The sequence below is a fragment of the Croceicoccus esteveae genome (genome assembly GCF_031846435.1).
Classification (GTDB): Bacteria; Pseudomonadota; Alphaproteobacteria; order Sphingomonadales; family Sphingomonadaceae; genus Croceicoccus; species Croceicoccus esteveae.
The window spans coordinates 54,906-110,416 of record NZ_JAVRHS010000006.1 but is presented as its reverse complement, the minus strand read 5'-3'; the positions used below and the strand labels follow the sequence as shown (position 1 = coordinate 110,416).

The 55,511-nt window shown below is 59.5% G+C and carries 58 protein-coding genes (2 of these 58 cut by a window edge); 21 read left to right on the top strand and 37 right to left on the bottom strand.

Annotation, left to right across the window (positions count from 1 at the left end; genetic code table 11):
- On the top strand, positions 1-496 hold the 3' portion of the coding sequence (locus RM533_RS09145) for a malonic semialdehyde reductase (RefSeq protein WP_311340931.1). The gene continues 83 nt to the left of window position 1, outside the view; the window shows 496 of its 579 coding nt (coding positions 84-579); the start codon falls outside the window, past its left edge; it ends in the stop codon at positions 494-496.
- A gap of 16 nt (positions 497-512) precedes the next feature.
- Entirely contained in the window at positions 513-1,319 is an 807-nt protein-coding gene (locus tag RM533_RS09140; RefSeq protein WP_311340930.1) for a dienelactone hydrolase family protein, read from the top strand.
- Between the two features lie 6 nt (positions 1,320-1,325).
- On the opposite strand, the gene RM533_RS09135 is transcribed toward RM533_RS09140, so the two are convergent.
- The 6 genes from RM533_RS09135 to RM533_RS09110 are packed head-to-tail and all read right to left on the bottom strand — an operon-like array spanning position 1,326 to position 7,160.
- Positions 1,326-2,549: an acyl-CoA dehydrogenase family protein gene (locus RM533_RS09135; RefSeq protein WP_311340929.1), complete on the bottom strand. Its 1,224-nt coding sequence runs from the start codon at positions 2,547-2,549 to the stop codon at positions 1,326-1,328.
- 21 nt (positions 2,550-2,570) lie between these two features.
- Positions 2,571-3,194 (bottom strand): TetR/AcrR family transcriptional regulator, encoded by a 624-nt coding sequence (locus RM533_RS09130; RefSeq protein ID WP_311340928.1) that lies wholly within the window; start codon positions 3,192-3,194, stop codon positions 2,571-2,573.
- Complete coding sequence (locus tag RM533_RS09125) at positions 3,191-4,006, bottom strand: SDR family NAD(P)-dependent oxidoreductase (protein ID WP_311340927.1); 816 nt, start codon at positions 4,004-4,006, stop codon at positions 3,191-3,193. Before RM533_RS09125 ends, RM533_RS09130 begins: the two co-directional genes overlap by 4 nt.
- Positions 4,003-5,169, bottom strand: coding sequence for an NAD(P)/FAD-dependent oxidoreductase (locus tag RM533_RS09120; RefSeq protein ID WP_311340926.1), 1,167 nt, complete (start codon positions 5,167-5,169; stop codon positions 4,003-4,005). The genes RM533_RS09125 and RM533_RS09120 overlap by 4 nt, the downstream gene beginning before the upstream one ends.
- Positions 5,170-5,174: 5 nt before the next feature.
- Positions 5,175-5,756: an aromatic-ring-hydroxylating dioxygenase subunit beta gene (locus RM533_RS09115; protein WP_311340925.1), complete on the bottom strand. Its 582-nt coding sequence runs from the start codon at positions 5,754-5,756 to the stop codon at positions 5,175-5,177.
- 15 nt (positions 5,757-5,771) lie between these two features.
- Positions 5,772-7,160 (bottom strand): aromatic ring-hydroxylating dioxygenase subunit alpha, encoded by a 1,389-nt coding sequence (locus tag RM533_RS09110; RefSeq protein WP_311340924.1) that lies wholly within the window; start codon positions 7,158-7,160, stop codon positions 5,772-5,774.
- 111 nt (positions 7,161-7,271) lie between these two features.
- Here RM533_RS09110 and RM533_RS09105 point away from each other — a divergent pair, with 111 nt between their 5' ends.
- Together RM533_RS09105 and RM533_RS09100 are read left to right on the top strand one after the other, a co-directional pair.
- A complete protein-coding gene (locus RM533_RS09105; RefSeq protein ID WP_311340923.1) occupies positions 7,272-7,484 on the top strand; it encodes a ferredoxin in 213 nt (70 codons plus the stop codon).
- A 122-nt stretch (positions 7,485-7,606) separates the two neighbouring features.
- Positions 7,607-8,716 (top strand): oxidoreductase, encoded by a 1,110-nt coding sequence (locus RM533_RS09100; protein ID WP_311340922.1) that lies wholly within the window; start codon positions 7,607-7,609, stop codon positions 8,714-8,716.
- An 8-nt stretch (positions 8,717-8,724) separates the two neighbouring features.
- On the opposite strand, the gene RM533_RS09095 is transcribed toward RM533_RS09100, so the two are convergent.
- The 5 genes from RM533_RS09095 to RM533_RS09075 all read right to left on the bottom strand — a co-directional run bounded on the left by RM533_RS09095 (position 8,725) and on the right by RM533_RS09075 (position 13,345).
- The gene (locus RM533_RS09095; RefSeq protein ID WP_311340921.1) at positions 8,725-9,465 is read right to left on the bottom strand and encodes an SDR family oxidoreductase; all 741 of its coding nucleotides are present in this window, start codon (positions 9,463-9,465) and stop codon (positions 8,725-8,727) included.
- Positions 9,462-9,890: a nuclear transport factor 2 family protein gene (locus tag RM533_RS09090; RefSeq protein ID WP_311340920.1), complete on the bottom strand. Its 429-nt coding sequence runs from the start codon at positions 9,888-9,890 to the stop codon at positions 9,462-9,464. The genes RM533_RS09095 and RM533_RS09090 overlap by 4 nt, the downstream gene beginning before the upstream one ends.
- A gap of 39 nt (positions 9,891-9,929) precedes the next feature.
- Complete coding sequence (locus RM533_RS09085) at positions 9,930-10,133, bottom strand: putative quinol monooxygenase (RefSeq protein WP_311340919.1); 204 nt, start codon at positions 10,131-10,133, stop codon at positions 9,930-9,932.
- Between the two features lie 117 nt (positions 10,134-10,250).
- Positions 10,251-11,741 (bottom strand): aldehyde dehydrogenase family protein, encoded by a 1,491-nt coding sequence (locus RM533_RS09080; RefSeq protein WP_311340918.1) that lies wholly within the window; start codon positions 11,739-11,741, stop codon positions 10,251-10,253.
- Positions 11,738-13,345, bottom strand: a complete 1,608-nt coding sequence (locus tag RM533_RS09075) for a GMC family oxidoreductase (RefSeq protein WP_311340917.1) — start codon at positions 13,343-13,345, stop codon at positions 11,738-11,740. The genes RM533_RS09080 and RM533_RS09075 overlap by 4 nt, the downstream gene beginning before the upstream one ends.
- A 179-nt stretch (positions 13,346-13,524) precedes the next feature.
- Here RM533_RS09075 and RM533_RS09070 point away from each other — a divergent pair, with 179 nt between their 5' ends.
- Both RM533_RS09070 and RM533_RS09065 read left to right on the top strand, forming a co-directional pair.
- Positions 13,525-14,664, top strand: coding sequence for a sulfotransferase family protein (locus tag RM533_RS09070; protein WP_311340916.1), 1,140 nt, complete (start codon positions 13,525-13,527; stop codon positions 14,662-14,664).
- The gene (locus RM533_RS09065) at positions 14,661-15,824 is read left to right on the top strand and encodes a DUF1214 domain-containing protein (protein WP_311340915.1); all 1,164 of its coding nucleotides are present in this window, start codon (positions 14,661-14,663) and stop codon (positions 15,822-15,824) included. Before RM533_RS09070 ends, RM533_RS09065 begins: the two co-directional genes overlap by 4 nt.
- Before the next feature lie 12 nt (positions 15,825-15,836).
- Here RM533_RS09065 and RM533_RS09060 read toward each other — a convergent pair whose 3' ends face one another.
- From RM533_RS09060 to RM533_RS09040, 5 genes are read right to left on the bottom strand one after another with little or no spacing between them, the layout of a single operon-like run.
- Positions 15,837-16,616, bottom strand: a complete 780-nt coding sequence (locus RM533_RS09060; RefSeq protein WP_311340914.1) for a hypothetical protein — start codon at positions 16,614-16,616, stop codon at positions 15,837-15,839.
- Positions 16,613-17,455, bottom strand: a complete 843-nt coding sequence (locus RM533_RS09055) for an SDR family NAD(P)-dependent oxidoreductase (RefSeq protein ID WP_311340913.1) — start codon at positions 17,453-17,455, stop codon at positions 16,613-16,615. The genes RM533_RS09060 and RM533_RS09055 overlap by 4 nt, the downstream gene beginning before the upstream one ends.
- Entirely contained in the window at positions 17,452-19,815 is a 2,364-nt protein-coding gene (locus RM533_RS09050) for a membrane-bound PQQ-dependent dehydrogenase, glucose/quinate/shikimate family (RefSeq protein ID WP_311340912.1), read from the bottom strand. The genes RM533_RS09055 and RM533_RS09050 overlap by 4 nt, the downstream gene beginning before the upstream one ends.
- A gap of 27 nt (positions 19,816-19,842) precedes the next feature.
- Positions 19,843-20,619: a spirocyclase AveC family protein gene (locus RM533_RS09045; protein WP_311340911.1), complete on the bottom strand. Its 777-nt coding sequence runs from the start codon at positions 20,617-20,619 to the stop codon at positions 19,843-19,845.
- On the bottom strand, positions 20,616-21,050 hold the full coding sequence (locus RM533_RS09040; RefSeq protein ID WP_311340910.1) for a nuclear transport factor 2 family protein: 435 nt from the start codon (positions 21,048-21,050) through the stop codon (positions 20,616-20,618). The genes RM533_RS09045 and RM533_RS09040 overlap by 4 nt, the downstream gene beginning before the upstream one ends.
- Positions 21,051-21,259: 209 nt before the next feature.
- Here RM533_RS09040 and RM533_RS09035 point away from each other — a divergent pair, with 209 nt between their 5' ends.
- Complete coding sequence (locus tag RM533_RS09035; protein ID WP_311340909.1) at positions 21,260-21,790, top strand: ester cyclase; 531 nt, start codon at positions 21,260-21,262, stop codon at positions 21,788-21,790.
- Between the two features lie 67 nt (positions 21,791-21,857).
- Here RM533_RS09035 and RM533_RS09030 read toward each other — a convergent pair whose 3' ends face one another.
- The 15 genes from RM533_RS09030 to RM533_RS08960 all read right to left on the bottom strand — a co-directional run bounded on the left by RM533_RS09030 (position 21,858) and on the right by RM533_RS08960 (position 34,933).
- The gene (locus RM533_RS09030) at positions 21,858-22,610 is read right to left on the bottom strand and encodes an SDR family NAD(P)-dependent oxidoreductase (RefSeq protein WP_311340908.1); all 753 of its coding nucleotides are present in this window, start codon (positions 22,608-22,610) and stop codon (positions 21,858-21,860) included.
- Between the two features lie 14 nt (positions 22,611-22,624).
- Positions 22,625-23,455 (bottom strand): alpha/beta fold hydrolase, encoded by an 831-nt coding sequence (locus RM533_RS09025; RefSeq protein ID WP_311340907.1) that lies wholly within the window; start codon positions 23,453-23,455, stop codon positions 22,625-22,627.
- A gap of 1 nt (position 23,456) precedes the next feature.
- Entirely contained in the window at positions 23,457-23,975 is a 519-nt protein-coding gene (locus tag RM533_RS09020; RefSeq protein ID WP_311340906.1) for a VOC family protein, read from the bottom strand.
- Positions 23,976-24,021: 46 nt separating this feature from the next.
- Positions 24,022-24,423 carry a MaoC family dehydratase gene (locus RM533_RS09015; RefSeq protein WP_311340905.1) on the bottom strand — a complete coding sequence of 134 codons (402 nt, stop codon included), beginning with the start codon at positions 24,421-24,423 and terminating at the stop codon, positions 24,022-24,024.
- Entirely contained in the window at positions 24,420-24,872 is a 453-nt protein-coding gene (locus tag RM533_RS09010; protein WP_311340904.1) for a hypothetical protein, read from the bottom strand. The genes RM533_RS09015 and RM533_RS09010 overlap by 4 nt, the downstream gene beginning before the upstream one ends.
- Before the next feature lie 11 nt (positions 24,873-24,883).
- Positions 24,884-26,047: an acyl-CoA dehydrogenase family protein gene (locus RM533_RS09005; RefSeq protein WP_311340903.1), complete on the bottom strand. Its 1,164-nt coding sequence runs from the start codon at positions 26,045-26,047 to the stop codon at positions 24,884-24,886.
- Between the two features lie 50 nt (positions 26,048-26,097).
- Complete coding sequence (locus tag RM533_RS09000) at positions 26,098-26,865, bottom strand: SDR family oxidoreductase (protein ID WP_311340902.1); 768 nt, start codon at positions 26,863-26,865, stop codon at positions 26,098-26,100.
- A complete protein-coding gene (locus RM533_RS08995; protein WP_311340901.1) occupies positions 26,862-27,569 on the bottom strand; it encodes an alpha/beta fold hydrolase in 708 nt (235 codons plus the stop codon). The genes RM533_RS09000 and RM533_RS08995 overlap by 4 nt, the downstream gene beginning before the upstream one ends.
- A gap of 17 nt (positions 27,570-27,586) precedes the next feature.
- On the bottom strand, positions 27,587-28,528 hold the full coding sequence (locus tag RM533_RS08990; RefSeq protein WP_311340900.1) for a VOC family protein: 942 nt from the start codon (positions 28,526-28,528) through the stop codon (positions 27,587-27,589).
- A 29-nt stretch (positions 28,529-28,557) separates the two neighbouring features.
- On the bottom strand, positions 28,558-29,397 hold the full coding sequence (locus RM533_RS08985; protein WP_311340899.1) for a fumarylacetoacetate hydrolase family protein: 840 nt from the start codon (positions 29,395-29,397) through the stop codon (positions 28,558-28,560).
- Between the two features lie 19 nt (positions 29,398-29,416).
- Entirely contained in the window at positions 29,417-30,190 is a 774-nt protein-coding gene (locus RM533_RS08980) for an SDR family NAD(P)-dependent oxidoreductase (RefSeq protein ID WP_311340898.1), read from the bottom strand.
- A 10-nt stretch (positions 30,191-30,200) separates the two neighbouring features.
- Positions 30,201-31,871: a class I adenylate-forming enzyme family protein gene (locus RM533_RS08975; RefSeq protein WP_311340897.1), complete on the bottom strand. Its 1,671-nt coding sequence runs from the start codon at positions 31,869-31,871 to the stop codon at positions 30,201-30,203.
- Between the two features lie 101 nt (positions 31,872-31,972).
- Positions 31,973-32,752, bottom strand: a complete 780-nt coding sequence (locus RM533_RS08970) for an SDR family oxidoreductase (RefSeq protein WP_311340896.1) — start codon at positions 32,750-32,752, stop codon at positions 31,973-31,975.
- The gene (locus tag RM533_RS08965) at positions 32,749-33,750 is read right to left on the bottom strand and encodes a quinone oxidoreductase family protein (protein WP_311340895.1); all 1,002 of its coding nucleotides are present in this window, start codon (positions 33,748-33,750) and stop codon (positions 32,749-32,751) included. Before RM533_RS08965 ends, RM533_RS08970 begins: the two co-directional genes overlap by 4 nt.
- Positions 33,751-33,769: 19 nt before the next feature.
- Positions 33,770-34,933, bottom strand: coding sequence for an acyl-CoA dehydrogenase family protein (locus RM533_RS08960; RefSeq protein WP_311340894.1), 1,164 nt, complete (start codon positions 34,931-34,933; stop codon positions 33,770-33,772).
- Between the two features lie 186 nt (positions 34,934-35,119).
- Here RM533_RS08960 and RM533_RS08955 point away from each other — a divergent pair, with 186 nt between their 5' ends.
- The 8 genes from RM533_RS08955 to RM533_RS08920 all read left to right on the top strand — a co-directional run bounded on the left by RM533_RS08955 (position 35,120) and on the right by RM533_RS08920 (position 45,096).
- Positions 35,120-37,789, top strand: coding sequence for a winged helix-turn-helix domain-containing protein (locus RM533_RS08955; RefSeq protein WP_311340893.1), 2,670 nt, complete (start codon positions 35,120-35,122; stop codon positions 37,787-37,789).
- Between the two features lie 84 nt (positions 37,790-37,873).
- On the top strand, positions 37,874-38,803 hold the full coding sequence (kce, locus tag RM533_RS08950; RefSeq protein ID WP_311340892.1) for a 3,5-dioxohexanoate:acetyl-CoA acetone transferase: 930 nt from the start codon (positions 37,874-37,876) through the stop codon (positions 38,801-38,803).
- A 65-nt stretch (positions 38,804-38,868) separates the two neighbouring features.
- Positions 38,869-41,187, top strand: a complete 2,319-nt coding sequence (cofH, locus tag RM533_RS08945; RefSeq protein WP_311340891.1) for a 5-amino-6-(D-ribitylamino)uracil--L-tyrosine 4-hydroxyphenyl transferase CofH — start codon at positions 38,869-38,871, stop codon at positions 41,185-41,187.
- 18 nt (positions 41,188-41,205) lie between these two features.
- On the top strand, positions 41,206-41,856 hold the full coding sequence (gene npdG / locus RM533_RS08940; RefSeq protein WP_311340890.1) for an NADPH-dependent F420 reductase: 651 nt from the start codon (positions 41,206-41,208) through the stop codon (positions 41,854-41,856).
- Positions 41,853-42,614 carry a coenzyme F420-0:L-glutamate ligase gene (gene cofE, locus RM533_RS08935; RefSeq protein WP_311340889.1) on the top strand — a complete coding sequence of 254 codons (762 nt, stop codon included), beginning with the start codon at positions 41,853-41,855 and terminating at the stop codon, positions 42,612-42,614. The genes npdG and cofE overlap by 4 nt, the downstream gene beginning before the upstream one ends.
- Complete coding sequence (cofD, locus tag RM533_RS08930) at positions 42,611-43,537, top strand: 2-phospho-L-lactate transferase (protein WP_311340888.1); 927 nt, start codon at positions 42,611-42,613, stop codon at positions 43,535-43,537. The genes cofE and cofD overlap by 4 nt, the downstream gene beginning before the upstream one ends.
- Positions 43,537-44,100, top strand: a complete 564-nt coding sequence (cofC, locus tag RM533_RS08925) for a 2-phospho-L-lactate guanylyltransferase (protein ID WP_311340887.1) — start codon at positions 43,537-43,539, stop codon at positions 44,098-44,100. The genes cofD and cofC overlap by 1 nt, the downstream gene beginning before the upstream one ends.
- Positions 44,101-44,175: 75 nt before the next feature.
- Positions 44,176-45,096, top strand: coding sequence for a TIGR03619 family F420-dependent LLM class oxidoreductase (locus RM533_RS08920; RefSeq protein WP_311340886.1), 921 nt, complete (start codon positions 44,176-44,178; stop codon positions 45,094-45,096).
- Positions 45,097-45,160: 64 nt separating this feature from the next.
- Here the strand turns inward: RM533_RS08920 and RM533_RS08915 are convergent, their stop codons facing one another.
- Genes RM533_RS08915 through RM533_RS08905 form a run of 3 tightly spaced genes read right to left on the bottom strand, consistent with a single transcriptional unit; the run spans position 45,161 to position 48,411 of the window.
- Positions 45,161-45,982, bottom strand: coding sequence for an SDR family NAD(P)-dependent oxidoreductase (locus RM533_RS08915; protein ID WP_311340885.1), 822 nt, complete (start codon positions 45,980-45,982; stop codon positions 45,161-45,163).
- Entirely contained in the window at positions 45,979-47,130 is a 1,152-nt protein-coding gene (locus RM533_RS08910; protein ID WP_311340884.1) for an oxidoreductase family protein, read from the bottom strand. The genes RM533_RS08915 and RM533_RS08910 overlap by 4 nt, the downstream gene beginning before the upstream one ends.
- Positions 47,131-47,133: 3 nt before the next feature.
- Positions 47,134-48,411, bottom strand: coding sequence for an MFS transporter (locus tag RM533_RS08905; protein WP_311340883.1), 1,278 nt, complete (start codon positions 48,409-48,411; stop codon positions 47,134-47,136).
- Positions 48,412-48,527: 116 nt separating this feature from the next.
- On the opposite strand from RM533_RS08905, the gene RM533_RS08900 reads away from it, so the two are divergent.
- The 5 genes from RM533_RS08900 to RM533_RS08880 are packed head-to-tail and all read left to right on the top strand — an operon-like array spanning position 48,528 to position 51,835.
- Positions 48,528-48,920, top strand: a complete 393-nt coding sequence (locus RM533_RS08900) for a nuclear transport factor 2 family protein (RefSeq protein WP_311340882.1) — start codon at positions 48,528-48,530, stop codon at positions 48,918-48,920.
- Complete coding sequence (locus RM533_RS08895) at positions 48,917-49,183, top strand: limonene-1,2-epoxide hydrolase family protein (protein WP_311340881.1); 267 nt, start codon at positions 48,917-48,919, stop codon at positions 49,181-49,183. The genes RM533_RS08900 and RM533_RS08895 overlap by 4 nt, the downstream gene beginning before the upstream one ends.
- Positions 49,180-49,338 carry a hypothetical protein gene (locus RM533_RS08890; protein WP_311340880.1) on the top strand — a complete coding sequence of 53 codons (159 nt, stop codon included), beginning with the start codon at positions 49,180-49,182 and terminating at the stop codon, positions 49,336-49,338. Before RM533_RS08895 ends, RM533_RS08890 begins: the two co-directional genes overlap by 4 nt.
- An 11-nt stretch (positions 49,339-49,349) precedes the next feature.
- Complete coding sequence (locus tag RM533_RS08885; RefSeq protein WP_311340879.1) at positions 49,350-50,996, top strand: FAD-dependent oxidoreductase; 1,647 nt, start codon at positions 49,350-49,352, stop codon at positions 50,994-50,996.
- On the top strand, positions 50,993-51,835 hold the full coding sequence (locus RM533_RS08880; protein WP_311340878.1) for an SDR family NAD(P)-dependent oxidoreductase: 843 nt from the start codon (positions 50,993-50,995) through the stop codon (positions 51,833-51,835). Before RM533_RS08885 ends, RM533_RS08880 begins: the two co-directional genes overlap by 4 nt.
- Before the next feature lie 65 nt (positions 51,836-51,900).
- Here the strand turns inward: RM533_RS08880 and RM533_RS08875 are convergent, their stop codons facing one another.
- The 3 genes from RM533_RS08875 to RM533_RS08865 are packed head-to-tail and all read right to left on the bottom strand — an operon-like array spanning position 51,901 to position 54,977.
- The gene (locus tag RM533_RS08875) at positions 51,901-52,959 is read right to left on the bottom strand and encodes an LLM class flavin-dependent oxidoreductase (protein ID WP_311340877.1); all 1,059 of its coding nucleotides are present in this window, start codon (positions 52,957-52,959) and stop codon (positions 51,901-51,903) included.
- Positions 52,956-54,023, bottom strand: coding sequence for an oxygenase (locus RM533_RS08870; protein ID WP_311340876.1), 1,068 nt, complete (start codon positions 54,021-54,023; stop codon positions 52,956-52,958). Before RM533_RS08870 ends, RM533_RS08875 begins: the two co-directional genes overlap by 4 nt.
- A gap of 30 nt (positions 54,024-54,053) precedes the next feature.
- Complete coding sequence (locus RM533_RS08865; protein ID WP_311340875.1) at positions 54,054-54,977, bottom strand: Rieske 2Fe-2S domain-containing protein; 924 nt, start codon at positions 54,975-54,977, stop codon at positions 54,054-54,056.
- Between the two features lie 76 nt (positions 54,978-55,053).
- Between RM533_RS08865 and RM533_RS08860 the strand changes: the two genes are divergently transcribed.
- Positions 55,054-55,511 carry the 5' portion of a TetR/AcrR family transcriptional regulator gene (locus RM533_RS08860; protein WP_311340874.1) on the top strand. 238 nt of this gene lie beyond the right edge of the window, so the window shows 458 of its 696 coding nt (coding positions 1-458); the start codon lies at positions 55,054-55,056; its stop codon lies beyond the right edge, outside the window.

The window sequence follows — 55,511 nt, the reverse complement described above, 5'->3', positions numbered from 1 at the left end:
GCTGAGGGCCTTGTACGATCAGTTGAAATGGGGACCGACGGCAGCAAATTCCTGCCCCGCACGTTTTGTCTTCGTAACCACTGATGACGCGAAGGACAGGCTGCTGGACTGCGTCAACGAAAGCAATGTCGCCAAGCTCCGTTCGGCCCCGGTCACCGCCATCGTCGCTGCCGATACGCGCTTTTACGAGGAAATGCACAAGCTCTTCCCGTCGCGCGATTTCGCTTCGGCCTTTGCGGGCAAGTCGGATGTTATAGCCGACCTGCTGGCGCGCAACGTGCCCCTGCAGGGCGCCTACATGATCATCGCCGCACGCGGCCTTGGCCTCGATTGCGGCCCGATGTCAGGTTTCGATGCCGAGGCGACCAATCGGGCCTTCTTCCCCGACGGACGCTGGCAGGTGAATTTTCTGTGCACCATGGGCTACGGCGATCCAGAGAGCCTGTTCCCGCGCAACCCACGGCTCTCGTTCGAAGATGCCTGCCTGATTGCCTGACCGCAAAGGAACTGACATGCCCCCATTCGACCCCGAAAAACGCGACCCGCTGACCGATTTCGAAAGGCGTGAGATCACCCTGATGGGCAAGACCAAGCGCGTTTACGTTGCGGGGAAGGGGCCGGCCGTTATCGTCATGTCGGAAATGCCGGGTATCAGTCCTTATGTCGCGCGTTTTGCCCGTTGGGTTTGCGATGCCGGATTCACGGTCTACATGCCTTCCCTGTTCGGTCGTGACGGGGTGATGCCCGGTGTTCCCGGCACGATGGTAACACTGGCGCGCACCTGCATCAGCCGGGAGTTCCGGGCCTTTGCCGCGAATGCTTCAAGCCCTGTAACGCGGTGGTTGCGCGCTCTGGCCGCACATGCGCATTCGGAATGCGGCGGCCATGGCGTGGGTGCGATCGGCATGTGCTTTACCGGCAATTTCGCATTGAACATGATGCTGGAAAAGTCGGTAATCGCGCCGGTGCTGTCGCAACCATCCCTGCCGATGAACGATGCAGCCGGGCTGGCCATCGACCCTGAGGAACTGGCCCGTGTGAAACAGCGGTTGGAGGATGATGACCTGACGGTGAGGGCCTATCGCTTCGAAGGCGATACATTCTGCCCCGCCGCCAAGTTCGCTGCCTACGAAAATGCGCTCGGAGACAGGTTTGTCGGAACAGTCCTGCCGGACAGCGCGGCCAATCCGGATGCGCCGCTAAAAACCCCGCATAGCGTGGTGACACTGCACCTGATCGACGAAGCCGGGCAGCCCACCGTTCAGGCGCGCGACGAAATACTGGGTTTCTTCCGCGCGCGCCTGATCGACGGTGTCTGAGCGTTCCTAGTACGAACCCGGAGGTGCAATCGGATCGCCACCGGCGAGCGCCCGACCCTGGATTTCGTAGCCGATTGTGGGAATATTCTGGATGTGCCGCAACGCCATGGAGACATCGCGCCAGTAGCGATTGATCGGCTTCTCTAGCGAGAAGCCGGAAGAACCAGCCTGGAACATCAGCGACTCGCTGGCGGCGTGGATTGTTTGCACCATCTGCGCTCCCGCGGCACGATGTCGGGTTTTTTCCTCAATCGTGAATTCCTCGCCGAGGCCAATACGGTCAAGCTTTGCCGTCAGGCTGAACAGAATCGCCTTGGCGGTCTCTATAAGCGCAGCAGCTTCACCAAGATCACGCATATACGCACCCGAATCAGTGCGCGGACCAATGGTGGTGGTCAGAACCGGCTTGCCGGATTCTGCAGTAACGATCTCCAGCATGGCTTCGACCGCACCGATAAGCTGGGCAAGACCGGTGGTGCGCACCATCGGCACCGCCGGAATGAGATCCGACGGGGCGCCGAAATGCTTCTTCGTGCGGTCGATCTGGCCGGCGCGCTTGTCCATCAGCACCATCTGACCCTCGGGGATGAAAACGTCTTTGGCAATCGCGGTATCCGATCCGGTGCCCTGCATCCCGCTGACGAACCAGGTATTCTTGATCTCGAAGTCGCTCATGGGGATGTAGCACATGCTGATGCCTGGAACGACGGGACCGTCGTAGTCTTCCAGGACAACGCCCTGCTGGGTCCAGGTCGCCTGGCGAGAGCCAGACATGTACGGCCAGGCTCCATTGATGATCCAGCCACCGTCCACCTGCCTCGCCTTGCCCGGAGGGTTATAGGCCCCGCAGACAGGTTCCGGGCCATTGGCAAAGACGGTTTCCTGCACGCTGTCGGGCGCAAGGCTGGTGACCCAGCTTGTCCCGTTGATGATCTGGATGACCCAGCTGACGGCCGGATCGCCCTTGGCGATTTCCATCTGCACGCGGCAGAAATCGGTAGGAGAAAGTCCGTAGCCCCCAAGACGCTGGGGGACGAGCAACTGCAGAAATCCCTCGTCCTTGAGCATCGCGTCGACAGCCTTTGTGGGGCTGCGGCGTTTCTCGCCTTCGGGGGCCTGCTCGGACAGAAATTCGCGCAGTTCCTTGGCCCGGTTCACAAGCTTGTCAGCGACTTCCTTGTCCGCCCAGCCAGTCTTTGTGTCTACAGGTGCTTCTGCCAGAGTAGCCATTTCATGCATCCTTTTTATAATTCAGGCGTGTTGGTGGGCAATCTCAAGCACCCACTCTTCCAGGTTGTCCGCGCTATCGTTCCATAGCGCGGACCAGTTTTCATCAGCCGGCACCAGCAGGGTGCTCAACTGGAGACGAACAAGTGTTTCGACGACCGCCTCTGCGTTGATACGCTTTCCCAACTTGTCCTCAACATGGGAAAAGGTCGGTTCGAGTGCGGAATAGACCGCCGCCTTGTAGCGATTGAAGCGGCTGCGAAAGAAGGAGAGGTGAAAGCGCGGCTCGACTTCGAAAACGCGGTCGGGCGAATTTTCATTGGTATAGCTTGCGTAGAAGTGCATCACCTTGCGGAAGCGCTTGATCGGATCATCGATGCCTTCTGCCGCTTCGCGAATTCCCGTTTCGAACCCTGTGCAAACGAATTCCGCTACTGCAGCGAGCACATCGTCCTTGTTCGAGAAATAGCGATACATCGTGCCACGCGACACGCCACTGGCCTCGATGATGTCGCTCATCGAGAGGCGCCTGACCCCCCTCTCGGCAATCGCGTCCAGCGCGCCGGAGAGTATCTTGATGACGCTGGGCGACGTGATGAGGTCGCCGGAGATGTCATTCGTGGTTTCTAGGCCAGGCTGGAACTTCATGTGCCGCCCCCTTCTAGTTCCTCGAGATTGTGAGGAATGCTGACGTAGCCCGGCAGGTTCTGCCCGCCGTCGACGTTGATCAGTTCGCCGGTCACGAAGGATGACATTTCCGATGCCAGGAAGACGACGACAGGCCCGATATCCTTCTCCGGGTCGCCCGCACGCTTGAGCGGATTGGTCGCGACCACATTCTCCAGAAAGCCGGGAACTTCGTCTACAAGCTTGGCGAAGACCTGCCCCAGTCCGGTGGGAGCGATAGCGTTTGCGCGGATATTGAAACGGCCCCATTCGACCGCCGCACTGCGCGTGAGCCCGACGATCCCCAGCTTGTTGATGTTGTAATCGCTGTGCAGCCAGGCTCCTGTCTGGGCATCTATTGAACTGAAGTTGATGATCGAACCGCCGCCGCGTGCCTTCATGTGCGGGAAGGCCGCCTGCATTGACCACCAGTTGCCCCAGATGCCGATTTCCATCGTCCGCTTGAGCATCTCGTCGGTCTTGTTTTCAAGCAGCACGCCGTCCGAGAGAAGCGAAGCGTTGTTGACGAGGGTATCGAGACCGCCTAATTCATCGACAGCGCGCTGGACCATCGCCAACACCTCTTCCTTTACGCCCATGTCGGCAGACATGCCGATGGCCTGCGTGCCAAATTCCTCGCGGATTTCCTTTGCCACACGTTCGGTTGCCGCGCCTTCGCGGCCAGTAATCAGCAGCGAAGCCCCTTCGCTTGCCATGCGGCGCGAGATGCCGTGGCCCAGGCCCTTAGCCCCGCCGGTTACAATCGCCACCTTGCCTTCGAGCAATCCGCTCATGCTGCTTCCCCTACCAATTTATCCATCTCCATGCGTTCTTCGCATTTTTCCCGGGTAAGGACGTAACCCTGGATTGTGTTGTCGTTGTCCACGAACAGGTGCTTGTCGCCGTGTTCGTCACTTTCCACTTCGCGCCACTCCCCCTTCACTGCGGCAGCCGGCGGAAGGAGGTTGATCGGGAACACGGTCGTCTTGACCTGCACCGACAGGGGCGGAAACCTAATTGGCGTCGGGGTGCCGAGTGCGCTGGGCGCAATGCCGCGCGCGGCCGCCATGATCGGCGTTACATAAGCGGCAAGTCCGTTGGGGTATTCTGCACAATCCCCGATGGCGTAGATGTCCGGCTCGCTCGTCTGGCCGTATTCATTCACCTTGATGCCGCGCCCGATTTCAAGGCCGGCTTCCTGCGCAAGTTTGACATGCGGAAGAAGGCCCACGGCCGAAAGGACGATATCGGCATTGATCCGGGTGTCATCGTCGAGCGTGGCAACATAACCCCGTTCGGTATGGCGATAGTCGATAGCCTCGACCTTGCGACCGAAATGCCATTCGACGCCCTTGTCCTGCAGCGTTTGGCGCACTTTCCTGCCCACGGCAGGTGGCACGAGCTGGGCCAGCGGCTCGTCCAGCATATCGACAACGACGGGGTTGTAGCCGTTCGTCACCAGATCATTGGCAAACTCCGTTCCCACGAGACCTGCGCCCATGATCAGGACGCGCGCGCCTTCGGGCAGTTCGTTGCGAAAGCGATCGTAATGCTCAAGCTGATTGACCGAGATCGCCCGATGCGCTGCGTCTCCGCCGATTTGCGGGCGGATCGGTTCGGCACCGGTTGCCAGGATCAGCGCATCGTATTGAATCGGACCGCCAGTGGTCAAAAGCGCCTTTCCCGCAAGATCGATAGCCTCTGCCTCGCGCCCGATGCGCGCATCGAGCTTGAGGTTTGCGATCATCTTTTCTGCCGGGGTGGTTACCAGCGCCTCACTGGTCTTTCCCTTGGCCAGGGCAGTTGAAAGTGCAGGCTTGGAATAAAAATGCCCGTCTTCCAGGGTCACCAGCACTAGGCGGGCTTCGGGCGAAAGGCGGCGCAGTTCGCGCAGCACTCCGAACCCTGCCAACCCGCTGCCGACGACCACGACGGTTGGTGAAGCGTTCTCGCTCATGTCAGTTACAGGAACACCGCAAAGTTGGACATGCCCAAGACCGACTGGTCGACGATTATCTCGCGACGGGCCAGCTTGTATTCGCCATCAACGTCACGCCAGATATCGCGGCGCTCTGCCGTGGTTCTCTCGTTGTCCGGGCTGTCACCGCGACTGCGCTCAAGGAAGAGGTAACTTACCACTTCGTATTCACCGGGAGTCGCGCACTCGCCAATACGGACATTGGTCACGAACCGGCGACACCGCGACGGCGGATCCTCGGCCCATGCGCTCTTTTGCAGACGACCGCTGCGCATCATCAGGGATTCGTAGTTCTCGTCGAAGTGAAACATCGTGCGCATGACGTCCCGGTCCCTGTTGGGGCCGGTGCGGGTAAGACGGATGGGCGCCTGGTAGATGATGTCCTGCGCGATCATGGCGATCCAGTCGTCGATCCGGCGTTCGTCCAGCGCGGCTGCTTCGTCGTAAAGCGTCTCCAGGATGCGATTGTAGACTTCCGAACCCAGCGGCACGCGCTTCTTGGAAACCAGTCCGCGCAAGATTGTGGTGGCATCGGGGGCGGCAGTCGATTTAGTTTTCCAGGTCATGTCGTCGTTCCCCCCTCACACTGCGTCCATCAGATCGTAATAGGCGAGCCACCAGTTCCACTGGGTATCGTCCTTGGTGAAGCCGGGATAAAGCAGGCCTTCGCCAACCCATCCTTCCGGTCGCTCATGGCCGTGCAGAGCCTTGTACTTAAGTGTGACGCCCTTGCTGACCGCGCCGCGTGCGTTCTTCATGATGACGGGCCACACATCGGCATCGTCCTGCTCGATCACGCCCGAGGTGCCGGTGTTCCAAATCGAGTTTTGCAGCATGTCCCGCTTCATCTGCTCGGGAGCATCCTTTTCGGCGAAGATATAGTTCGTGAACTCGACGCGATCCGGCCCCTTGGGCATATAGGTATGAAGCGTCAGCGCACCGGAAGATCCGCCATCCGTGCGCGGGGCAAAGATGAAGGCAATCAGCACGTTCGGGAACAGGCCGCCAACCTGCGGCGGAATGGTGGCTAGCTGGTTGACCTGGTCTTCACTCAGGTTCTTGAACAGTTCGGGGATCATTTCCTTGGTGATGCCAGGCGGTGTCAGCAACTCAAGCCGTTCGCGGGTGGACTTGCCTTCGAAGGGCACGTCGGCAAACATCTTGAAGGTCTTCTCGGCCTCGAGACAGCGGAGCGAATGCCCCTGCTTGCAAGAGATATCGACGCCATACATGCCGGGCGCCTGGTCGTAGATCGATTCAGCCGTGCCGCCCATTACGCCGCCCTCCATCAAGGAGCGGTGCAGGGTCAGCGTGTGGAACCCGTCGGAACCCGATTGTTCGCCCGGAACCTTCCAGTTGCAGGGCAGGACAAAGCGCTGCGGCGGGCCGAGCAGCTCCAGCCCGCTATCAGTGCGGCAGAACAACTGGTCCATGTAGTATTTGCTGTCACCCAGGAACTCGTCGAAAGACGGACCATCAACGTCCCAGGTGGCGAAAATCAAGCCGCCGTAAAGGTGCACTCTCGCCTTCTTCAGGCCGAGCGTCTTCTTGTCCACGTCATTGCCGTGCATCTTCTCGCGCTCCACCGGGGCGCCGATGAAATCGCCGTTAGGGCGGAACGCCCAGCCGTGATAGATGCACTGGTGAACACGCTTGTTGCCGGCTTCACCGAGGCATACGCGCATCCCGCGATGCGGGCAGACGTTGAGCGATACGTGGACGTCTCCGTCCGGTCCGCGCGCCACGATGACGTTGTCTTCCGCCATGTCGCGGACGATGAAATCGCCGGTTTCGGGAATCTCGCTTTCGTGCCCCAGCAACAGCCAGGTCTTGGCGAAGATCTTTTCCATCTCGAGCTTGTACAGCTCTTCGTCGGTCATGACGCGTAGCGAGACCTCATTGCTGTCTCGCATGATGAGATCGTCGAGCGAGGTTCCGTCGCGCAACGCGAGCTTTGATTTCTGCAGCATTTCAGCATCTTCTCCGTATCATTTTTTATAATTGATTCGCATCATACACATTGAATAATATCTGTTCAATATGTAAAGTGAACGTTGAGATGGAAAACGATGGAGAGATTGATGTCCGAAAAGGGAAAACTGAAAGTCGTAATCAACAAACCAGCTTGCTGCGGCTATGGCGTCTGCGCCGAGATCTGCCCGGAAGTGTACAAGCTTGACGAACACGGAATCGTCTACGTGGATGATGAGATCGTGCCGGAGGGCTTGGAAGATGCCGCGCGCGAAGGCGCCGATGCATGCCCGCAATCTGCCTTGGCGGTTGAAGACGCCTAGGATGTCGGCACGGTCGGTGGCGAAGGCTCTGGCGGTTTCGTGATCGATAGCCGCCGCCTTTTTCCAACCGTGGTGCAGGATAGCCTACCGTGTGGCAGGACCAAGGTTGTTGCACGTTCCCGATGTCCGCAGTGACAGAGGGAAACCGATTTATGCGTAACGAATTGAGCGGTCTGTTTTCGCCGTTTTCATGCAAGTCGCTGGACTTGGCAAGCAGGTTTGTAATGTCGCCCATGACGCGGCAATTCAGCCCCGGCGGTGTGCCGGATGAGAACGTTGCCGAGTATTACGCCCGCCGAGCCAGAGCCGATGTCGCCCTGATTGTGACCGAAGGCGTCGGCGTGGATCACCCTTCCGCGCTTGGCCAAGGGAGCATGGAAGAAAAGGACATTCCCGTACTGCATGGCGAACATGCTATGTACGGCTGGCGCGAGGTGGTGGACCGCGTGCATGAAGCTGACGGAAAGATCGTACCGCAGCTCTGGCACATGGGCGCGTTGAGGCAGGAAGGCACGGGGCCGTACCCAGAGGCACGCTCGCTTGGCCCGGCAAATATGGGCGAGGAAGAGATTTCTGACGTCATCGCCGCCTTCGCGCGCTCGGCCGCCAACGCAAAGGCTCTGGGCTTCGATGGCATCGCGCTTCATGGCGGACATGGCTATCTGCTCGACAGCTTTCTGTGGGAACAGACCAATACCCGCGATGACGAGTGGGGTGGCGATCCCACGCGGCGGTTGCGGTTTCCGGTGAAGCTGGTGGAGGCGGTTCGTGATGCTATCGGGCCTGATATGCCGATCATCTTCCGCATATCGCAATGGAAGTTGCAGGACTACGATGCTCGCTTGGCCGACAACCCCGAAGATCTTGGCGCGATCTGTAAGGCCCTGGCAAGCGCGGGTGTCGACATTTTCGACGTCAGCACGCGCGTATTTTCCAAGCCTGCATTCAATGGTTCCGAAATGGGCCTTGCCGGATGGATACGCAAATTGTCAGGCTGCCCGACGATGACTGTGGGCGGGATCGGTTTCGACAAGGAACTGGCGGCCAGTTTCACCGAGCAGACCACTGCGATCGATAATCTGGCCGAAGTTGTCCGCCGCTTCGACGCCGGTGAATTCGACCTGGTGGCGATTGGCAGGGCCTTGCTGATGGACCCGCAGTGGGTGCGGAAGGCGGAGGCGGGCGAGCCCTTCAAGCCATTCGATATCTCGGCCTATTCGCGGCTGGACTGAAGCACAGATCAGAAGGTTTCGGATGTTGCGTAGATATGCAGCCGCGCTGCATTGGCATTGCCTGTCTGTTCACACATGAAGCGGACGGCGCGGGCGATCTCTTCAGGCTGCATTGCCGGGATGTATTCGTCCCAGCCGGGTTCTCCCTTGGCCTTCATCTCGGAGAAAATCTCGGTCGAAGTCGTGCCCGGTGCCACGATGCCGACGCGCACGCCCGAACCGGCAAGCTCGACACGCAGGACTTCGGTAAATCGTTCGAGAGCTGCTTTCAGCCCACCGTAGACCCCAGTGCCGGCGGCTGCGATGCCGGCACCGATGCTGGATATATTGACGATCTGCCCGGTGCCCCGTGCCTTCATCAACCTGGCTGCGATGATGCTTGATCGCACGACGGCCGAATAGTTGATCGCGATCATCCGGTCGAGTTCGGCAAGGTCGAAATCGTCATGGTGGCTCGTGCGCAGGATACCGGCATTGTTCACGAGTATATCGACCGTGCCGAAGGTTTTTTCCGCATGATCTAGCACCGACTGTGCTGCGGCATGTTCGGCAAGGTCGATCGAAAGTATTTGCGTACCGACGCCGATTTCCTGCTGCAAGGCTTTGAGGCGGTCTTCCCGCCGCGCGACAAGCAGCAGCTTTGCGCCGCCTTCGGCAAGTGCTTTCGCAGTTGCGGTGCCGATACCTGCCGATGCTCCGGTCACGATGGCGACCTTGCCTTCGAGTTGCATGTCCTGTGTCCTTGTCATTCGAGGATCATCGCCGTGAAAGTCTGCCGCGCGATCTTCCAGCCATCGCCCGTCCGCACAAGAAAATCCTCATGGGTGCCGATCCCGCGATGAACAGGACCCTTTTCATTCACCTGTCGCGAGAGCGCATCGACATAGCACAGCGAGCTTGCTCCTCCGCTTATAGCGGCAAGCTGGATGTTGCTGATACGGTGCAGCGTTGCGCCGAGACCGGAATGCGCATTACGCATGTAATCGGCCAGATCGACCAGATTGTTCCAGCAGCCGAAGTTGCCGCAATCAGCCTGGCAATCGGCGGTGAAACAGCTGCGAAACAAGGCCCAGTCACGTGTATCGATACTGTTGGCATAGGCGATGAGAACGGCGCTTATGGAACGTTCATCCTGGCTACTCAGCCCGCTTTCGATCCGGCGGTAGACATTCATGGCATCAGCCTCTTCGCGACGTTCATAATGGTGACGGGATCATGCAATCTTGCTTTCCCAGTATTCGGTTCGGGGTGGCGCGGTCAGCATTGCTGCCATCTGGTCCATCATCCCCTGTTCGGTGCGGAATGCAACATAGGCCTCGTACGCGGCACGCGTTTGCCATTCCTCGATGAAGATTACGCGGTTGGAATCGTCGGCATGGCGCCTGATATTGATGTTTACCAAGCCGGAAAAAAGCATGTGCCTTCCAGTGTAAGCGGAATCTGCTCGCAGAATTGCGCGATCACATCAGGCTTCAGCGCCAGTTCTAGGGTAACGATAGTAGTCTCGCTCACGGCGGCCGTTCCTCTCTCGTCGCTATCGCCCGATCGGATAGAATATGGATTTTTCGTGCTGGTATTCGCGCAGCCAGCCGGGGCCGTACTCGCGCCCGATTCCCGAACGTTTGTAACCCCCGATCGGGGCGTCGCTCATGGTCCCTGTTCCACCGTTCAGCGAGACGCTGCCGGCCCGGACCTGCATGGCCATTTCATAGCCTTTCGCGGCATCGGCTGTCTCGATTGCGCCATTGAGTCCGTAGCGCGAATCATTGGCGATGCGGATCGCTTCCTCGTCAGAGGAAAAGCCGATTATGCAGCCCACCGGACCGAAGATCTCTTCTTGCGCAATGGCCATGTCGTTGGTGACATCGTCGAACAGCGTCACTTGTGTGAAGTAGCCCTTGTCGAGACCTTCTGGCCGCCCCCCGCCGCACACAAGTTTTGCTCCGGCGGAATGGCCCAGCTCGATAAAATGCTCGACCTTGCTGCGCTGGCTCGCACGTATAAGTGGCCCCATGTCGGTCGCAGGGTCTGCCGGATTACCAACGCTGATCTGTTCCGCCACAGCTGCTGCGGTCGCTGCGAACCCTGCGCGCTGGCTTTCGTGCACGAGGAAACGGGTGGGAATGGCGCACCCTTGCCCGGCGTTGATGGACAGGAGAGTTGCGGCGCTTACCGCGGCGCGCTCTACATCGGCGTCCTCACGCACGATCATCGCCGACTTGCCCCCCAGTTCCAGGTGAACTTTTTTCAGCGTTGGGGCGGCCTGTCCCATGATCTGTGCACCCACGGCTTCCGACCCTGTGAAAGTGACCATGTCGACCCGCTCGTCAGTGCACAACAGTTGCCCCTCTTCGATACCTCCGGTGACAATGTTGAGTACGCCCGGCGGCAGTCCGATTTCGTCTGCCAAGCGGCCGAACATCAGCGCGGAAAACGGCGTGAAGGGCGAAGGTTTCAGAACCATGGTGCAGCCCGCCAAAAGAGCAGGACCGATCTTGGCGAGGTTGAGCAGGAAGGGGAAATTGTAGCCGGTGATCGCAGAGACAACGCCAATCGGTTCGCGTACCACCGTGGTCCCACCTATGGAGCGGGGGCCGTCGGGCGCGAAGGGGTTGGGGGTAACGTCAATGGGCAGCCGCTCGGACTGCTCGCGCCGCGCATGGCCGATTGCAGCTTCGAGAAGTCGCAGCGGGTTGCCCACCTGCATCAGTTGCGTGATGCTTGCCGCGCAGCCCACTTCTGCCACGATCAATTCAGCGATCTGCGACTGTCTTGCTCGCAGTTCTCTTGCCAGGGCTTCGACCACGTCGGCGCGCTCTGCCATAGACATCCTAGGCCATGGTCCATTGTCGAACGCCTCACGGGCAGAGGTAATTGCCGCCTCGACCTGCTGTGCCGAAGCGACAGGCGCGTTCGCCAGCACATCTTCCGTCGCGGGGTTGATTACGGGTTCAGTGCCAGCCTGCGGTGCATGCCATGCGCCGTCGCAGTAGATCTGCGCAATGTCGGTGAATGGTATGGTCATGTAGAGCGCTCCTCATTGAGAATCATGTCCGAGGCGTTCATCGCGATGGCCATGGCTGGTGCGTTCGTATTGCCGGATACAAGTTCGGGCATGATCGAAGTGTCGCACACCCGCAGTCCTGAAACACCGCGAACGCGCAATTGCGGATCGAGCACACTGTCTGGCTGCGCCCCCATCGCGGCGGTGCCGGCGATATGGAAGGATGTGCCGCCGAGATGGAGAAGATTGGCGAGGATTTCCTCGTCCGTATTGATCTGCGCCGCCATACCGACTTCCTTGACCACCCAAGGGGAGAGGGCATCCTGCTGGCCGAAACGGCGGATCCATTTGAATAGGGCGAGGGCCCTGTCGCGGTCGATTTTTTCGGCAAAGTGATTGGCGTCGATCCGGGGCGGGGCAGCCGGATCGCTGGAACGGATATGAGTCGAACCGCAGCTTTCCGGGCGGGTGAAATAGCCGAGCAGGCGCATGCCGGGAAAACTGTCGAGCACCACCTTGCCCTTGGCGTTCTGCTTCATTGTGACAAGCATCGATCCGACTTGCGCGTCGGGGCGATCAAGATCCGGCGTCGTTTTTATGAAGCCGCCGATTTCGTGCGCTGCATCGGTCATGGGGCCACGCCGCTGGAACAGGTATCGAAGGACCGAAGCAATCAGGCCCACTCCGCGCAGCTTCTGGTTCGAGCTATGGCCCCGGATACGCCAGTCGACTGCGACATAGCGATGTTCGCGCAGATTTTCTCCGACATTGGGGCTGTGTGCGATGACTTCGATGCCCAGCGCTTTCAGCCGCGGCGTGTCTCCGATACCCGACAGCTCTAGCAGTTTGGGGGACTCGACTGCTCCTGCGCTCAGGATGATCTCGCCGCAGCAGGCGATGGTTTGACCATCGACGATTACGCCCGTCGCCCGATTGACTTCGAATACTATCCTTTCGACAGAAGCGCCGGTCATGATGGTCAGGTTTGGCCGGTCGCGTATCGGATCGAGAAAGGCCCGTGCCGCCGAGAAGCGTTCGCCTTTCCATGTCGTTGTCGGCTGATAGCCCATACCCTGGTCCGCCACGACATCGACTGCGTTAACGTCTTCTACCGTCGGCACACCCATTTGCGCGCCGGCATCCAGCAACGCGGCGGTGACTGGATTGCCGTCTGCCGCGACGGTGATGCGCAGGGGACCGCCTGTGCCGCGCCATTCCGCTGAACCCAGGGCGTGATTTTCCAGCGCGATGAAATGGCGACCCATGCGATCCCAGCCCCAGCCGGTGCATCCCGCCTTTGCCCAATCGTCGTAATCCTTCGGCGCACCGCGCATATAGACCATGCCGTTGACCGAGCTCGAGCCGCCTATGGTCCGACCCTTGAGCCACATCTCTTCCGGTTGATTACCCGCAGGGCTGACATCATAGGCGAAGACATGCGGATTGGACGGGTCTAGCAGTTTGCCCACACCGCGCGGCATGCGGATCAACGGGCTCTTGTCATCGGGGCCGCTCTCGATAAGCAGGACTGCGTTGGCAGGATCCTCGCTCAACCGGTTGGCCAGCACGCACCCTGACGATCCTGCGCCAACTACGATGAAATTGAACGGCGCATCGCGCTTCATGATGTCGGCACCACTAATCTGCCGAAGGCCTCGCCGTTTGCCACGCGTTTCATACCCCACTCCTCACGTCGGGATACCATGCCTTTCGCCGGAAGAGCCTGTCCTACCCTGCGGCAGGTTGCCGCGGTTTTTGTCCCGGTAAAAATTTTTCAGGAGATGAGAGATCAAAGGAACGCAAAATGACCGAGCCGACGCCTGGAAAGATGATCGAAGAGGCGGGCCTCGATGCCGATATGGCCGCTGGCGTCATGCCTGGCCTTTCGGCAGCGCTTGAGGCGCTGGGTCAAGAGCATGGGCTGACACGAACGGGTCACGAGCGTGCGCTGGCGCAGTTTCGCGACAACCTTTCGCGCCTTTCGGCAATTGCGGCGGATCGCAAGGCGCATCCCGAAATTGCCGATGTAGAGATCACCCGCCCAGTGTTCATCCTCGGCCTGCCGCGTTGTGGCACATCGATCCTGCACGCGCTGATCGGTGCAGACCCGCAGATACGCACGCCGCTGCAATGGGAAGTCGCTGCACCATCGCCGCCACCCGAAACGGCGACATTCGAGGCCGATCCGCGCGCGGATGGCTTCGATGCCTACGTGCGGGAGAATTTCACCGGTGCGTGGGCAGATGTGCTGAAGGCGCACCCTGTCGGTGCGCGTATACCGCAGGAATGCGGGATGATGCTGGAAACCGCCTTCCAGAGCATCAACCCGACAATGCTGTTCCGTCTGCCGTCCTATTACGACTGGCATCGCAAGGCCGACACCCGTTTCGGGTACCAGGTGCACAAGATGTGGTTGCAGCAACTATCATGGAAGAACCCGCGAAAGCGCTGGGTGCTCAAGGTGCAGGAACACGCCCATCACCTGCCCGAACTGTTTGATACCTATCCCGATGCCGTTCTTGTGCAACCGCACCGCGATCCGGTGACGGTGATGGCATCTATTTCCCGGCTTATCGAAGTCATCCGCTGCGTCGCCTTCGAGAAAATCGATCGCGAAGATCTGGGGCAAGAATTGCTGCATCTGTGGCACGACGGACAGGCTGCGGCGCTCCGCTGGCGCGAGGCCAATCCGCAGGTAAAGGTGCTTGATCTCGCTTTTCGCGAACTTATTGCAGACCCGGTGGGTTCGGTTCGCCAGGTTTACGATCACGCCGACATCGAATTTTCATCCGCCAGCCAAGAGGCGGTTTCCCGCTGGTGGCGAGAGCATCCGGCGGACAAGCATGGACAGCATCGCTATGAACTGGCTGACTACGGCCTGACACGGCAGCAGGTTGAGGAGGTCTATGCAGACTATATCGGGGCATATGAGGATTACCTGTGAGCCGCTGGGCCGACTATATCGCCCGCTTGTCATCAGCTGAACGGGTGTTCGACCTTTTGCCGTCCGGGCATGACAAGAGCGACGTTGCCGAGGTGGAGCGTTTGCTGTTCATGACACTCGCATCCGGCTGGCTTACCACTTTCGCGGATCGTGACCGGCCCGATTTCGTGCCAGCGGTGAACACTCATCTCAATCTGGTCGGGACGAATCCCGATTTCATTTACGGCACTGCCTCGATCGACGGAGATGGCCAATATCTGCTGACAGGCGAGCGCGGCGACGGCTTGTTCCTGCAGATGGATATCGCCGCCGGTGGTTTTGCAGTGATGGATACGCCCGGTCCGTCGCTGGCAACGGTTGATTTCGATGATCTGGCGCCTGATGCACAGGGACGTTTCTCGCTGCTTTTAAGTCAGGAAAGGCCAGCCAGTCGGGATGGTGACTGGGTGTATCTCGATCCGGCAGCCAGATCGCTGTCCATGCGACAGGCCAGCTACGACTGGGATCGCGGGCGCGAAGCACGCTTTGCCATCGAACGGCTCGACGTTGCGCATGTCCCTCGCCAGTGGTCTCACGAGGAAATTGGCCGACGCCTTGCGACCCTCGCCGATTATCCGGCGCGCTTGGCGGGAATGGCGCTGCAATTCATTGAGGGGCAGAGGCGCAAGGGTCTGTGGAACAGCTTCGAACATGATGACTGGGCAGGGCGCGGAGGCGTGGAGGGCCAGCACTATTACCAGGGGCTGTTTCGCCTAGAATCGGGTATGGCGCTGTTGCTGGAAACCGAATTGCCCGATCGGGTTCGCTATTGGAATGTACAACTCAACGATATGCGCTGGAACGCGATTGATTGGGTGAACCACCAGTCCAGCCTCAACGGCGGGCAGGCCGTAATCGATGATGATGGAAAGTTCCGGGCGGTAGTTGCGCTGGAGGATCCGGGCGTTGCTAACTGGCTCGATCCGGCGGGCAACGACGAGGGATCGATCATGCTGCGCTGGACAGGAGCCAGCAGGGGCCCTGTTCCTTCGCTCACGGCAATTCCGGTGGACGAGATTGCGAAGCGCATCTCTGCGGGAACGGCTCGAGTTTTAAGCGCCGAGCGACAGGAGCAGTTGCGTAACCGCCGCCGTTCGGCACAGATGCGACGGCGCTGGTAGCCGCCGCCTGGCTCAGGCAGAGCCGAGCTTCTCCGCACCGCTGGTGATCACATCGTCACCCATGCGCGCGCGGGCCTGCTCCTCGGCGGCAAGAGCCTGCGATGAAGGGTGTGCCACGTCGTCCTCGGTAACTTTTTCGGTCAGCTTGTCCCAATGGGTGACGAGCAGGCTGTCTTTAGCAAGAAGTGCCGGATCGACGATGTCCGCCGTGTCTTTCCAGCCATCCCAGCTGTCTGCGGAATTGACCTTGTAGATACCGACATAATTGTACATCGGCATGGTTGGCAGCATCTGGCCAAAGTTGCGAAAGGACAGCAGCGCCGCGCTGTGCACGCCGGGGCGGCGCAGGGCGGATGGCAGGTAGCTGTCGGCATACCATGCGCGCAGTTCTGCATCCTTTCCTTGCACGGCATTGAACTGTTCCAGAACCACGCCGCCTTTGTGCTGGATGTCCGGATCGTTGTTGCGAAACGCCAGCGGGTAATAGTGATAATCCTCCAGCACACTGTCATCAATGGCCGTGGTTACCATCATGCGGCTGGTAAGCGCGTTTTCCAAATGATCGCGAGAGAAGCGCTGCGGATCGAAGACATCGTAGAGAGCGAAATACTGCCAGTCGTAATCCGCAGGCACAGCCATTGGTTGATTTACGCTGCGCCGGAAACGCTGCGCGGTTATGGAGCCGCGAAAGCGCAGGGCATCGCGGATATGGATGTTGGTGTACCAGTCATCCAAGTCTGCGTCGCGCCCAGGTTGCGCCTTGGTCAACACCACGAGTACGGCTTCTATCATGCCTTCGCTCCTGCAGCGCTGGTGAAGGGTTCGTGCGGACCGCCCATCGCCTCGCGGTAGGAGATCGGCTGCTTGCCATCGAGATCCTTCACGCCATACCGCTGTGCCAGTTCGGCCCCGATCAGCGCCTGCCCGCTCAAGGAGATAAGCTCCGGATCGGCGTACAGGGCATCGATAACTCTTGCGCTAAATTCGGGCGTTTCCCAGTTGGGCAGGCTTTCGCGTATGTCCGGCGGAAGCATGTCAGCCGGCATTTCGCGCACGGCATCGGTAAGAATGAAGCCCGGCCAGTAGGAAATCGCCGCCACGCCGTGCGGAGCAAGGTCTACCGCCATATCGGCCATCATCTTGTCGGTCCCGGCCTTTGCCGCGCCATAGGCAGCGCCGTGAAAGTAGGACACCCCGCCATAGAAGGAGATGCTGGCTATCAGCCCCTTGCCTGCCTTCGCCATGAGCGGCGCAGCGTGCCACGCCGCGACATAATTGGAGCGAAGGCCCACATCGATCATATCGGCAAGGTGGAGCGGCTTTTCCCAGAACCCGCCGGGCGTCATCAAGTCCGTCGCGTGAACCGCAGCGGCATTGTTGACGAGGATGTCGATTCCGCCCGCCTCTTGCTTGATGCGTGCAAAGGCGTCGGCGACCAATTCATCGTCCGAATGATCGCAGGCAATCGCTAAAGGCTTCCCTCCGCGCTCTGCAATTTCGGCGGAAACATCGGCGAGTTCGGTTTCGTTGCGACCTGTGACGACCACGGTTGCACCCTTCGCCCCGAACTCGCGGGCAATACCCCGGCCAAGACCCCTCGTCGCGCCTGTCACGACTGCGATATAGCTCATCTCTCGTCTCCCTGCGTCTGGTCTGCTTGCGGTAATGCGTAGGCAATCAGCTCGTTGCTGTATCCCGACAGGATGCCGCCGTGCCCACCGGCCGCGATGACGATGAACTGGCGCCCGGACTTCGGCGACCAGTAGGTCATCGGCGTGGCGTTGCCGCCTGCCGGCAAGCGGCCGTGCCAAACTTCTTCGCCCGTGCGCAGATCGTAGGCGCGGATCATGTGCTCCTGCGTTGCGCCGATGAAAGCCAGACCCGATCCGGTGACAACGGCCCCGCCGATATTGGGCACACCCATGGGTATGGGAATACCCAGCGGCATCAGCAGCGGCCCGCTATCGCGCGCGGTGCCGAACGGCCTTTGCCAGAGGAGTTCGCCCGAATTCAGGTCGACCGCGCTCACCAGACCATAGGGCGGTTCTATGCAAGGGGCGACCAAGGGCGAGAGAAACGGAGAAACCGAGGCTGCATAAGGCGTGCCCGCTTGCGGGACCGGTCCGGCGACGCTTTCGAAGCTGGCGATCTCGGCGGGCTGCAGCCCCATGCGGTCAGCTTCGTCACGCGATATGAGGCGGTTGTAGTTGATGACGTGGGACGAATTGACGAAGACGATCCCGCTTCCCGGATCTATCGCGACGCTACCCCAGTTGTTACCACCCAGAGAGCCCGGCCAGACGATTGATGCCCGGTCGGCTTCCAGCGGTGTTAGATGTCCGTCGAACCTCGCCTGGCGAAACTTCAGGCGACACCATGCCTGGTCCAGCAGGGCAATGCCCCACATGTTCCTTTCGCTAGGACGTGGGCCTTCGAAACTGGGCAATCCGACCGAGAACGGCTGCGTGGGCGATGCCCGATTGCCCTCCGCATTGGATGTTGCCACGGGCAGTTCATCGACTTGCGCGATGGCTTCGCCCGTGCGGCGGTCGAGCATGAACATTTCGCCGCGCTTGGTGGGTTGCAACAGGGCAGGCCGGCCGTCGGCTAGATCGAGGAGCACCGGTTGCGAGGCGACGTCGTAATCCCAGATATCGTGATGCGTGGTCTGAAAATGCCAGCGTGGCCGCCCCGTCGCGGCATCCAGCGCAACGACGCTGCTGGAATAAGTCTCCATTTCCGGCGAACGATGCAGCCCGGTATAATCAGGGGTGGCATTTCCCAGCGGAACATATACCAGCCCGAGGTCTTCGTCCGCGCTCATCACGCTCCAGCTGTTTGGTGTGCCGGGCGTATAGGTTTCCCCGGCTTCCGGCTCGCCCGTCTTTTCCGGGGCGCCCATATCCCAGGCCCATGCCAATTCTCCGGTGATGGCGTCGAAAGCGCGAATTACGCCGGATGGCTCACCCACCATCTGCCCATCTGTAACCCAGCCACCGATCACCAACTTGCCCGATACAATGGTCGGCGGGGAGGTGGCGTGATAGTAGCCTGGCGGCGCCTTGCTCATCCCGCGTAGCAGGTCGACCTCTCCTGCCTCGCCAAACCCGCTGCAAGGCTGACCGGTCTGCGCATCCAGTGCAATCAGACGGCTGTCTATGGTGGCCGTGTAGATGCGCGCGGCACAGCTTTGTGCGGCATTGGCATCGGGCATGGCAAAATGGCTGACACCGCGGCAGTTCTGGCCGAACACGCCGGTCGTATCGGCGTTGGCTTCGAACCGCCAGATCTGCTCACCGCTCTCCGGGTCGAGCGCGATGACGTCGTTGTAGCCGGTGCAGAAATACAGACGATTGTCGATCATCAGGGGCGTGGTCTGGAAGGCGGCCGGCTGGCCATTCGGCTCTGTTCCCGTAGAGAAACGCCATGCTTCTTCCAGTGCGCCGACGTTGGCCCGGGTGATCTGATCCAGCGGAGAGAAGCGTTGGCCGGCCTGCACGTTTCCGTAATGGTGCCATTCGCCGTCACGAATTGAGATAGGTGCGGTGGCGAGGCTGGAGAGATCATCGCCGCCGGTGATGCGATCGTTCCAGAATGTCCAGCCGAGGCCGCCCAACAGGGCCACCAGCGCGCCAGCCAGCAGCCCGCCGCTCAATCGCGTTACCGGCTTTGCGCCAAGCGATCGCCTGACCCAGGGCAAAAGCAACCAGATGCCGATACCGGTCAGCAGGCCCATGCGTCCGAGCAATGGCCAGAAGGCCAGTCCGGATTCCCAAAGTGACCACGCCAGCGAGATGAGCCAAAGCGCGCCATAGACATACAATGCCCGCTTCAATTGCCGCCACAGCAGCCACGCCACCGCAACAAGCGCGAAAGCACAGGCCAGATAATAGGGCGATCCGCCCTCCAGCAGCAATTGGCCGCCGAGCCATATAAGGCCCAGACTGAGCAGCACCAGCACTACTGCCAGAAGGCGATTGAGCCAGGTCATGCGGGTGTCATCCCATGAGGTGAAAGATCAGGGAACAAGCGCGCTCGGCCCCCCGAACAGGATGCGACCCAGGATGGCAGGGCCGATGTTCACGGCGAAGAACGTCATCTGGAACAGCACGATCATGCTCCACAGCCGCGTCCATTCACGGCGAAATCCGGCGGGCTTGCGTTTCGCTCCTGCCCGCAGTTCATGGGGCATGAAGCCGTCCTCGTCGCGGTCGGCGAGCAAGCCGACGAAGCCACCTGCCCAAAGGCCGATCAACAGCGGGAAGATGAGCGGAAGCCGACCCTGCTCGCTTTCCAGCGCCGGGCCGATAATGGAGTCGTAAGTCCACCAACCGTTGGCAACAGAACTGCCCTCGACATAGATCTGGTAGGCGAGGAACAGCGGAAAAGCCGTGAGCATTGAGTGAAAATAGACCGAGCGGCTGGGGAACTTCCATTTCAGGAAAATCACCAACGATGTGAGCAGGGGTATCGATACCGCGAACCACCAGCCCCAGCTGAACGGCATGAAGAGCGGTTTCACCGGCGTGGTATAGGCCATATCGCCCCAGAAGGGCAGGCGGGCGAATTGCGGGTTCCAAGCGACATAGGCCCCCCAGTCGCCGAAGAATTCCTGCCAGAACCCACTGGAAGCGGCCACCAGCATCAATCCGAAGAGTGGAATCCTGCGATTTTTCGCGGTCAGTGCCAGGGCCGCGAGCAACAATCCGCTCCACAGGTAGATGCTGCCGGTTTCCATCATCCACGGATTGACCGGATCGCCCATCGCCCGCGCGGCGAGCACCTCTGGGCTCATTGCGTCAGCGCCTTGATGTGTTCGGGAAGATTATAATTGTAGCCCTTTTTCTCGTAGAGGCTGGAAATTCGCCAGCCGTCGCTGGTCCGGCGGAATTCGTGGATGTACCACAAGCCGAAGAAAATAGTCTGCGGCTCCCCGTCGTCTCCGGGTGCAACCATGGGGTTGAAACATACAGAGCGCGTTTCACAGGTGTCGCCGTCGAACTTGTACTGCGTGGTAGAAACCGCGTGCTGCGCCATCAGAATGGGGCCAAGACTTGCTTCGAGGAAGGCCTTTATCTCAGGCAGTGAGCCCTTCACGCCAACCATCTCGCTGTAATCGATAACGGCATCATCGGTGAAAAACTGATCCAGCGCGTCGAACTCTCCGTTATCCACGGCATAGCAGTAGCCGACCAGCAGATCTTGGATTTCGAACCTATTCGACATTTCTTGCATTGTAAGCACGGCAGTCTCCCTCTGTCCGTTGGCACCAGCTTCATGCGCGACCGTCGAATGGGTTATTCCTTCCCATTGGTAGGTTGCAGTCGGCTCGTGCGTATCGAAAAAGGCGGAGAAATGGCCGCGCCACGTTTTTCCGGGGTCGGTGATTTTTTATAACAAGGCCGCTATCGGCGGTGACCATGATGGAGATATCAATGGCTGGAAGAATTGCCCCTTTCACTGAAGAAGATTTCAAGCTTTCGCCCGAAAAGCGCGCCGAGATTTGTGAAGGACTGACAGAGCGGCAGGCTTTCATGGTCAACCAGTGGATGGATCTCCATGATAAGCTCAACGTCGGCGACTGGACCGGTTTCGACGAGTTCATGGACAAGAGCAAGATGACCTACGACAATCCCAATCGTCCCGACCTGGGAACGTTTGAGGAATGGTCGACTTCGCCTATCGCCCTGTACAAGACCTTCCCGCCATCGATCTATCGTACGCTCAAGGCCTGGGGCAGCGGAGACGATGAAATCTGCGTTCTGTGTCACCATCACGGCAAACACACGGGCGGCCCCTACATGGGCGTGCAACCCACCGGCAATCAGCTCGATGTGCTGTGGTTCAGCTGGATCAAATTCGAAGGCGACAAGATCGTCCACATCTACTCGATCTCGGATGTGCTCTCGATGCTGATCGACCTTGAAGTGATGGAAGCGCTGCAGCCGGTCGATCCCTACAAGTAAGCTCGACAGGTATACCAGTACGCGAAAGGGGAGGCTGCAGGGTCTCCCCTTTTTCGTGCGCGTATTGTTAGAGGCTAAATCCTCCATCGACGATGATTGTCTGTCCGGTAATGTAGGCTGCCCTGTCGGACGCGAGGAAGCGCACCGCTTCAGCCACGTCTTCACTGTTGCCGAAGTGTCGCAGGGCGATGGCCTTCTTCTGGCTCTCCCAGATGTCGGGCGTATAGAGCGTCTGGAGGAAGTGTGCCCCAAGACCCGCATCGATGATGCCTGGTGCCACCATGTTGGCGCGAATACCGAACTTTCCCTCTTCCTTGGCAATGGCGCGGCCAAGGGCTTCCATCCCGGCCTTTGGAACGGAAGAGAGTGCATCGCCCGGCGGGAATGTGTAATTGGCCACCGACACGAGAATGACGAAATTCCCGCCTCCCTGCGTACGAAAAAGGGGAAGCACCTCGGCCACGATCCGCGTCAGGCCGAGCAATTCGGTTTCAATGACCTCGCGCCATTGATCATCCTCGATCTGGCTGACGAACGGCTGCTCTATCGTGACGCCGGCCGCGTAGACAAGCGCATCTATACTGCCGAAATGGTCAACCGCTGCGGCGACGGAAGAGCGGATCGAAGCAGGATCGGCAAGATCGCAGATGGTTGGCCAACCTTCGCACCCGAAGGGCAGCGTTGCGGCCAGTTCTTCGGCTGCGGCGACATTGGATCGATAGCCCAGTGCGATGCCACCGAAATCTTCGGCGAGGGCAACGGCGGATGCACGGCCTAGTCCCCCGGTGGCGCCAACCACGAATGCATTCTTTCCGCTCACTCGGTCACACCCTCTCAATAGCGCTCAAGTTGCGCAAGCAGTTGTGCTGCGAATTCGTCGTTCCTGTCGGCTGTAAACATATGGCCGACACCTTTGGCGATCAGAACCTCGAGCTGGGGGGCGAGTGACTGGAAGCGAGCCGTGTTCCTGTCATTCACCAGGTGGCTCAGTTCCGCTCGCACCATCACCAGAGGGGATTGTATTCTGCCTACGGCGGCCAGTATCGCCGCGTTTTCGCTTGGGGGGTGCAGGAATACTTCCCGCCCTGTCGCGGGGTCCCAGTGCCAGTGCCACCGTCCCGATTCATCCAGCCGCATGGATCGCGCCAGGCGGCTGGCGTCGGCCATCCGGGGCTGTTCGAGGTGAACGGAGAGCGCATCGGCTGCGGCGTCGAGGCTTTCGTACCCGTTTGCTCCCTCGGAGAAGAACTGGCGAATACCGTCGATCTTGTCGTCGGGCATGTCCGGGGCGACATCGGCCAGCATGATGAGCCGGATCTTGTCCGGGTGATGCGATCCCGCGATCAAGGCAGCCTGACCGCCGCGCGACGCGCCCACCAGGGTGACACGGCTCGAGAACTGGTAAATCAGCTTCTCGATGTCTCGAGCAAAGGCTTCGACATGATAGTCGCCGTCTTGCGCCCAGTCGCTTTCGCCATGACCGCGCAAGTCGAATGTTATTGCGTGGTATCCGACCTCGCCAAGTCTTCTGGCAGAACCACGCCAGGCATTGCGGCTTTGACCTCCGCCATGAAAAAAGAGAACGGGAGGGGCTGCCGGATCGCCGTAGGCTTCCCCGACAAGCTCCAGCCCGTCCCCTTGGTATCTGGCCTTCGAACCGCGCAAATCAGGCGTTGACGGGCACGGTTTCGGCGTGGCTGGGGTGCTCCCCCGGCCCCTTGTAGGCGAACTTGCCGGGGGCGTGGTGCCACTTGCCATCGTCGCGGCTCTCGTAAGGAGAGGCGACCTCGATCAGGCAGCCGTGCGTGCTCTTGTTGCCGACCCAGCTCCATTTCTGCCAAGTCATGTCCGGATCGTTGAAGGTCTCGCCTCCGCCGGGAAGGTGCAGGCCCTGGGCCTTCAACTGCTCCATCGCGGCTGGCACATCATCGGTGCTGAAGCACATGTGATGGACATGCTCACCGACCTTGTCGAGCCGTTTGCCGAGCGGAGTGCCGGGGGCGGGCTGGATGAACTGGATCTCAGTGGAATATTCGTTGACGAAGGTCGCCCATTTCATGCCGGCATCGTCGCCGCTGGAAAATTCGTCATACTTTACGATGGGTTTTTCGAGAGATTGCGGGTCGAGCACGCGCAGAATCTTGGTCCAATCCTCGATCGCCTGATCGAGATCGCGAACCACCATGCATACATGGGCAAAAGGACCGCTGGGCATTACTTTTCTCCTTGAACTAAATCAGAATTGTGGCGGTTCCGGCATTTACCGTGCCGCGTCCGTCCACTTCGAGTTTGATGTCGCAGGAAACACGGTTTCCTTCAACCGAGGTGACTTCGCCCGAGGCGGTTGCGCGATCGCCTTCATAGACATTGTCGAGGAAACGGGAATCCATGCTTTCCACCCGGCACCCGGGAAATGCCACCATCAGCATATTCATCATGTATGCGACGTTGATCGGACCCTGATTGATCCTCTTGTCGCCGAGACCCTTGGCCTTCACGACTTCCACATCGAGATGGATCGGATTGGGGTCTGCGAGAAACACCGACCAGTCTCGCATGGCATCGGGGCTGACAGAGTCGATCACAAAGGGGGGCAGGGTATCGCCGATCTTTGGTTTGTCTGTGCTGCTCATGCGGCTAGCTCCTTGCGCGGGAGGACCCACACGTTGTTTGTTTCCAGCACGGCATCTCCACCGTCGACCGGATGCAGACGCAACCGGTAAGTCAGAACGTCCATCACGCCCAGCTTGCGGCTTTTCTTGCGAACAAGGCTGAGGATTTCTCCGGCCACCCTGTAATCCTGTCCGACGACAAGCTGCTCGGAAAAACGGACTCCGGATGAGCCCATCATCGGGCCGTCATCCACGTCGAAGTCGCACGTCTCGCATACCCCGGCCACGGTCTTCCCCATGGCGACCTGTGTGGCGATGTAATAATAAATTGGATGGGCCGTACCGTCTGCGGCAGGTTCCACTCCGGTCGACTTGCACAGGGCTGCATTCTCTTGGGCCGTGATCGTGAAGATCTCGGTTCCGTCGAGCGACGTTCCCGCGACATCGGGGGCAGGGGGGAATTCTTCCATCTGCAAAACCCTCAGAATGAACGTGGCAGGCCGAGATTTTCGGCAATGGAATTGCGCACCATTTCATTGGAAATCGGCGTCATCCGCAAAATCCGGTGATCGCGCCAGTAGCGCTGCATGTCGGTTTCCGCAGAATAGCCCATCCCGCCCATGATCTGGATACCAAGGTCAGCCGCCTTCACGGCATTTTCCGTGGCCACCATCTTCAGCATGTTCGCATCTGTGCCGCAGGGCATCCCGTTGGATTGCATCCATGCGACGTTATAAAGCAGTAGCTCGGTCACCTTTTGGGAAGTTGCAATATCGGCGATGTAGTGCTGCAGGATTTGGAAGCGTCCGATCACGCCGCCGAATGCCTTTCGCTGCATCATGTAATCCAGCGCATCTTCCAGCACGCCGTCAATTGCACCAAGGCATTGTGCGCCCACCATGATCCGCTCGTTATTCAGGCTGGGGAGCATGGCGCCCCATGCCTTGCCGGGTTCGCCAAGTACGTCTTCGTCGGGAACGAAGACGTCTTCATAATGAACCTCGCAACTGCCCATCGCCCGCATGCCAAGCTTTGGCAGCAGGCTGGCGCTGATACCGGGTGACTTCGCGTCCACGAACAAGGCAATCAGTCCATGATGCTTCTTTTCAGCATTGCGGTCGCAGCGAGCGAGAACCAGCAGGCGATCCGCAACCTTCGCGCCGGTAGTCCACATCTTGGCGCCGTTGAGTTTCCAGCCGCCATCGACCTTGTCGGCAAAGGTCTTCATCGCCCCCAGTACGTCGGTGCCACCGTCAGGTTCGGTCATTGACAGGGATACCCTGAGGTTGCCAGCGGCCATTTCGGGCAACCAGCGCTGCTTTTGCTCTTCGCTGCCAGCGATCGCGACCGAATGGGCGCCGCCGAACGACGTCAGGCCCCAGACCCACAGAAGGCCGCCTGCCGTACGGGCCATCTCGCGTGCGAAGATCATCTGCATGATCACATCACCGCCAAGGCCGCCGTATTCCTCGGAGATACCAACGCCGAAGTAGCCCTGCTCCTTCAGCTTGTCCCATATTTCGAAAGGATAGTTTTCCTCGTCGGCCTCAAGCTTGCGCATGAGATCCTTGGGCAGTTCGGCATCGACCCAGCGACGGACGACATCGCGAAATGCAATCTGTTCTTCTGTTAAATTGAAATCCATAATTGCCTCATGCCGTAGGATAATTCTTCGGCAACCTATCGAACGTCGGGTTAGATAGAGAGCCCGCCTTCGACCGGGATGACAGAACCGGTGATATATGAAGCTGCCGGAGAGGCCAGATAGATCGCGGCGCCCGCCATGTCTTCCGCCATGCCGGTGCGCCCCCGTGGAACCATCGATTCCACCATCTCGCGCATTGCATCGTCCTTGATGACGGTCATCTCGCTTTCGAAAAAGCCCGGCGCAATCGCATTGACCGTGATGCTATCCGAGGCAAGATTCTTGGCGAGCGACCTGGTCAGCCAGTGTACCGCCCCCTTCGATGCCTGATAGGCGTAAACTTCACGCGGTCCGATCTTGAGCGCGCCGACCGAACCGATGTTGATGACGGTTGCAGGGCGTTGTGCAGTGGCACCCTTTCGCATCAAAGGCAGCACTTTCTGCAGCAGGAAGAACGGGCTCTTCAAATTGAGATCGAGGACGCTGTCCCAGTCGGACTCGGAAAATTCGTCTATCGGGGCATCGGACAATGTGCCGGCGTTGTTGACGAGCACATGCAGCGCATCTTCCCGATCGGAGAGATCGGCAACCAGCGCTTCGATGCCCTCGATCGTCGAGATATCTGCGGAGATTCCGATCACATCGCCCGCTATGCCTTCTGCCGCCGCAGCCACCTTGTCGGCATTGCGTGCGCAGATATAGACCCGCGCACCTGCGGCGGCGAGGCCTTCCGCAATCATCCGGCCGATCCCTGCGCTGCCACCAGTCACCAGCGCGACGCGCTCTTTTACGGAAAACAGGTTCGAGGTATCGATCATTCGGTGATCTCCAGGACCATCTTGTTCAAACCTTCCGGATCGCCGACAGTAAAGGCGTGGTCGCCGGGGTGTTTGTGCATCGTCCAGCCTAGCTCTTTCGCCCTTTCGTGCATCATGCCCATGATCGTAGTTTCAGCGGCGATGTAGTCCACCTGGTGGGTGATCGCATCGGCACCAACGGGGATGACGCAGCTGGTTGCGCGCATGGGCTGGTCTGACAGATGATCGAGCAGCCATTTCTCCCGCTCGCGATCCATCATATGCGGGTGTTCCTTGGCCATTGCGCGCTGTTGTTCGTGAACGCCCGAGCCTACAGGTCCTTCGCCGTTTTCCAGCATTACATCGAGCCCCGCAGCTTCTTCCTCGCTCGCAAAGCCCATCATAGATGCAATGCGTTCGCCCGCATGAGGCACAATGGCATCGAGGTAGATCACGCGCCGGATACGCTCACCCGCCTGCGCTAGAACGCCCGGCGCAACAGTGCCCGCATAGGAATGAGCGATCAGGATCACATCGTTCAGATCCTCAAACTTCAGGACATTCACGATGTCGGTCACATGCACAGCGTTGCCGACATTGCGGCCTATCAAGTGTTCGCGCTCACCAAATCCGGTGAAGGTGGGCGTGAATACGGTATGCCCCTTGCTCTCGAGTTCCGCACGCATGAATTTCCAGGTCCAGCCGCCCATGCCGCCGCCGTGCATCAGAAGGAAAGTAGCCATTATTCGGGCGCTCCGGGTTCGAGGTTGGAAACGAGTTCGGGTGGAACATCGGGACCCCAGAGATAGAAACTATCTTCCGGAGCATGCTGGGCTGCAGGCCATTCGCAATCCGCCGGGATGTAATCGATGTCGGCAGAAAATTCGGCATAGCTGCCCCACGGATCGCGGGCATAGTAGAAGTAATTACCGCCCAGCACATGGCGACCGACGCCCCATCCTTCCTTGTATCCTGCACGCATCATCTGCGCCGAGCCGAGGCCGACTTCCTGGAAGGAGCCGACGTCCCAGCTGGTATGGTGCATGCCACGGTGGGTCGATCCCACCAGCGCAAGCAGGTGATGATCGCTGCCATGCGGGCCATGCAGAAACGCGACGACCGGGCCGCTGCCGTCGGACAGGCGAAGGCCGAGATTCTTCTCGTACCAGGCAGTCGCGGCCTCGACATCGGTCGTGTAGAGCGCGAAATGCGACATGTTGCGCGGTTTGGCCTTCGGCGCTTTCGAATTGAAGACCGCACCTGATTCACCCGGGGGAGTGGACACCGTTTCGAATTGGGTCTTGGCATCGGGCGAGCATTTGTCAGCCACTCTCAACTCAAGGGGGAGGCCGTCGAAGCCTTCGAACCAGGTGCCCCCCTCCGGTGCCTTGTCCGTTGCGTCGATCTGCGCCACGCCGTTTGCTTTCAAACGGTCGATCAGCGCCTCTTCGTCTTCGGCGTAAACACCGAGGCTGAGATAGCGAAGCTGCTTTTCCGGACCTTTCACGATCCGGGCCCAGCACTGTTCGTGGCCGAACGTGTAGAGTTGCAGGCCGCTATCGACCTCGCGGACATCGAGACCAAAAGCCTCGTAAAAATCCTTGGCGACCGTCAGATCGGGCACTTGCAGTCCGAAATGATCAATCGAGTGGACACCAAGCGCGCCGGCGCGTTTTTGCGACATTTCTCTCTCCCTATCGGACGGCTTTGAGCTCACTCGGCGACGATGGGGTTGCTGAGCAGGCCGATGCCTTCGATTTCGACTTCGCAGGTATCGCCGTCTTTCATCCAGATTTGCGGATCGCGTGCGACGCCCACACCGCCGGGCGTGCCCATTACGATCACGTCACCTGCTTCGAGCGTCATGAACGTCGAGAGAAGGTGAATGGTGTTTGCAACAGTGAAAATCAGATTGCCGGTGTTAGAGGACTGCATGACTTCGCCATTTACGCGGCATTCGATCTTGAGCCCTGCTGCACCCGCAGGCACTTCGTCGGGCGTGACAAGCCATGGACCGAAAGCGCCCGTATCATCGAAATTCTTCCCCGCGGTCCATTGCGGCGAACGAAGCTGGTAGTCGCGGATAGAGGCATCGTTGAATACCGAATATGCGGCCACATGTTCGAGCGCTGCAGATTCGGCGATGTTCTTTCCGCCCTTCGAAAGCACAACGGCCAGTTCGGCTTCCCAGTCCAGTTGTTCGGATACTTTCGGCAGGATGATCGGCGCGTCATGGCCGATGAGGCTGGAGGCAAAGCGGCCGAAGAGGACGGGAAAATCCGGGATGCCGAGGCCCGCTTCTTCCGCGTGGTCGCGGTAGTTGAGACCAAGGCAGATGATCTTCGGCGGATTGGAAAGCGGAGGCAGAAACGTCAGGGAAGCATCATCAACCGCCTCACCGGCCTGTGCGGCCGTTCCGGCAGCGGAAAGCTTTCCCGTGGCGATTTGCGTATCGAGGTCGGCCAGACCATCGTCCCAGACGACTTTCGTCGTTCCATCGACCTCGGCCGCGAGGCCGGTTTTTCCGTCTTTGCTTACCCTTGCAAGGCGCATGTCACTCTCCGATCGAAGTTTACTTGCTGGCCTTCTGGCCGGTTCCGCCACCAGTGGCGGGCATGAGGTTACTGCTCATTCCTCCGTCGACGAGAATGTCGACACCGGAAATATGGCCCGCTTGCGGGCCGAGCAGGAAGATAATTGCGTTTGCCACATCCTCGGCCATCCCCAGCTTGCCCAGGGGAATCATCGATTCCCGCTGTGCCCTGCGTTCGGGATCGTCATAGCCGGCCTGCGTCATCGGGGTGTAAGTGGGACCCGGCGACACGATGTTGCAGCGAATTCCGTCCGCACCCCACTCGAGCGCGCATTGGCGCATCAGCATGAGCAGAGCGGCCTTGCTGGAGGAATAAAAACCCAGACCCGGTGTCGGCTGGGTAGCCGACATGGAAGCAGTAGCGATGAAGGCCCCGCGAGAGCGCGCCAGGTAAGGATGGGCGGCCTGGCCCAACAGCCAGGTGGCGCGCGTGTTTACGGCATAGACCTTGTCGAACTGGTCGATGGTCTGTTCCAATAACGGCGCGCCTGAAATAATGCCGGCATTGCTGACCACGCCGTCGATTTCGCCCATCTGCGCCACCGCTGCAGCCACGATGTCCGTGCCGCAATCGGGAGAGGACAAATCGGAGACAAAGGCGCTGGCCGCAGGACCGATTGCCTCGGCCACGGCATTCACACCATCGCCATCGCGATCGGTCAGCAACATCTGGTGGGACGCGTTCTCGGCCGCCAGCAATTCAGCTACCGCCTTGCCGATGCCGCTCGCCGCTCCTGTGATTACAACCCGCATGACATGATGCTCATTCAGAAATTCCAAGCTCTTCCATCAACTGCTTGCGCAGCTTGAACTTCTGGATCTTGGACGCCGACATCGGCCAATCGTCAACATAGCGGACATGCCGTGGCACCTTGAAGGATGCGATCCTTTCGCTTGCGAAGGCGATCAGCTCTTCCTTGCTGGGGCTGGCACCGTTGGCGGTCTTCACGAAGGCGGCGGGCACCTCGGCCAGCCGTTGATCGGGGATGCCCACGACCTGGCAAAGCTCTACCGATTCATGTTCGTCGAAAACGGCCTCGACTTCGGCGGCAGCGACATTCTCTCCGCCCACCTTGAGCATATCCTTGAAACGGCCATGAAAATACACGTGGCCGTCGCGATCGATCGAACCGATATCGCCACTGTGATACCAGCCTTCGGTATCGATTGCCTCTGCGGTCTTTTCCGGATCGCGGTGATAGCCGTCAAGCATGTTGTAGCCCTTGATAAGCACTTCGCCACGTTCGCCTGTAGGAACATCCTTTCCGGTTTCGGTATCCACGATCCGCACCGAAACACCTTTCAGCGGATAGCCGAGCGTCCGGAATCCCATTTCAGGGTCCATGTCATAACCGCCGGTGCTAACGATCCCGCATGCCTCGGACATGCCGAATGTGCCAACCTGAAGCGCATCGGGCATCTTTGCGCGATAGGCATCGCCAATGGCCTTGGGCATCTGACTGAAGCAACTGTTCATGAGGCGCACGCTGCTCATGTCGGTCTTGTCCCAGTCGGGATGTGCGATCATGGCCTGGTGGAAGGTGACGAAGGGCAGGAAGAGCATCGTGGCCTTTTCCGCTTCGATCTGGTGGAGGCTTTCGCCCGCGTCGAAGTGCGGCTGGCCGATGAAGGTGCCCCCCACTTCAACCGCACCCAGCATCGCCAGCATGGCAGCAATGTGGAACAGGGGCATGGGTGACCAGACCCGTTCGTCATCCTTGAAGGCCCAGCGGTTGCGAGCAAGATTGCAGGCTTCGCGAGAGATTGCCTCGTTCGAGAGCAGGCATCCCTTCGGGTTCGCGGAAGTGCCCGAGGTGTAGAGAATCATGCAGGTGTCACGTAGTCGCACCGCAAGCCGGGCGTCATGCACCTGTTTTTCATCGATCGCCGCGGCAGCCTCATTGAAGGCCTGCTGATCGATGAAACCGGGCACCTGCTTGCCGCCGTTCAGGATCAGGCGGCGCAGCAGCGGCGCTTGCGAAACATTCAACTCCATGGGATCCGGGCATTCACCGATTTCAGGGAAGGCTTCCGTCAGCCGCATGGTGAAATCTACGAAATCATCGGATTCGCTGTTCGTGACGACGGCCGAGAGATTGGCATTCTCGACCACGTAGGCGATCTCGGGTGCGCGATAGCGCGCGTTCATCAGCACAGATACGCCGCCCGCCATGGAAACAGCGAAGAGGGTTTCGACAAATTCTACGCCCGAGGGCAACAGAATGCCGACGTGATCGCCCTGCTTCACGCCAAGACCCAGAAGGCCGCGCGCCCGGTGCATTACCGATTGTACGACATCATCATAGCTGCGCCGCCCCGATGGGAACACCAGCGCATCTTTCTGAGGGTGGGCATCCCACGACTTGAGCAGCACGTCGGCAAGCGGACTTACGCTGATCCTGATGCGGGACGCATCTTCGCCATTAACAGACACGCAAGTCTCCTCCCTCTCCTGCCAGACGTGGCGCATTGTTCTTCAGACCCGTTGTCACGCCGTTGCCCTCTCCAAGGATAGGCCGAGTTGAATTTCCCGGTTCAGCCGCAACCCGCCGCGCCGCCATCGACGGGAAGCGCAACCCCCGTGATGTAGGATCCTGCCCGCGAGGACAGGAAAACCACCGAACCGGCGATCTCGTCCGGACGACCGAGGCGCGCCATCGGGATTTGCGCCAGCACTTCGGGATCGACCTCGTCCTCGTCGCGCAGATGCGCGGTCATCTTCGTTGGGAAAAAGCCCGGCACCAGCGCATTCACCGTGATGTTTCGGTCTGCCAGATCGCCTGCGAGGTCGCGGCTCAACATGTGGATCGCCGCCTTGCTGGCCGAATAGGAATAGGCGCTGAGACGGGCCGCTTTCAGCCCGGCGACCGAGCCGATGTTGATGATCCGGGACGGATCGTCCTTTGATCCCCCCGCTTCGAGCGGACCAAGCAATTCGCGGATAAGCGTGAACGGCGCTTGCACATTGACCATCATCACGCCGGGCCAGGCCTTATCCGGGTAATCATCTACAGGCCCGCCCCAGGTCTTGCCCGCATTGTTGACGAGAATATGCAGGGTGTCGCCACATGCCTCGCGCAGGCGTGCGGCCAGATCGACGGCGGCTTCAGGGCTGGAGAGATCGCATGGCAAGGGAACACAGGTTCCCAGCCGAGACATCTGCTCGGCAGCCGCCTTGCAAACATCTTCCTTTCGCGACGTAATCGCCACGGTCGCACCTGCATTCAGCAGGCCCTCTGCGATCATGCGGCCCAGGCCCTGCGCCCCGCCGGTGACGAGCGCGATTTTTCCGCTCAGGTCGAACAGGCCCGTCATACCGCAATCGCCACCTTGCCAAACTTGTGCTCTTTTTCCAGGAAAAGCAGCGCCTTGTCGGCTTCAGCCAGTGGGAAGGTCTTTTCGATCACGGGGCGAATGTCGTGCTTTTCGATGAAGGCCAGCATATTCCGGAAATCTTCCGGATCGCCGACCTGGCTGCCGACGATACTGGCGCTCTTCAGGAACAGGGCTGTCGCGGTAGCTTCGAACTTGTCACCCGCGGTTGATCCATAAATCACGATCCGCGCGCCAGGATTGATGGCGCGGATATAGTTGGCATAGCTGGGGCCCGGCGCGCCATCGAGGACGACGTCGATACCGCCAGTCATCTTCCCGACCTTCTTGCGCCACTCGGGATCGGTGTACAGCAGCCCGTCGGTCGCCCCCATGCTCTTGGCCCGCTCGATCACTTCTTCGCTTTCTCCGGTGACGAACACCTTGCAGCCAAGGGCAACGGCATATGCAAGACCAAAGGTCGCAACGCCGCCGCCAACGCCGCTGATGAGCACCGTGTCGGTTGGCTGCAGTTGACCCTTGAACATCAGGGCGCGCCAGGCAGTAATTCCGGTGAGGATCGATGCCGCAGCTTCTTCCCAGCCCATGCCCGCAGGTTTGGGAGCGAGGTTTTCTGACGGCACACACACATATTCCGCAATCGTGCCGGGATGCGGCATTCCCAGCAAGCCGAATTCGGGCATTGGCGCATGGCGGTTGGGGCCCCAGTCGCGGCCCGGATAGATTACGACCTCGTCGCCGATATCGACGCCGCTTACGCCGTCGCCGATCATGTCGACCACGCCAGCGCCGTCGCAACCCATGGTGCACGGGGTGACCATGCCCGGATAAAGTCCGCGAGAAATCCACATCTCCCGGTGGTTCATGGACGCCGCCTTGATAGCCACACGGACTTCGCCGGAAGCAGGTTCGGGAGTATCGACATCAGCCACGCGGACAGCTTCCGGGCCCTCGGTGGATTCGAGCAGTAATGCTTTCATTGGTTCGAAAATCCTTTAGTCAGAAAGAGCGGGGGAGGCCGAGAGACTGTGCAATCCCGTTTCGGACCATCTCGTTGGTTATGGGGCCGATCCGCCAGAGACGGCTGTCGCGCCAGTATCGCTGCATGTCGGTTTCCGCAGAATAGCCCATGCCGCCCAGCATCTGGATGCCCAGGTCGGCGGCTTGGTTGGCCGCTTCCGAAGCGTGCAGTTTGAGCATGTTGGCTTCATTCCCCACATCTTCGCCAAGCGCCTGTTTGGAGGCGCAAAAATGAAGCAGAAGCTCGGTAGTTTTTTGCGAGGTGGCAATATCGGCGACGTAGTGCTGCAGTGCCTGGAATTCGCCGATATATTTACCGAAAGCCTTGCGCTGCATGAGATATGCCAAGGCGTCTTCCAGGACGCCGTCGATCACGCCGAGGCAGAAGGCCCCGACCATGATCCGCTCGTTGTTGAGCGTCGGCAGCAGGGTGTACCAGGCGTTGTGGGGCTCCGCGAGGACGTTCTCGTCGGCGACGAAGACGTTGTCATAAACCACGGTGCAACTGCCCATCGAGCGCATGCCCAGCTTGGCGAGCGGCGTGATGGTTACGCCTTCTGCGTCCGTAGGAACCCAGAACAGCGTGAGACCCTGGTGTTTCTTCTCCACCGACTTGTCCGATCGGGCGATGCAAAGCATGAAATCCGCCACATGGGCTGACGAGCTCCAAATCTTCTCGCCATTGAGTATCCAGCCGCCGTCAACTTTTTCGGCAGTGGTCGCGAGGTTGCCCAGCAGATCGGTTCCGCCACCGGGTTCGGTGAATGAAATCGCCGCCTTCAATTCGCCGGCGGCGATCTTCGGAAGATATTTCGCCTTCTGTTTTTGGGTGCCGTAGAGTCCGATGGATTTCGAACCGGCGAACGAGGTGATGCCCCATATCCAGGCAAGCCCCCCCAGCGAACGCGCCAGTTCGCGCGCCAGCACCATCTGCATCACGACATCGCCGCCCTGGCCGCCATATTCTTCATCGATGCCGACACCGTGCAGGCCGGCCTCCGTGAACTTGTCCCACAAGGCATGCGGATAGTTGTGTTCATCCGCCTCGAGCTCGCGGGCCCACTCCTTGGGGCATTCCTTGTCGACCCAGCGCCTGATCATGTCGCGGAACGCGCGATGATCTTCAGGCAGTTCGAAATCCATTTTCCTCTCCCAAAAAACCGCGATCCTTCTTGTTAGCGGTTCTCCAATGCCTCGTTGCCCTCGTGGATGCGTGCCACAACCTATCTGCCGATAGGAAAAGAGGCTTGCCACAGATGTTTCGTTCAACGATAAGCGAGCCACCGTCGGCACAAAGACCGACCGGGAATTGGGAAGAGAGTTGCGGGAATGGGCGTAGTCCAGACCACGATCGTGCCGCCGCGCTCGGCGCACGACTATATCGAACGTGCCAGGCTGGAAGCACTGGCGGAGAAGATTGGCGGGTATCGTGCAGTCACGGTGATCGCACCTGCTGGCTTCGGCAAGACGACAGCCATGCTGCGCTGGGCAGAGCTGCTATCCGAACGCGGACGTTCCGTCCTCTGGATCGCCGCGAGAGCCGGTATCGACAGCCTGGAAAGCTTTCTCGGTGCGCTTTCGCAAGCTTGCGCTGCGGCAGGGCTTTCGCTGAATTCCAGCGACCCGAGCACCTGGTTATTCGAACTTGCGCAGCGATCGGGAGCTGCGCCGATCTTGTTAGTCGACGACGGCCAGTTGCTGCCGGCAGAAGTCCACAAATTCATCGAGCAGCTGATCTTCAGTTCGCGCGATGGGCTAATCACGCTAATCGCCACGCGAGGTGAGAACGATATCCACCTCGCGCGCCTGAGATCGCTCGGTTACCTGCTCGAAATCAACATGCAGGATCTCTGCTTCAGCTCGGAAGAGGCCAGAGATCTTCTGCGGCAGGAAATCGGACCGGAGCCGACCGCATCGCAAATTCAGCGCATGATTTCCGAGACGCAAGGCTGGGCAGCCGGCCTGATCCTAGCGTCGCAAACATGGCACAAGGACAGCCTTCGGAAAGAAAAGCCGGAGCGTGCGGCAAGTCGGCTGCGGCACGAATATGCCAGCTATTTCCACGAAGAAGTAATCGAGGGTCTGCCACAGGAACTGCGGGACTTTCTTGTCGACACGTCGGTTCTGGAGGAATTGACACCATCGGCCTGCGCGGCGGTCATCGGGCAGAACGAAGCGCGCAAATATCTTGATGAAGCCTTCGAGCGCGGCCTGTTCCTCATCGAGATTGATCGCGAACAGGGCGAATACCGACACTACAAGCTGTTCAGGGAAATGGTTCGTGGGCGGCTCGTCAAGCTGGCACCTGCGCGAGCGGCTGAGTTGAACCGGCGCGCAAGCCGCTATTATTCGGACATCGGAGACTATCATCGCGCGCTCGAACATGCGGAACAAAGCGCGGATCAGGAATTCCTGGCATCCCAGATGGAAGCACTCGCCGAGCAGATGATCTACGCTGGCCTGTTGCAACGTCTCGACGAGCTGGCAAGCCAGCTTCCCTGGCAGGTGGTAGAGGACAAGCCGCACGTCCTGCTGGCGATGTCTTGGCGGCGCAGCCGACGTCTTGCATTCAGTTCGGCAGAGCGGCTCATCGAAGCGGCAGAAAAAACGATCGAGGACCGGATCGAGACCGGCGAGCTGGACGACTACGCTGCGCGCCAGCTGAACTTTCACGTTCGGCACCGCAAGGTCATGCTCGATGCTGCCCGCGACAATATGGTCGCCGTGGAAGAAGAGTGCGGCCCGCTGCTGGCAGATTTGGGTGACGATCATCCCTATCTCAGCTGCACCTTGCTGGCGCAGCTACTGTCCGCACGCCGCGAGCTTTACCATTTTCACGATATGCTCCGCCTCGAAGGCGAGCTGCGCAAGGCATTGGCGCAACCGGGCTCGGCCTTTGCATCGATCGCGCTCAAGTCCTCGGTTGCTCCTACGCTCGTGGCCCAGGGCAAGACGGAAATGGCAAAGCAGTTCCTCCACGAAGCACAGGAAATCGCCCGTCAGCGCGAGAACGAAGTGCCGGGACTTGGAGCCTTGCCGGCATTGCCGATGGCGGAAATCCTGTATGAATGCGACGAGCTGGAGGAAGCTGCGCAACTTGTCGATCGCTACATGCCTTCCATCCGGCAATGGGGGTTCGTCGATCAGGTGGCATCCGGATATCTCGTGCGCGCCAGGCTGGCGGCGGCAGACGGCGATTTTGCATCGGCTCTCTCGGGACTGGAAGAGGCGCACCTCGTCGCAATCGAATGCGGACTGGACCGGCTCAGAGCCATGGTGGTTTCGGAGCAGGTGCGGACCCTGATAAAGATCGGCCACCTCGAGCAGGCAGAAGAGCTCCTCCATTCCTGCGATCTGGTAAACGAGGGAGAGCCCGTGCCCACCCTCAATCCCACGCGCCTCAACGAGTGGCTTGCGATCGCGTGGCTGCGGATAGAAATGCACCGCTTCCGCCTTGTACGTTCGCGCAAGGTGGCCAAGCGCTGGCTTGAGTTTGTTCGCCGCCGCGGCGCGGTTCGTTCAGCGTTGCATTTCGAACTTCTGCTTGCCGAAATCGCGGTGCTTGCGGGTAATCGTTCGGAAGCTCGCCGATCGGTTCGCTCGGCTGTGGAACTGGCGGAACCGGGCGGTTGGCTGCGCCCGTTCCTTGACGAAGGAGATGCAATAGGTTCGCTGATTATCGAAGCCTATGGAAGTGGCCCGATCCTCGATAACCCCGTCGACAAATTTGCGGCGCGGCTGGTGAAATCGCTCAAGGGCAATCCGCAGATGGAGGACGAGGAAGACGAGAACTACGGCCCCAGCGGCGGGCTGTCGCTGCGAGAGATCGAAATCCTGAAGCAGGTAAGCGGCGGGCTGCGGAACCGCGAGATCGGAGGCAGGCTCGGTCTGACCGAAGGCACCGTCAAATGGTACATGCAACAGATCTACGACAAGCTGGGCGTTCGCCGACGCCCTCAGGCTGTGTTGCGGGCAAGGCAACTGGGAATTCTATCCTGACACCCTATCGAAGGTTAGATTGCGCCGCTTCCCACTGATCCTACCCGGAGTGGAATCAGAAGATCTTACCGCGGGAGTTTAGTTGTGGCGAAGGGCAAGGTAATAATCAGTTGTGCGGTAACGGGCGCTATCCATACGCCCAGTATGTCTCCGCACCTTCCGGTAACTGCCGACGAGATCGCGGATGCCGCGGTCGGCGCGGCAGAAGCGGGCGCGGCAATCATTCACCTTCATGCGCGCAATCCGCAGGATGGGCGGCCTGACCAGAACCCCGACCTTTACGAGCCTTTCCTCAAGGTTATCAAGCAGCGTAGCGACGCCGTGCTCAATATCACCACTGGCGGCCATCCCTCGATGAAACTGGAGGAGCGGCTCAGACCAGCAACGCAGTTCGCACCGGAAGTGGCCAGTCTGAACATGGGTTCGATGGGCTTTGGCCTGTTCCCCATGCTCGATCGTTACAAGGAATGGCAGCACGAATGGGAACCGGCGCTGCTCGAGGGTTCTCGAGATCTGGTTTTTAAGAACACCTACAAGGATATCGAGGGCCTGCTGGAATTGCTGACGCCGGTCGGCACGCGCTTCGAATTCGAATGTTATGACACCAGCCATCTCTACAACCTGGCGCATTTCCTTGATCGCGGCCTCGTGAAAGCTCCACTTTTCGTCCAGACCTGCTTTGGTATTCTGGGGGGAATTGGCGGCCACCCTGAGGATGTCTCGCATATGAAACGCACCGCTGATCGCCTGTTCGGAGACCAATACGAATGGTCGGTGCTGGGCGCCGGGGCGCGTCAGATGAGTATCGTCGCCATGGCGGCGTCGATGGGCGGCAACGTCCGGGTGGGACTTGAAGATTCACTGTGGGCCGGGCCGGGCAGACTGGCCGAAACCAATGCCGAGCAGGTTGCGACCGCGAGAAGTATTGTCGAAGGCATGGGCCTGTCGGTCGCCACACCCGATGAGGCGCGAAAGATCCTTGATCTCAAGGGAGGCGACCGGACAAATATTTGATTGTCGAAAGATGGCTCCGGATGATCCGCGGCGAGACCACCGAATGAAAGAGAATGTAACGCGATATGGTTGAATGGTGGAACGAGTCCGAGGCACGCAACTGGCTGGAAAGGCTGGAATCGCTGCCTCTGGAAGACCTTCTGGTGGAGGCTGAGGCCAAGACCATGGCAGCGCATGGAACACTGGTGACCTATTCGCGCAAGGTGTTCATCCCGCTGACCAAGCTATGCCGCGATGTCTGCCATTACTGCACCTTCGCACATCGGCCTTCGCAACTGGACGCCCCTTTCCTTGAGCCGGAAGAAGTTCTGGAGATAGCCCGTGCCGGGGAAGAGCGTGGCTGCCGCGAGTCTCTGTTCACTTTGGGAGATCGCCCCGAGGAACGATATAGAACCGCGCGCGAATGGCTGAATGAGCGCGGGTTTGCCAGCACGCTCGACTATCTCGCGCACGTGTCTGCGCTGGTGCTGAAAGAGACAAGCCTGCTTCCGCACCTTAACCCCGGCATCATGCAGGCTGCGGATTACGAGAAATTGCGTCCTGTTTCCGCATCGATGGGCCTGATGCTGGAAAGCACTTCGGGGCGTCTGTGCGAAAAAGGGATGCCGCATTTCGGTTCGCCCGACAAGGTGCCGGAAGTTCGGTTGCAATCGCTTCGTCTGGCAGGCGAGGCGAAGGTACCGTTCACCACCGGGCTACTGATCGGAATAGGCGAAACCCGGCTGGAGCGCGTTGAGGCCCTGCTTGCTATTCGCGATCTTCATGCGCGTTATGGTCATGTGCAGGAAGTCATCATCCAGAACTTCCGCGCAAAGGCCGAAACCCTGATGGCCAATGCGCCGGATCTCGGACTGGACGAGCATCTCTGGACGATTGCCGCAGCAAGGCTGATCCTGCAGCCGGAGATGTTCGTGCAGGCACCACCCAATCTGCAACCGGGAGAACTTGGCGAGTTGGTGCGGGCGGGAGTCAACGACTGGGGCGGCGTATCGCCTGTGACGATGGATCACGTCAATCCCGAAGCTCCGTGGCCACATCTCGAGCAGCTGGAAACGCAGACTGAGCAGGCTGGGCGCCACCTGCGCCAACGGCTTGCCGTCGGTCCTGCCTTTGCGCGGACTCCGGACCAGTGGATCGACGAGGCTCTGCAGCCGCGCGTGCGCCGCGCCACGGATGCGCGCGGACTCCCGCGTGACAGTGACTGGCATCCCGGCAGGGGAGATGCGATACCCGAAGCGCCGCTTTCCATCGGCACAGGCAGCGATATGGAGATCCGCATTGCCCTTGGCCGCGTGGAGCAGGGCGAGGAAATCAGCGCACGCCAAATCGCCAGGCTGTTTACTGCCGAGGGTCGCGATTTCGAGCGGATTTGCAGGTTTGCCGACGAATTGCGGCGCGACAGGGTGGGCAATACCATCACCCACGTGGTCAACCGAAATATCAACTACACCAACATCTGCCTTTATCGTTGCGGATTTTGCGCATTCTCCAAGGGCAGCACGAAGAGCGAACGAGGCCCGGCCTACAATATCGACCACGAAGAGATCGCACGCCGGACCATCGAGGCGCATGAACGCGGGGCGAGCGAGGTCTGCCTGCAAGGGGGCATCCACCCCAGCTATGACGGGAACACCTATCGCGGGATCGTGCAGGCGGTGAAGGATGCCGTTCCGCAAATGCACGTACATGCCTTTTCTCCGCTGGAAGTGCACCATGGTGCAACGACGCTTGGATTGGGGTACGAGGAATATCTCGCCTCGCTCAAGGAATGCGGGCTGGCAACCCTTCCCGGCACGGCGGCGGAGATCCTGTCGGACGATGTTCGCGAAATTATCTGCGCGGACAAGGTGAACACAGATGAATGGCTGGCCGTGATGCGGGCTGCACACACTGTCGGGCTATCGACCACCGCAACGATCATGTTCGGCCACGTTGAAAATTATTCCCATTGGGCCACGCACTTGCTGCGTCTGCGCTCGCTGCAGCTGGAAACCGGCGGTTTTTCCGAATTCGTTCCGCTGCCGTTCGTACATATGGAAGCGCCCAACTGGCGGCGCGGGCACACCCGTTCAGGCCCCACGTGGCGTGAGACAGTCCTGATGCATGCCGTGTCCCGTATTGCGCTGGATGGTGCAATTCCCAACATCCAGGTAAGCTGGGTAAAGGTGGGCGGCGAGGGCGCAGCACGCATTCTTCAGGCCGGCGCCAATGATCTTGGCGGCACACTGATGGACGAATCCATCACGCGCGCTGCGGGCGGAGTGAACGGCCAGGAATTCGGCGTACCTGAAATGCGCGCGCTCGCCCATGGGATCGGACGAAGGTTGAAAGAACGTACAACAATTTACGGTCGGCGCCTGCGCGAGACCGAAGACATCCATTAAAAGAACAGGAAACAAGCTATGTGCCAGAAAATCGCCGTTGTCGGTGGTACGGGCCAACTGGGCAGCGCGCTGGCGTGGCGACTTGCCAAGGCAGGTCATGATGTCACCATCGGATCGCGCCAGGCGGAATCGGCGCAGGCCAAGGCTGATGAGCTGGGGCACGGGCTAACCGGGGCAGCTAACCCGGACGCGGCCGCAGCTGCCGATATCGTGCTGGTCACGGTGCCTTTCTCTGCGCAGAAGGCCACGCTTTCCGAAATCAGGCCGCATGTAGCGGGCAAGATCGTTGTCGACACCACCGTTCCGCTGGTCCCGCCCAAGGTCATGCGTGTGCAACTCCCGGAAGAAGGTTCGGCTGCTGCCTGTGCCAGCAAGTTGCTTGGCGATGACGTGCGGCTGGTGGCAGCGTTCCACAACGTCGCGGCGCATCGACTTGCCGAAGAAGGCGACGTCTATTGCGATATCCTGGTGTTCGGCGACGAAAAGGCCGCTCGTGCGGAAGTGGTCACGCTGGCCGAGGCGGTTGGATTGCGCGGTATTCATGCCGGACCGCTCGTCAACGCCGCCGCAGCCGAAGCGATGACTTCGCTGCTCATATTCATCAACAAGAACTACCAGGTGGACGGCGCAGGAATTCGTATCACGGGTGAACTGAAACCTTCCGAATGACGATGTACAGCGTGCATCCTGTCGCCGGATTGCCGGAATTCCGGGCTGGCGATGATCTGCCGGTGATCCTCTCGGACCATCTTGCCACGGGCGATCCTGGCCTTGCGCCGGGTGACATACTGGTGGTCACGCAAAAGATCGTGTCGAAGGCCGAGGGACGCATGTTCGACCTTGCTTGCGTGGACGTGAGCGATGAAGCCAGGAAACTGGCTGGCATCACGCTCAAGGAGCCTGCGCTTGTCGAACTTGTCCTGCGCGAATCGTCGGCGGTGGTAAGGGCAGTGCCCAATGTCCTCATAACCCGTCATCGCCTGGGCCATGTAATGGCCAATGCCGGCATCGATGCATCAAACCTCGGGAAAGGCGGCGAAAATCGTGTCCTTCTGCTCCCGGAAGATCCCGATTCCAGCGCCCGGCGTATCGCCGAACCTTGCCAGGATCGGACCGGAGTGCTTCCCGGTGTAGTTATCTCCGATAGCTTCGGTCGCCCTTGGCGTATTGGTACGACGAATGTTGCGATCGGCACGGCAGGCCCGCCGGCGGTGATCGACGAACGCGGCAAGCCGGACCGGGACGGACGCATCATGCAGGTGACGCAAATTGCCTTTGCCGACTCCGTCGCGGCGGCGGCCGGTCTTGCGATGGGCGAGGGCCCCGAGGGGCTGCCGGCTTGCGTTGTGCGCGGTCTGGAATGGCAACCCGGCTACCAGACAAGCAGCGACTTGCTGCGACCACCGGGTGAGGATCTGTTCAGGTGAAAGATCGCGTCGTAGTTCTGACCGGAGGCGTGGGCGGGGCCAAACTGGTCAAGGGTTTGCAACAGGTGGTGCCCGGCCCTCAGCTTGCCGCCATCGTCAACACAGGTGACGATTTCGAGCACCTGGGTCTGCCGGTGTCGCCCGATATCGATACCCTGCTTTATACTCTGGCTGATCTTGCCAACACGCAGCTTGGCTGGGGTCGCGAGGGGGAAACATGGTCGTTCATGGAAGCTATCAGAAGCCTTGACGGAGAAGACTGGTTCAGCCTTGGCGATGGCGATCTTGCGCTGCACGTGCTGCGCCGCGTTGCAAAAGAGGCCGGCCGCCCATTATCGGCAATCACCCAGGATTTTGCGCGGCAGTGGGGGCTTGAACTTTCAATCCTGCCGATGAGCGACGATCCCGTTGCGACATGGCTCGAAACCGATGCGGGGTCTCTCCCCTTTCAGCGCTATTTCGTGCAGCAGCGTTGCGAGCCGCGCATTTCCGCCATCCGCTTTGAAGGCGCTGCCAGCGCGGTGCCTGCCCCCGGAGTGGTGGAAGCCATTGCAACGGCGGATATTATTCTCCTGGCCCCGTCTAACCCATGGCTCAGCGTCGATCCCTTGCTGGCAGTGCCCGGTCTTCGCAATGCGCTCGAAACGAGGCAGGCCCCGCTTGTAGCCGTTTCGCCGCTTGTCGGAGGAAAGGCGGTAAAGGGGCCGACCGCCAAACTGATGAATGAGTTGGGGTTGGCCGTCACGAACCAGTCGATAGCCGACCATTATGGCAGTCTTGTCGACGGCATGGTGATCCATGAAGGCGATGCTTCCCCGCCAGGCCCGCCCGTTTTGGTCACCAATACCCTGATGACATCGGACGAGGACAGGCGCCGTGTCGCACTGGTGGCAATCGATCTGGCGCGGCAGCTTCGTCACTGATGGCCTGGACTGCGCTTGTTCCCATTCGCATCGGTATTGCCGGCAAGTCGCGGCTGGAAAAGGTGATGGATGCCGCCGTGCGGGAGAAGTTGGCAGTCACGATGGCTCATCACGTTATCGACGTGCTGACCCATTGCCAAGCAATTGGAAGCGTAGCGGTCCTTTCCAATATGCCGTTCCTTCATCCCGCTACGACCTGGGCGAAGGACTGGGGCCGCGGCCTCAATCCCGAGATTTCCGCCTTTCGGATAGCATCTGGGCCTGCACCTCTTCTGGTGATGCACGCCGATTTGCCTCTTCTGGAGGAAGCGGACGTGGAAGCTCTGCTTGCCGCAGCAACAGGCCATGGCATTGCCCTCGCGACGGACAGAGCAGGAGAAGGCACCAATGTTCTAGCACTGGCCGACGGAAGACCGTTCGCCTTCCGGTTCGGCCCGGGCAGCCGGTCGCTCCATTGCGCGCAAGACGCCGATATGCCCGTGCTGCAACGCTGCGGCCTGTCGGCCGATCTCGATACCCCTGATGACCTCGCGTTCCTGCGAGGGCGGGGTCTGCAGTTCTGACCGGCCTTCCGTCCGGCAGGTCGGACCGGACCGTCGCGACTGTATCTGCGGGATTAAACGCCGGGAGAGTCGATCATGAAGCTGAGTGTAGGTATTCCAAAGAGCATGAAGGTTGCTGCAATGGTGCAGCCGTGGGAAGACCCGCTTACAGGTAGCGATGTCGGTGAACTGATGGCGGTCGCGGATCGGCTAGGTTTCTACAAGTGCATGCTGGGTGAGCATTTCATCATTCCCAAGGAGCACATAGAACTATCGGGCGACTGGTATTTCCATACTGCCGTGGCATTGGGGTTCTACGGCGGACAGACGAAAAATCTTCGCCTTTCATCATCGATTTCCATTCTTCCGCTGCAAAGTCCCATCGTGCAGGCCAAGGCGTGGGCCACCCTCGATTGGGTAACGGGCGGTCGCGCGGAACCGATCTTCGGTGTCGGTTGGCTGAAGGAGGAATTCGAGATGTTGGGCGTGCCCTTTGAGAAAAGAGGCGCGATGGCAGACGAATACATCGCTGCGATGATTGAACTTTGGACCAAGGATGATCCGGAGTTCGAAGGAGAATTCGTGAGTTTCAGGGATTGCGGTTTTGCGCCCAAACCTGTTCAGAAGCCACACATGCCGATCTGGTTCGGTGGCGATGCTCCGGCGGTTCAGCGCCGGGTAGCGAAATTCGGCAACGGCTGGTCCCCATTCCGCACGCCGCCGGAGAAATTCCCGGAGTGTATAGAGTACATCAAGTCACAACCAAAATATGATGGTCGCCCGCTTGAGGTGTTCTTCGCTCTCGAAATGCTCAATGTCGGTGCGCATCACGAGATCCTGGACGATCCGCGTGCACCCGGCACGGCAGATGCGCAGAAGATCATCGATCAAATCGGTTGGCTGAAAGAGCTTGGCATTACCGAAACCATCGTGCCGCTACCACCGGGCCTTGCTGACAAGCAGGCATGGATCGATCGCCAGCAATGGGTGGCGGAAGATGTCATGCCCGCCGTCTGATCGGTAGAACCCGCTCGGGATTATGGCTCCGGCACTAAGCCAGATCCCTGTTCAATTCAGATGGTCAGCCTTGCGCGCTGGCGAACATGTCCATCATGTCAGCATAATGCGGCTGATGGTGGCAGATGCCGCCGTCAGCCGATATAATCTGTCCGGTAACGAAGCTGGATAGATCGGATGCCAGCCACAGCACAGTACCAGCGATATCGTCGGGAACACTTTCTCGTGGCAGCAGCACGTGGCGCTGGATCACATTTAACTGTTCATCGGTCATCTGCGCCTTCGCGACAGGACTGAGCACAAGTCCGGGGAGTACTGCGTTGCAGCGTATGTTGGCACGACCAAACTGGACCGCGCTATTGCGCGTCAACGCATTCACGGCTGCCTTCGACGAACTGTAGGCCGGGTTCAGCACGTCGCCCAACAGGGAGACGCCGGAGCCTGTATTGATGATTGAACCGCCCCCTGCTGCGATCATATGGGGAACGACATGCTTGGTGACGAACATCGTGCCGCGGACATTAATGTCAAAGGCGACATCCCAGACTTCCGCATCCATCTCGGCAAGCGATGCGTCGCGTTGCATCTGTGCAACGCCTGTATTTGCTGCATTGTTATGCAGGATGTCGATCGCTCCGAACGTCTCGACTACGCCTTTTATCATTGTGACAATGCTGGATTCTTCGGCCAGATCAACCGTGAAGCTGGTGGCTTTGCCACCAGCTTCCTCGATTTCCGCTGCCACGCGATTGGCGCCATCCTCGTTGATATCGGCGATGGCGACACGGGCGCCGTGCGCGGCCAACATCTTGGCGCATGCTTCTCCGATGTTCGCTCCGGACCCTGTAACAATGGCCACTTTGCCTTCGACGAGCCCCATGTTCATTCTCCCAGGAGTTGCCAAGTGCCGTAGTCCTCGGCTGCGGTGAAGAAGCGCTCGTTCATAGGTATGCCGTTTTGCCCCCAGGCGTCGAGATTGGCGGCCCAGGCCTGCAATCCGTACATGACGAAAAGCCGTGTCTGCTCCCATGCTTCATCGAAGTCCGGCACGCCCTGGACGCCGGTTGCGATCAGATATTCGCGATAGCGCTTTACCATGTCCTTGTGGTGTTTGCGGCGCTCCTCGATACTTAGTGCACCGATCACGAAGTAGGTCAGGTCGCGCCAAGGTCTTCCGCGCCGAACGAGTTGCCAGTCGAGCCACAAGCGTTCGCCATCGGGCAGAATGTATGTGTTTCCCTGATGGCAATCGCCCAGCACGATGCAATACGGCGCATCATAGCCGCGCTCTATCTCTCCGAGCCGGTCAAAGGCGCGTTCCACCTTGCCAGGATCGTCCAGGTAGTGCCGAGGGGCGATCTCGCGAAAAGCCGGGTCTTCGAGATTGGCCTCGATCCACTGCCACATGATCCGCACCTGGTCGCTGTCCACCGGGGTGTCCATCTGGGTTTGCAGCCATGGTGCGTTTTCGCGGCTGATCTTGTCGCTACCCCAGAGGCTACCGTGCAGCGTGGCGAGGCCCTCGAGGTTTTCAAGGATCATGTCCACGCCGTTGGCATCGGTGCTGTGGCCGAACTTGCCGCCGCGCTGGACTAGGTCTTCAAGCACCACGAAGCCATGCGCGCTGCCGTCATCATCCCAATCGGCGTAGAAACACCGGGCGGTCGGCACTTCCATCTCGTCGATCAGGTAATGGTAGAAGCGCGCTTCCACGGCATGGATATCGACATTGTCGAAAGAACCAGACCAGTTGGCTTTCATGCACACATGCTCGGGCAGGCCAGCCGCTTTCCCGGCTTCGTTCCAGCCCACCTTCACTCTCCATTTTGTGGTATGGCTGTTGAGGAGTTCAACGGTTTCCATGCTATTAGCTGCCACGCCGGGATATTTGTAGCTCATCATCCCCCCAAGCCACACGGCATCGACATCATACATAGAGGTAGGCAACTTGTCCGTCCGCGCGGGATAGGGCCGCGGAACACAGTTGGTGTCGACCACTGAATTCCTGTACTTTGGGGCGGCTTGTGGATCCATGGTTCAGCTCCTTGAGGTCTGGGACTTACTGATTTGACGGCTGGCCAGTAGGAGGAATATTCCCCCGAAAATACAGAACATCATGGCTGCCGCGATGCCCCATGCGACGCCATCCTGCCCGCCCACTTCATCGGCAACCCGGCCAATCAGCCAGGCTCCCAGTCCAACCCCGATAAAATTGGCGCTAAGCTGCACGAATGAGACAGCAAGGCCGCGCAATTGCGGACCAGCGATGGTGACGATGACGGCATAGATCGGCCCGTTGTAGGACGCGCTGAACAGGCCTGCTGCAAAGATCAGGCCGATGGCCAGCGTAGTGTCATCCGTGGCAACTGCTGCCAGCGCGGCAATCGCGGTAAGAAAGGGTATGATCGCACCGAGGAAGGATGTGAGCGCCGGATTGAACCCGCCGCGCGATGCGTTGATACGGTCCGTGCCCCATCCCACGATCAGATTGCCGACCGACCCCAGAATGCCATACGAAATGGCGACCACCATGCCCGCACTGGAAATTGCCAGATCGTGGCTGGTTATCAGGAAAGTGGCGAGCCACGTGCTCATCCCATAGATTCCGGTGGCGATGCATGTGATGGCTGCAATGCAGAAGAAGATGCCGGGCCGCCCCATCAATTCGCGCGTGCGTTGCGCGAAAGGGCCGCTGGCCTCGTCAGAGGGTTCATCCTGTTGTCCGCGCTTGGGTTCCTTGATTGTCAGGAAGAGAAGCGGCGCCAGCATCAGGCCCGGAATGCCAGCAGCGACGAATGCCCAGCGCCAGCCGTAAAGCTCCACGATCCAGCCGCCAACAAAGAAGGCTAGGGCGGTGCCGATGCCGGTGCTGAGATACCAGATGCCGATCGCGGTGGAGCGCTTGTCCGTGCCGAAATAGTCGGACAGGAGCGACATGCCGGTGGGTGAACCGCCAGCTTCGGCAACACCGACTGCGGCCCGGCCCATCAACATTGTCCAGAAACCGGTTGCCGCTCCGCACGCGGCGGTCGCAGCGCTCCACGCAGACAGGGCAAAGGTCATGAGGTTCTTGCGATTAAACCTGTCGACAGCATAGCCGAACGGTAAGGCGGCTATCGCAAAGGGAATGCCGTAGGCCAGGCCTGCAAGAATGCCCATTTGTTCGCCGGAAAGGCTGAACTCGTCGCCCACTGGCTTCAACACGAGGCCGATGATCGCCCTGTCGATTCCGTGGCATGTCTGCGCAATCGTGAGAATGGCAAGCACGTACCAGCGGTAATTTCCATCGCTTCTGCCGGTCAGGGCACTAACCATATGCTTCCTCCCTCGTGCCTCTGCATTGCAGAGCGGCAGCAGACGCAACCTGTCCGACGAAAGGGGCGCGTTTTGCCGGTCAGGGCGATCAAGCCAGATCGGAGATTGGAAAACGGATGAACCAGGAAGAACGAAACAAGGATATCGTGCGCCGTTTCCTCGGTGCTGTCGAAACGGGCGAGCTCGATACGATCAAGAACCTGCAGGCTCGGGATTGCACCTGGTGGATCATTGGATCGGGCGAAATATCGCGGGAATCCTATACGCGGGCGGTCGAGGAGATGCTGCTGTCAGCATCGTCACGCGCAGTCGATATCATTGGCCTGGTGGCAGAAGGTGACACGGTTGCAGCAGAGGTGCGATCCGAAATGAAATTCGGCGAGCGCGTCTACGCCAATGAATATCACGACCTGTTCGTGATTAAGGATGGCAAGATCGTTCACGGTCGCGAATATTTGGACACCGGCAAGGTGGCGGCATTCTTCGGTGGGCAGGGAGACGGCGCATGACTGCGGAACGCACGGTCAGGAACTTCCTCTCGCTTTTCCATACGCGCAAACTGGATATTGCCGCAGTGCGCTCAATGCTGGCCGACAATGCCCATCATCAGCCCATCGTGCCGATCGCGCCGGTGCGTGAAGGTGCCGACGCAATATGCGGCGAACTTGAACGGCAGTACGAGCTGTATGACGAATGTGCCTGCAAGATACTCGATTTCGCGGCGTCCGGATCGACGGTTTTTACCGAGCGGGTGGACACCTGCCGCCAGTGAAGGACGGGCGGGAAACCACTAACGATGTGGTGGGTGTGTTCGACCTGGACGAGGCGGGCAGGATCGTTTCCTGGCGCGAATACTGCGATGGGCTGGATTGCGCGGGCCTTTTGGGGATCAATGACAAGGCCATGCGGTCGATCATGTGTGCTTGAGGGAAATTACGATGCATTATGACGTAGTGGTTATGGGATCAGGCGGCGCAGGCATGACGGCAGCTCTGGTCGCCGCGAAGGCCGGTCACAAGGTTGCCGTGTTGGAGAAAGCATCGCATTTCGGCGGGACGACCGCGATATCTGGCGGAGGCATCTGGATTCCCGAGAGTCCGCATGCCGTGAAGGCCGGTGTGGACGACAGCAGGCAGAAAGCGCTCGACTACTGCCTTGCCGTGGTGGGCGATCGTGCGGAGCGCGAGTTGATCGAGGCCTATATAGAGACCGGTCCGGAAATGGTGAACTGGCTTGAGGCCAACAGTTCAGTCGAGTTCCTTCTCTCGCCACCTTCCAGCGACTGGTATCCCGAAGTAGAAGGCGCGATGCATGAGGGGCGGTTGCTGGCGCCAGCCGAATATGACGGCAAGGAACTTGGTCCCTTTCTCGACAGCCATGCAAAGCCGCGCGCGGAATTCAACGCACCGGGCGGAATGATGATCGACCTCTTCGATCTGCCCTATATCGAGAAACTCCCGCGCCCCGGCGCGCTGTGGCACATGGCCAAGATCGCCGCCCGCTTCGCACTCGACAAGAAGAGGCTGGGTCGCGGATCGCGCCTGACGATGGGCAATGCCCTGATGGCCCGCCTGTACCGTTCTGTGCTGGATGCTGGCGTCGATCTCTACAACGGTGCACCGGTTGAGAAGCTGCTGGTCGAGGATGGTCGGGTCGTCGGCGTGGTGACGACGATAGCCGGCGAGCAAACGAAGGTTTCCGCAACGAAGGGGGTGGTGCTGGCTGCTGGCGGCTTTTCTGCCAACGAACAGATGCGCAAGGAGTATATCCCCTTTCCCGAGCAGCACATCTCGATCCTGCCATATGAGAATACCGGTGACGGTATTCATGCCGCAACTGCCTCGGGCGCCGTGATCGGGGCGGATAATCATGCCAACGCAGTGTGGGCCGTTGTATCCAGCAGGACGCGAGACGATGGTTATGTCGAACGCTATGCTCATCTTATCGATATGTCCAAGCCCGGTTGCATCGCAGTGGGAACGGACGGAAAACGCTTCGCCAACGAGGCCAGCGTGCATTTCGTGGAAGACATGCACGCGACCGGCAATATTCCTGCATGGATCATATCCAATTCAAGGAACGTGAAGAAATATGGCCTTGGCCTGTCATTGCCCGGCGGCAGCAAGATCAAGGAACTGGTTGCATCGGGCTATATGAAAAAAGGCAATACGCTGGCTCAGCTGGCCGCGCAGATCGGGGTCGATCCGGAAGGGCTGGAAGCGACTGAGGCCAAGGTCGATGCAGATGCTGCCACGGGCAAGGACACCGCCTTCGGCAAAGGCGATACACTGATCGACCAGGAAATCGGCGACGCCAACCACAAGCCAAACCCATGTTTCGGCCCCTTGGGCAAGGGCCCTTACTTCGCCATCCAGATATTTCCGGGCGATGGCTCGACAACCGTCGGTGTGAAGATCGATGCGCAATGTCGGGTTAAGGGCGAGGACGGGCAACCCATTCCCGGTCTCTGGGCCGCGGGCCTGGATGCCAATTCCATCTGGCAAGGCAAGTCGCCCGCGCACGGCTGCAATGTCGGCCCGGCACTCGTAACGGGATACATCGCAGGGAGAAGCGTGTCGGCTTGAAGACCGCAGTCATAACAGGTGCCAGTTCCGGGATTGGCCTGGTCGTCGCGCGGGAATTGGCGCGCGATGGCTGGCGCGTGATTGCCCAGGGGCGCAATCCTGAACGCGCGGAGGCCGCGCTGGCAGAAATCCGGTCGAACGCGCCCAATGCGAAAGTCGACATGCTGTTGGCCGACCTTTCGGTGATGAAGAACGTCTCAGATTTCGCCGCTGAAACAGGGCGATTGATCACCAAAATCGATGTCCTCGTCAACAATGCCGGCTTTACGCCCGTCGAACATGTCGAAACTGTCGATGGGCTGGAGCAGTGCTTTGCGACCAACCACCTTGCAGCGTTCCTGTTGACCAAACGTTTGCTGCCCTTGCTAAAGGCGGCGGCACCAGGATCGCAAGTCATCAACACCGCATCGGTGGCCCACAAGTTCATCAAAGACATGAAATGGGACGACCTTCAACAGGTCCGAAAATTCAGCGAAAGCGATGCCTACACGCAGTCCAAGCTCGCCAACATCCTACATGTGCGCGCCCTGGCCCGGCGGATTGAAGCCGATGGAGTTCGCGCCAACGCGGTCCATCCCGGTCTTGTCCGAACCAATTTCGACGCCGAGAGCGGCATCAAGGTGAAGCTGCTGTATATTTTCGGCCGCCCGTTCTCGATTACACCCAAGCAAGGAGCAGACACGATATTGTGGCTGGCTCGCGGCGGAACACCGGAAGCGAATGGGCAGTATTTCGTCAAGCGCAAGCCAGGCATTCTGACCCGCGCGGCCCGAAGCCACGAAGGCGCAGAGCGGTTGTGGCAGATCAGTGAAGACCTGGTTGCGAAAGCAGGACAATAGCGAAGGCCAGTTCTAATCCGGACAGAACCGTGCTTATCCGTACACATTGCGCAGAAGCGCTGGCCTCAGCCTTCGCGGCGCTTTGCCTCCGCAACCATCGCGAACAGACCCTCGTTATACCTGGTTAGCTGCTCCATCGACAGGTTGCGGTAGGGGGTCATCGGACAAAGCGAATCTACTACACCCCAGAATGGCTCGATCTGTTCGAGCACCTCGTCAATCGGGCCGCATTTGACGAAAGCCTGCACCATGTCGTCGCTGACCTTGTCGATCACGCCGGAAACATCGCCATGCTCGCCTGCGGCAAGCTGGCAGTCGCGAGCGAGATCGCCAAAGCCGATGGAATCGAAGAAGTCCTCGTATTCCTTGTAACCGGCATAGCCCGCCACGGTGGCCCGACTGTCTTCGATGGCCTGCTGTTTGTCTTCATTGATCGCGATCCATGGCCATGCGTTGATTTCGATATCCTCGCGCTTTCGGCCAAAGCGGGCCAGTTCAGACCGGATGAAATCATCCTTCTGCACGGTGTAATTAACCGTCCACAGTGCATGGACCATCAGTCCGTCGCCGATCTCGAGGGTCATGCTGGTCAGCTTGTCCTTGAGCGCGGCAATCCAGATCGGGATATTCTCGCGCAGGGGCGGCGCGGTTTGCATCTTCTCGGTCCATTCAAGGTCATAATACTCGCCGTGAAGCGGTTCCATTTCCTTGTGACTGTTGGCGTTCACATAGCGCACGATCTTCACCACCTCGCGCAAGTGCGTCAGCAACTTGCGATGCGGTTCCCCGTAAATACCTTCCAGCGCGCTATGCAGCGACGTGCCCAGTCCAAGTATGAACCGACCTTCGCTGATCGTATCGCATTCAATCGCGTTGTAGGCCGTTTCTACGGGGCTGCGCGTTCCGGCGACTGCAATGCCGGTAGACACTTTCAGCGTATCGGTCATTGCGGCAACGGCAGCCATCGGCACGAAGGGGGCGCCATAAATTTGAAGCGAGAAGACCCCTTCGAAGCCCACCTGCTCCATCTGCTTCGCCATGCCGCCCATTGCAGGGGCTGGAAGGACCGGCATCACGCCCCACCACTTGCGTTTACCCCCTACCGCATTTGTCACCCTTGTCATTTGGCATCGTATCCAATGACATCGCTGCAATCGGCACTGACGTTATCGCGATAGGCATAGTCACCGTTCGCCTGTCTTTCTGCCAAGGCAAGCATCAGCACACGATACTTCTGGCCTGCCTCGTCCAGCGGCGAATGCAGGTCCTTGCGCTTTTCGGGCCGCATGTAGCGCGGGCTCTGCGGCGAGGTCATGGAACTGTCCTGTCGCGAGACCTTGTAGCTCGCCTTGGGCATTATGTATCGGAAAGGATTGGTCTTTTTCACGTTGGACGTATTCATCGCGTAGTCCAGCCGCGTGCGGTCACGGGTTTCGGGCACGCAGGGATGGAACAGTTGCACATTGTCGCCCGGACTGAAGCGACCGTAGGCAATGGCCGCATGGCTACGCAGATAGATGCGGATGACCTGCCGGACCTGCTGCACATCGTCGCGCACGCCGCCGAACACTTTCATGATCGGTGCGACGGACTTGTTTACACAGGTGCGCACCATCGTGATGGTCTCGCTATCATGAAACACCTCGACCTTTTCGGAATCCATCTTCTCGTCGCCGACGACATCGGCATGGATGAAATCGGCATGGGTCAGGTCGATCAGGTTTTCCAGGCTGAGCGGCGCGCAGCAATCGAACCGTACCGTGCCGAGCATGTGCCGCGGCAGCCCGCCGCCTTCAGGCAGGTAGGGAATGCTGGGAATATGCTCCGGTGCGGCATTGTCCGGATTGCCGAGCCAACCCCATATGTAGCCGTATTTCTCGATCACCGGATAGCGACCGTCGGCGTCGGTATATTCGCTTTTCGTCGCAGCCAGCATGTCATTGGGGTGCGTTTCTGCTGCGATGACATTGCCATTCGCATCGCGCCACAGGAAGAACGGCTGGGAATATACAGCACGGCGAACCGGCTTTTTGTCGACCGCAAAGCTATGTGCCAGCGGAAACCATGCGTCGGTAAGCATGAGGTCGTGCGGCATCCAGGCATTGACCCTAGAGGCGAATTCGCGCGGGTCCGAGGTTATCGGATCATCGTGCGTCTTGGGTTCGGGCTTTTCAAAAATATCGAGCATGAGTTTATCCTCGGTCTGGATCGCTCTGCTTCAGGCGACTTCGTCTTGGGGGGCGCTGCGCGCAGCGATCTTCTCGCGCAGGTCGCTTGCATGGATTGATGCGGACGGCTTAAGCACGCGCAGCGCGGCACCATCGATGTTCTCGTGAACCTTGAGCGGTGTTCCGAAACCCAAAATCTTCGATTGAAGACCCGAACGTTCGGGTGAGAGCACTGCGCGCCAGCGCACCTGCGTAACGCCGCGCGCCGCAGGCACCGGGGCGAGTGTTGCATGAAGCAACAGATTGAATTCGTCATCGAGAAGCGTGAGATCGGTTTCCCCGGTCACCGCATCGCTGGCTATCCGCAGGCTGAGTGGGAACTCGGACGAGAAAGGCGCGGGCCAGTGCGGCGACGCCCACTGGCAGGAACGTTCCAGCATGAGCTGGCCCTCCTGCTCCGTAAGCTCGGCAAACAGGTATGGCGAAAAGCGAACGCCCTTGATCGAAATCAGGAGCGATGGATCATCGAACAGCGCATCCACGTATTGTTCGTGCTGCAGAGCGACGGTCGCCGTGCCCGACATGGGAAGGGCATCGCCATCATCAGCGGGAGGCGGTGCTTTTACATCGGTGCAGATGCGCACAAAACCGCCGCTCTCGTGCACGCCGAAAGGCTTCGCCTTGTAGACCGGCGGATATTTGCGCTCGCCCTTCAGGTTCGGGATGTTGATCAGCCGGCCGGTTTCGCCGTCGTAAGTCCAGCCATGATAACCGCACTGGATCGCGCCCGAGCCAAGAATGCAGCCCAGAGAGAGCGGGGCACGCCGGTGGGGGCAGCGATCTTCCAGGGCGCGCACGACACCGTTCGCATTACGCCAGAGAACGATCGGCTGGTCCCCCAGGTCGACATTGAGCGGCTTGTCCGCACTAACTTCCTCGGAGCGGGCCACGGCCCACCAGACAGCTTCGGTCATATTCGACTCACATCTCCCAAATAGAGCTTATGACAAATAAATTGACGCATGACAATTTATTTGTCAATGAATGTGCATGGAAGTCACGCCAGAAACGCGTCTGGATAAGGTGAATGGAAGCGGGAAGCGGGAGCGCGGCAGGGGGCGCCCCCGCGCGGACACGCGAGATTCGCTCGACGAGGCTTCACTGCTGCGCACGGCTTTCCGTATGTTTGCGACCTATGGCTATGAAGCCGCGACAATGCGCGGGATGGCCCGCGAGATCGGCGTAAGCCACAATCTGCTGAACGTGCGGTTCGGCAAGAAATCGGAACTCTGGAAAGCCTCGGTCGAATGGCGCCTGTCGGAAGCTGCACGTGAAGTGGAGATCGCTTTCGACCCGGCCCGCCTACCGGAAGAGCAATTGCGCGACCTCGTCCGGCGTTTCTGTCGCTGGGCGATCATCAATTCCGATATCGTAGCGATTAGCCAGCAAGAAGGGCGTGCGGCCAGCTGGCGGCTCATTTATCTGACCGAGCGTTTCACTCTTCCCTT

Bases quoted from the DNA above. Each gene is read 5' to 3' on its own strand.
- RM533_RS09045 (WP_311340911.1), bottom strand. From the start codon at position 20,619: ATGAGCCCAGAGGTGCTCGCCGCGCGGGCGATGGGCGATCCGGTCAAT.
- RM533_RS08900 (WP_311340882.1), top strand. From the start codon at position 48,528: ATGAACCAGGAAGAACGAAACAAGGATATCGTGCGCCGTTTCCTCGGT.
- RM533_RS08955 (WP_311340893.1), top strand. From the start codon at position 35,120: ATGGGCGTAGTCCAGACCACGATCGTGCCGCCGCGCTCGGCGCACGAC.
- RM533_RS08960 (WP_311340894.1), bottom strand. From the start codon at position 34,933: ATGGATTTCGAACTGCCTGAAGATCATCGCGCGTTCCGCGACATGATC.
- RM533_RS09010 (WP_311340904.1), bottom strand. From the start codon at position 24,872: ATGGAAGAATTCCCCCCTGCCCCCGATGTCGCGGGAACGTCGCTCGAC.
- RM533_RS09125 (WP_311340927.1), bottom strand. From the start codon at position 4,006: ATGAGCGGATTGCTCGAAGGCAAGGTGGCGATTGTAACCGGCGGGGCT.
- RM533_RS09110 (WP_311340924.1), bottom strand. From the start codon at position 7,160: ATGCTGCAGAAATCAAAGCTCGCGTTGCGCGACGGAACCTCGCTCGAC.
- RM533_RS09115 (WP_311340925.1), bottom strand. From the start codon at position 5,756: ATGACCTGGAAAACTAAATCGACTGCCGCCCCCGATGCCACCACAATC.
- RM533_RS08905 (WP_311340883.1), bottom strand. From the start codon at position 48,411: ATGGTTAGTGCCCTGACCGGCAGAAGCGATGGAAATTACCGCTGGTAC.
- RM533_RS09090 (WP_311340920.1), bottom strand. From the start codon at position 9,890: ATGAATGTCTACCGCCGGATCGAAAGCGGGCTGAGTAGCCAGGATGAA.
- RM533_RS08980 (WP_311340898.1), bottom strand. From the start codon at position 30,190: ATGCGGGTTGTAATCACAGGAGCGGCGAGCGGCATCGGCAAGGCGGTA.
- cofE (WP_311340889.1), top strand. From the start codon at position 41,853: ATGACGATGTACAGCGTGCATCCTGTCGCCGGATTGCCGGAATTCCGG.
- RM533_RS09035 (WP_311340909.1), top strand. From the start codon at position 21,260: ATGGCTGGAAGAATTGCCCCTTTCACTGAAGAAGATTTCAAGCTTTCG.
- RM533_RS08990 (WP_311340900.1), bottom strand. From the start codon at position 28,528: ATGTCGCAAAAACGCGCCGGCGCGCTTGGTGTCCACTCGATTGATCAT.
- RM533_RS09130 (WP_311340928.1), bottom strand. From the start codon at position 3,194: ATGAAGTTCCAGCCTGGCCTAGAAACCACGAATGACATCTCCGGCGAC.
- RM533_RS08865 (WP_311340875.1), bottom strand. From the start codon at position 54,977: ATGACCGAAGCTGTCTGGTGGGCCGTGGCCCGCTCCGAGGAAGTTAGT.
- cofH (WP_311340891.1), top strand. From the start codon at position 38,869: ATGGTTGAATGGTGGAACGAGTCCGAGGCACGCAACTGGCTGGAAAGG.
- RM533_RS09100 (WP_311340922.1), top strand. From the start codon at position 7,607: ATGTCCGCAGTGACAGAGGGAAACCGATTTATGCGTAACGAATTGAGC.
- cofC (WP_311340887.1), top strand. From the start codon at position 43,537: ATGGCCTGGACTGCGCTTGTTCCCATTCGCATCGGTATTGCCGGCAAG.
- RM533_RS09005 (WP_311340903.1), bottom strand. From the start codon at position 26,047: ATGGATTTCAATTTAACAGAAGAACAGATTGCATTTCGCGATGTCGTC.
- RM533_RS08895 (WP_311340881.1), top strand. From the start codon at position 48,917: ATGACTGCGGAACGCACGGTCAGGAACTTCCTCTCGCTTTTCCATACG.
- RM533_RS08995 (WP_311340901.1), bottom strand. From the start codon at position 27,569: ATGCACGGCGGCGGCATGGGCGGCTGGACCTGGAAATTCATGCGTGCG.
- RM533_RS09020 (WP_311340906.1), bottom strand. From the start codon at position 23,975: ATGGTGGTTCGCGATCTCGATCAGGCGATCGAGGATTGGACCAAGATT.
- npdG (WP_311340890.1), top strand. From the start codon at position 41,206: ATGTGCCAGAAAATCGCCGTTGTCGGTGGTACGGGCCAACTGGGCAGC.
- RM533_RS09135 (WP_311340929.1), bottom strand. From the start codon at position 2,549: ATGGCTACTCTGGCAGAAGCACCTGTAGACACAAAGACTGGCTGGGCG.
- RM533_RS09140 (WP_311340930.1), top strand. From the start codon at position 513: ATGCCCCCATTCGACCCCGAAAAACGCGACCCGCTGACCGATTTCGAA.
- RM533_RS08885 (WP_311340879.1), top strand. From the start codon at position 49,350: ATGCATTATGACGTAGTGGTTATGGGATCAGGCGGCGCAGGCATGACG.
- RM533_RS09070 (WP_311340916.1), top strand. From the start codon at position 13,525: ATGACCGAGCCGACGCCTGGAAAGATGATCGAAGAGGCGGGCCTCGAT.
- RM533_RS08920 (WP_311340886.1), top strand. From the start codon at position 44,176: ATGAAGCTGAGTGTAGGTATTCCAAAGAGCATGAAGGTTGCTGCAATG.
- RM533_RS09105 (WP_311340923.1), top strand. From the start codon at position 7,272: ATGTCCGAAAAGGGAAAACTGAAAGTCGTAATCAACAAACCAGCTTGC.
- RM533_RS09015 (WP_311340905.1), bottom strand. From the start codon at position 24,423: ATGAGCAGCACAGACAAACCAAAGATCGGCGATACCCTGCCCCCCTTT.
- RM533_RS09050 (WP_311340912.1), bottom strand. From the start codon at position 19,815: ATGACCTGGCTCAATCGCCTTCTGGCAGTAGTGCTGGTGCTGCTCAGT.
- RM533_RS08970 (WP_311340896.1), bottom strand. From the start codon at position 32,752: ATGACGGGCCTGTTCGACCTGAGCGGAAAAATCGCGCTCGTCACCGGC.
- RM533_RS09000 (WP_311340902.1), bottom strand. From the start codon at position 26,865: ATGATCGATACCTCGAACCTGTTTTCCGTAAAAGAGCGCGTCGCGCTG.
- RM533_RS09085 (WP_311340919.1), bottom strand. From the start codon at position 10,133: ATGCTTTTTTCCGGCTTGGTAAACATCAATATCAGGCGCCATGCCGAC.
- RM533_RS08915 (WP_311340885.1), bottom strand. From the start codon at position 45,982: ATGAACATGGGGCTCGTCGAAGGCAAAGTGGCCATTGTTACAGGGTCC.
- RM533_RS09075 (WP_311340917.1), bottom strand. From the start codon at position 13,345: ATGAAGCGCGATGCGCCGTTCAATTTCATCGTAGTTGGCGCAGGATCG.
- RM533_RS08985 (WP_311340899.1), bottom strand. From the start codon at position 29,397: ATGCGCCTTGCAAGGGTAAGCAAAGACGGAAAAACCGGCCTCGCGGCC.
- RM533_RS08870 (WP_311340876.1), bottom strand. From the start codon at position 54,023: ATGCTCGATATTTTTGAAAAGCCCGAACCCAAGACGCACGATGATCCG.
- RM533_RS09095 (WP_311340921.1), bottom strand. From the start codon at position 9,465: ATGACAAGGACACAGGACATGCAACTCGAAGGCAAGGTCGCCATCGTG.
- RM533_RS09060 (WP_311340914.1), bottom strand. From the start codon at position 16,616: ATGATAGAAGCCGTACTCGTGGTGTTGACCAAGGCGCAACCTGGGCGC.
- RM533_RS08910 (WP_311340884.1), bottom strand. From the start codon at position 47,130: ATGGATCCACAAGCCGCCCCAAAGTACAGGAATTCAGTGGTCGACACC.
- RM533_RS09120 (WP_311340926.1), bottom strand. From the start codon at position 5,169: ATGAGCGAGAACGCTTCACCAACCGTCGTGGTCGTCGGCAGCGGGTTG.
- RM533_RS09040 (WP_311340910.1), bottom strand. From the start codon at position 21,050: ATGTCGAATAGGTTCGAAATCCAAGATCTGCTGGTCGGCTACTGCTAT.
- RM533_RS08965 (WP_311340895.1), bottom strand. From the start codon at position 33,750: ATGAAAGCATTACTGCTCGAATCCACCGAGGGCCCGGAAGCTGTCCGC.
- RM533_RS09055 (WP_311340913.1), bottom strand. From the start codon at position 17,455: ATGAGCTATATCGCAGTCGTGACAGGCGCGACGAGGGGTCTTGGCCGG.
- RM533_RS09080 (WP_311340918.1), bottom strand. From the start codon at position 11,741: ATGACCATACCATTCACCGACATTGCGCAGATCTACTGCGACGGCGCA.
- RM533_RS08875 (WP_311340877.1), bottom strand. From the start codon at position 52,959: ATGACAAGGGTGACAAATGCGGTAGGGGGTAAACGCAAGTGGTGGGGC.